Origin of the sequence: Caballeronia sp. LZ024, assembly GCF_031451455.1 — a bacterium.
GTDB classification, from domain to species: Bacteria; Pseudomonadota; Gammaproteobacteria; order Burkholderiales; family Burkholderiaceae; genus Caballeronia; species Caballeronia telluris.
In genome coordinates, this window is record NZ_JARUXL010000001.1 from 797301 (window position 1) to 852683 (window position 55383).

The following is a 55383-nucleotide window of genomic DNA, read 5'->3' on the forward strand; positions in this document are numbered from 1 at the left end:
GAGAACATCGGGCTGGGGAGTGCTTCGCGCAGGCAAGGGCGTGATGGTGACCACCTACGACCGTCCCGGCGCGAGCGGCAAGCAACTGGACATGCAGGAGACCATTGCGCAGCTTGAGAGCGCGTTGGCGACGGCGAAGGCGCTGGCGGCGTCCGCCACGAGCGCGAAGGCCGAGTCAGCCGATACCGACGCGCAGCAGCAGATGAAGGACGATCTGGATGGCCCGAAAAAGCGGGGGCTGCTGATGAGCACGCCCGCCTCGGCGGCTATCGTCGCGGGCGGTGGCGTGCAGTTCGCGGCGCAGGGCGACATTTCAGCCGTAGCCGGAAAGAACGCCGACTGGAGCGTAATGAAACGCTGGACCGTCGCGGCCGGAGAAAAGATATCGCTGTTCGCGCAGAAGCTCGGCATCAAGATTTTCGCAGCGAAAGGCCCTGTCGAAATTCAGGCGCAAAGTGGCCCAATGTCGTTCATCGCAGACGAGGATATCAACGTCGCCAGCGTCAACGGCAAGGTCAACCTTGCGGCGGCCAAGGAACTCATCCTCGAAAGCGGCGGTGCATTTATACATATCAAGGATGGGAGCATTACGCTCGGAGGCCCGTTCGACCTGTTCTTTAAAACCATTACAGTTCAGAAGAAGGGCAAAGCATCCCAGCACACGCCCATGCCAACCATGCCGCGTGCCGCGCCAGCCCTACCGATCTGGAGTTCCGGCGCATCTATCCAGATGGGTCGCCAATTCCGGGGTGTCGTTATGTGGCCCGACTTGAAGACGGTTCGACGCGCCGGGGCATGCTCGACACCGATGGCTATGCACGCATAAGCGGGCTATCTGCCGGAACTGGCGGACAAATTCGATATCTTGACGATCCCAACCCGCATCGCTTTAGTGTGAACGTCGCGCGCGATTCCGATTTCGACGATTTGACGGCCAGCACTGAGCCGGGAGTGGGGCAATGAGTATTCTTGGAAAGATATGGGATGAGGCCGTTGGCGCATACGAATGGCTGAAATCGCTGACATTGGGTGAGTTCGCGGAAGACCGACCTTTGAGCGTGATCGTGACGGACATGTTATTTGCTATGACCGTGCCCGGCGCTGTTGTTGTTACCAGCATGCGCGATTTGGCCGCCGTGTGCTTGCGACTCGGGCGGCGTTACGAGGGCCAATCGACTTCCGATCAAAATGCCACGCATCCTGAATGGCAGGAGTGGGTCATTCTGATAGCTTCAGCAATGGGGGTATTCGGGCCAATAATTTGTGCGGCGGTTGGCTCACTCGTTGGCGCACTGATTGGCGACGAGGCGGCTGCTTTTCTTCGCGCCCTGTGTTTGCTGCTGGTTCGGGAGGGTGAAGTCGTACTCACAAAGGTGATTGGCTTTCTCGCTCGGTTTTCGAAGGGCGACATTGTCAAGCTGCTGGCGAAGTTGAAGTTCGCGGACTATGGCACAAAGCTTGTCGCGGAGTTGCAGCAGTACATCAGGGGCGTGCTTAGTTCGATCGCGAAGGCTCAAAAGCAGTTAAGCCGCATCGAGTATTTCGAGCGCGCTAGAGAGTTGCTTGCACAGCTTGAACGGATGGAGGCACGCTTCTATGCAGTGCAGGCACGCGTTGCTGAAGAAATCCCAAAAGCGCTATCAAAGCTTGACGAACAGTTGCAACGTCTTTTGAAGGATACGTTACCCCCCGTTCATCATCAGGCGCTTGCCGGAGTGCGAGCGGTAAAGACCGAGGTAGCGGCGGCCGATGAAATCCGGGTTAGCTCAGGGATCGGAGAGCCACCCCGACCACTGTTGCAGGTAAAGAGCGAGGGTGAGGCAGGTCGTGGCGCACATGCTCCGTCAAGCTCCGGAAATGGCGCGACGGGGCATCGAGGTGAGGCAAGTCGTGGCGCGCATGCTCCGTCAAGCTCCGGAAATGGCGCGACGGGGCATCGAGGTGAGGCAGGTCGTGGCGCACATGCTCCGTCAAGCTCCGGAAATGGCCCGACGGGGCATCGAGGAGAATCCGGCTTCCCCAAAGATCCTTCTCAGGCGAATCCAACACATCCGAATGTTCATCGGGACAGTGATGCCGATCTATATAATGCAGCAGCGAAAATAGTTGCTATTGCTGATCGACGAAAATTTGCGGACTACATTTTTAGGCCCGGCGCAGACCACGGAAAAGATGTCGTGTTCACCTCGTTGGGTTACTCGATAGATGACTCAGACCAGCTTGTTCGCATTTGGGAAACGCAAGCGGCTCAGAAATATGCAAATGGTGAATTCACTCTAGGCAAAGCAGACCAGTATGGTCAGCGTGTGAACATTGAGATCGCGCTACCCGGGAAAGGGGCTGCGGATGGGCAGATTAGCTATCTCAAGTCGGGTTGGATGGTTGAGTCTGACGGCTCGTTGAAGCTGAATACGCCCTTTTCTGGCTTTATGAGGAACCGGTAATGAGCATTGAAATTTACAACCGCGTCCGATACATCGGCGCGCCGGGAAAATTCGAGCAGGTTTTCCCCGGGGATATCGGGTATGTTATCGAAGACTACGGTGATAGCAATTTTGAAGTTGAGTTCTCGAACTCTGACGGAACGACCAGGGCACAAGCCGTCATTGGGCGGAAAGACTTGGAACTGGCAGAAGGGTAACGCTAGGCTTGGCAAAGTGCCCGTTCCACTACTGGATGAAATAGCAGCGGAGCCGGAGTTTGAACTGATCGAAATTGATCAAATCGAGTTCGATTCCGTTTGGGCAAACGCTCAGTCTTGAAATTTACAAGTCAGTCTGAACAAACGTGCGCCGCCCACGCTTCCATCATCGGGCGGCGCTGTTCTAACAGGTCGGTGCGGTGATAGGCAGCCTCGACCTTGTTCGCAACCGTATGCGCGAGCGCCCGTTCCGCAAGGTCGCGGGCGTAGCCGTGTTCGCTGGCCCAATCGCGGAAGCTGGAGCGAAAGCCATGCGCCGTTGCAAAATGCCCTGGCGTGTCGCTCTTTGCCTTGACGCGGCGTAGCAGCGCCGTCAGCGTCATATCACTGAGGACCTTTTCACGCGGCGACAGAAGGAACGAGGTCTCGTGCTACTTTTGTTCCTTCAGCGCCTTGACGAGAGCGAGCGCGGGAGCCGATAACGGCACGCGGTGCGGCTCTTTCGCTTTCATCCGTTCGCCGGCGATGGTCCACACCCCGGCCTTCAGGTCGAATTCATCCCATGTTGCGCCGCGAATCTCGCCGCTACGCGTTGCAGTCAGGTTCAGCAGCAAGGCGGCGCGGGTGCTGTCGCCTTGCTGGTAGTTGGCAATACGCGTCTTGACGAACGCCGGTACGTGGCGCCAGGACATCGCCGGTTGATACTCTTCTGCGCGTTCTGCTTCGGCAGGATGTGATCGACCACGGAAACCGGGTTCACCGTGATATGACCGTGCGCCCACGCCCATTGCATCACGGCGTGCATGCGCTGGCGGGTGCGGCTGGCGGTCTCTGTCTTGTCGAGCCATATCGGACGCAGCACGTCGGCACAGTCGGCGGGCGTCACGGCGTCGAGCTTTTTCGCGCCAATCTTTGGAAACACGTAGGTCTCAAACGTGCTGATCCACTGCGCGGCGTGCTTCGCATTTTTCCAGCCGGGTTTGAGTTCTTCATGTAGCTCGCGCGCCGCCATCTCAAAGGTAAGCGTCGCTGCGGCAATGCTGGCGCCCTGCTGTTCCCTGTTGCGTTCCTCAATGGGGTCTTTTCCCGCCTCAATCAGACGGCGCATGGTGAGCGCCTTTTCGCGCGCGTCCGCAATCAGGGACTTCGGGATAGACCCCAAAGGCCCGCGTCGCGACGCTTGCCGGTCACGGGGTTTGTAACGGCAGAGTCCATTTGGAGCCATTTTTTTGGGCGTCAGCAGTAGCCCCGTTACCTTTCAACAAAGACCGGTTTGTCGTCCGGTCCAAGTGCTTTAGCCTGTTTGTCGGTCAATGCCAATTTTCAGCCTATCATTCAGCCCATCGCCAAGTGGCGGAAGATTGTAGCCTGTTGCGGTAGTAAAATGGCGGCAAGTAATTGATATTGCTGGATTAGACGGAGTGATTTGGAAAGTTGCGGAATAAATCTTGGTGGTCACCCTTTCCGCCAAGACACTGAAAGCCCCGCAAATCGAAAGACTTGCGGGGTTTTTTTTGTGGTCCGTCATTTAGCCCGTGCTCGGGCAAAACTTCGGCCCCTTTCCCAATAATCACTCATGCAAGTCTTGGGACAAACGCGGCCCCGCAGATCCTCTTGCCCCGGATTGGCGTCAGGGGTACGACGCGAACATGAAATGCCCGAACACGAGCGCGACGAGTTGTCTGCGCGTCCGCTGCCGCCGAGCATTCCCTCAAGACTTTCCCGCCCGAATTGCTGGGACATGGCAAGGCCCCGCGCGCGCGTCCCGCGCGGCGAAGAAACGTCAAAACCTACGCACGTGCTTATCGAGGTATGCCGCGACCCTGCGACGTCCACCCAATGGCGGCACATCGTCGCCGAAGCGCGGCGGGGGCCCAATGCGCAGGAACGGGTAAGGCTGCTGGCCCACTGCTGGGCCGCTGCTGGCAGATATTGAAACCGAAACAGGCAGGAATAACCGGGCGCGAATAAAGGGACGTGATGAAATGAAAGTGAAACTGGACGATTTGTTAGTAACGTTCTTTTTGTTGAGCGAATTGGGGTTTTTCGCCCTATAGCCCGGCGAGCCCGTATTCGAAATCTGCGGATATAGCGGATGTGTGTCGCGCCAATGCGCGGATGAGCAGAACGGATCTGCAAGGAACGTGCGGATCGCGCATTTGAGTCTCAGCTTTCCGCCAAGACACTGAAAGCCCCGCAAATCGAAAGACTTGCGGGGCTTTTACTTTGTGCGCGGTCTGGTGCGCCTCTGTACGAGGCGCTGGCGCATCGACTCAGGTCGTACACCGCGCAATGTCGAACCGCAATTCCGGCTCCGGCAGCCCGCCGTATTCGCCATCGGACTTCTGCACCTTGACGGTCGATCCATATCCCGATGGCGTCAGCGTCACGAGCCACGCATTGGGCCCGACGAGCAGTTCCGTCGATCCGGCGTTGCGCGTCGTCTGCGCGGACGGCAGCATGTGATCGAGGCAACTCGAAATATCCGACGCCGTTCGCGCCGACGAGACGTAGATGACGGGCTTGGACGCGCGCAACTCCGGCCCGCTCGTCGAGCTACAGGCGGCGAGGGCGATCGCGGCGGTTACGGCAGAAACAGCAAGGCGATGCAAGGACATGGAGCTCCGTCGGCTGAAGATAAAAGCGCCCAATAAACCGTAAACGCCCGATCGAGGCAAGGCCGTCCGCGCCCCGACGCGAGTGCGCCGACCGGCCCGCGCGCGGGCGGGCGCCCGGCGGGCAATGCTATCATCGCCGACAATCCGCGCCCGACGCGCGCGCGCCGCAGCCGCCGCGCGCATCGACCGAACCCATCTCGCAAGACCCAATGGCTATCACTCTCAAGTCTCCCGCCGACATCGAAAAGCTGCGCATCTCGGGCCGCATGGCCGCCGACGTGCTCGCGATGATCGGCGAGCACGTCCGCCCGGGCGTCACCACCGATGAACTCGACGCGATCTGCAACCGCTTCATCGTCGACGAACTGAAGGCCGTTCCGGCCAACGTCGGCTACATGGGTTTTCCGAAGACGATCTGCACCTCGGTGAATCATGTCGTGTGCCACGGCATTCCCGGCCCGCGCGAACTCAAGGACGGCGACATCGTCAACATCGACGTCGCGATCATCAAGGACGGCTACTTCGGCGACACGAGCCGCATGTACTACGCCGGCACGCCGAGCGCCGAAGCGCGACGCCTGTGCGACACGACCTACGAGGCGATGCTCGCCGGCATCCGCGAAGTGCGTCCCGGCGCGACGCTCGGCGATGTCGGCCATGCGATCCAGTCGGTGGCGCACCGCGAAGGTTTTTCGATCGTGCGCGAGTATTGCGGACACGGCATCGGGCGCGTCTATCACGAAGACCCGCAAGTGCTGCACTACGGCCAGCGCGGCGCGGGACTGCGTCTCAAGCCGGGCCTCGTCTTCACGATCGAGCCGATGGTCAACGCAGGGCGCGCCGCCACGCAGCAGTCGCGCGACGGCTGGACGGTGACCACCAAGGACCGCTCGCTCTCGGCGCAATGGGAACACATGGTCGCCGTCACGGAAGACGGCTTCGAGCTGCTGACGCCGTGGCCCGACGGCACCGGCGCCTACGCGGCGCCATAAGCGGATGGCGCGACCCATCCGAGTCCGCACCGCGCGCCGCGAGTCGGCGCGTGCAAATAAAAAATTGACTCGATCGCCCGTTCGGTTGAAGCTACCGGATAGTCAGAAAGAACCAGAGAGTCAACCGCCCGCATGAGTCCTTCACTGACCGTTCGCCGCATCGCCGCGCACCAGGGCGCTGTCCTGCGCGAGCTTCGTACGGCTTCGCTGCGCGAGGCGCCTTACGCCTTCGACGAAACCCTCGAGGACGCGCTTCTTGCCGAGGCATCCAGTTTCGACGAAACAGCCGCGCATCACGCGAGTTCGTCGTCCACTGCCACGTTTCTGCTCTACACCGAAGGTCATCCGGCGGGACTCGTCGGCGCGTTCATCGACGAAGCGGGCACGCGGCGCGCGTTCGTTCATTCGCTGTGGGTCGCGCCTGCGGTCCGGCATCTGCGCGGCGGCGAACTGCTCGTGAACGCGGCGTCGCAATGGCTCGCGGACGAGGGCGCGAAGGAGATCCATGCGTGGATCGCCGATGAAAACCGCACCGCGAAGCGTTTCTACGAGCGGCTCGGTTTCGGTCCGACAGGCGATCGCCGGATGATGCCCGCGCACGCCGAAGAATGGGAAACGCTGCTCGTGCGTCACGTGCACAACGAAGAGCAAGATGCGCCGGGCACGGCGTGAATCGTCGATACGTCTATTCATTTTCGCGGCGCCGTCGCATGCGTGGGGCGCCGTTATCCGCGGCACTCCGCCGCCGCCCAATATCGCGCAAACACGTCTCGAAAAATATGGCTGAGCGCGCGCGCGCCTGTAAAATACGCAAAATTTTTGGCCGTTCCTATGTCGCTCAACAAAACGCCCTTTTTTGAATTGCGCAGCGGCTCCGTCGACACGCTTCTCTTTGTCGTCAAGACCACCGACCTCGACGCGCTGCGCACCGAACTCACGCGGCGCTTCGAAGCGACTCCCGAGTTTTTCGCGGGCGACGTCGTCGCGATCGACGTGCGCCGTCTTGCCGAAACGTCGGCGACCGAGCGCATCGCGCTCGGCGAGCTCGCGCAGTTGCTCGCAAGCGTGCGCATGCGGCCGATCGGCGTCGTCGCGTTGCCCGCGCAGGCATGGGCGGCCGAATGGGCGTCGGGCGGCGGCCTGCCGCTTCTCGAAGCACGCGACCGGCGCGGCGCGCCGAAGCCTTCGGAAGGCGCGGCGAGCGCGAACACCGACGCCGCAGCGGTGATCGAAGCGGCCGTCGCGAAGACGCCGCCGCCCGCGGCACCTTCGCCGACGACGATCATCGACCGTCCGCTGCGCTCCGGCCAGCAGGTGTACGCGAAGGGCGATCTGGTCGTGCTGGGGCTCGTGTCCTACGGCGCGGAACTGATCGCGGAAGGCAACATTCACATCTATGCGCCGTTGCGCGGGCGCGCGCTCGCGGGCGTGCACGGCAACAACGACGCGCGGATCTTCTGCACCTGTCTCGAACCGGAACTCATCTCGATCGCGGGAATCTACCGGACGACCGAGAACCCGTTGCCCGCCGACGTGCTCGGCAAGTCGGTGCAAATCTGGCTCGACGAAGAAAAACTGATGATCGAACCGCTGCGGCTCACCTGATTCATTCGAGACGAACGCGCGCCCCGGACGAACGGGGCACGCTCGACGAACCGCCAGCCGGACTTATTTGACGAACACAAGGTACATGTATGGCAAAAATCATTGTGGTGACATCGGGGAAGGGCGGCGTCGGCAAGACGACCACCAGCGCGAGCTTCGCATCGGGGCTCGCATTGCGCGGCCACAAGACGGCCGTGATCGACTTCGACGTCGGTCTGCGCAATCTCGATCTCATCATGGGCTGCGAGCGGCGCGTGGTGTACGACCTGATCAACGTGATCCAGGGTGAGGCGAACCTGAACCAGGCGCTCATCAAGGACAAGAAATGCGAGAACCTTTTCGTCCTGCCGGCGTCCCAGACCCGTGACAAGGACGCGCTCACGATGGAAGGCGTGGAAAAGGTGATCAACGACCTGATCGCGATGGACTTCGAATACATCGTGTGCGATTCGCCGGCCGGCATCGAATCGGGCGCGCTGCTCGCGATGCATTTCGCCGACGAAGCGTTGATCGTGACGAATCCGGAAGTGTCGTCGGTGCGTGACTCGGACCGCATTCTCGGCATTCTGTCGTCGAAGACGAAGCGTGCGATCGAGGGCAAGGAGCCCATCAAGGAACATCTGCTGATCACGCGCTACAACCCGAAGCGCGTGAGCGAAGGCGAAATGCTGTCGCTCAACGATATTCAGGAGATCCTGCGCATCGAGCTGATCGGCGTGATTCCGGAATCGGAAGCCGTGCTGCATGCGTCGAACCAGGGTCTGCCCGCCGTGCATCTCGATGGTACCGACGTCGCCGAGTCGTACAAGGACATCGTGTCGCGTTTCCTCGGCGAGGAAAAGGCGCTGCGTTTCATCGACTATCAGAAGCCAGGTCTGCTGCAACGCATCTTCGGCACCAAGTAAGGGGACGCAATGTCGATTCTTTCGTTTTTGCTGGGCGAGAAAAAGAAGTCCGCTTCGGTGGCGAAGGAACGCCTGCAGTTGATCATTGCGCACGAACGCGCGGGTGGCAAAGCCGCCGCCGATTATCTGCCGGCGTTGCAACGGGAACTCGTTGCCGTGATTTCCAAGTACGTGAAGATTTCCAACGACGACATTCGCGTGAGCCTCGAACGTCAGGACGATCTCGAAGTGCTGGAAGTGAAGATCGAAATTCCGCAGGCGTGAAACGTTAAGGCGCTTTCGCCCGGCGCGTGGCGCGCGCGGGAAGGGCGTCGGGAAAAGATGAGCCAGGATCGGGCGATCCTGGCTTTTTGTTTTTCTGCGTCAACGTTTGCGCGAGCCGGTCTGCAATCGTCTGGTCATTTCCGCGGCGCCTCGTTCTCGTCTTCTTCCTCCACGAGCGGCTCGGGCACTTCGGGCGAAGGCGCGGGCGCGGGCTGCGGCATGTGTCCCATGTAGCGCTCGGAAAGCGCCTCGTAGAGCGGCGGCGCGAAGAACGCCGAGACGCGGCTCGAAATCAGCGCGGTCGCCATCAGCGAGATCACGAGCGCGTGACCATTCACCATCTCCATCACGATCACGAAGGCGGTGATCGGCGACTGCGTGACCGCCGCCAGATAGCCGACCATCGCGAGCGCGATCAGCATCTGCAACTGCATGTCGTCGAAGATCATGTGCAGCACGTTGCCGAATCCCGCGCCGATCGACAGCGACGGCGCGAAGATGCCGCCCGGAATGCCCGGCAAATACGAGCCGATCATCGAGACGAACTTGAGCAGCGGATAGAACATCGACAGCTGCGTGTGTCCTTCGAGCAGGCCGCGCGCTTCCTCGTAGCCGCTGCCGAACGTCGTGCCGCCCGACACGATGCCGACCCCCGCGATCACCAGTCCGCACAGCGCCGCGAACGCGACCGGCTGCGCCGTATGCAGCCGGCGCAGCGGCGCCGGAATCCACTTCGCGGTGTTGAGCAGCAGCCAGCAGAACACGCCGCCCGCGATGCCCGTGACGACCGCCGTCAGCACGATGGCGACCGCGAGCAGATCGGGGAAGCGCTGCCCGATGTCGATCGTGCCGAAGTACGTATAGTTGCCGTTCAGCCCGAGCGCGACGATACCGGCGAGGATGATGCCCGTGATCAGTACGCCGCTCGTGCGCACGGAGAAGCTGCGCGTGAGCTCCTCGATGGCGAAGACGATGCCCGCGAGCGGCGTGTTGAACGCCGCCGACAAACCCGCCGCCGCGCCCGCGAGCACGAGTTGCCGCTCGATGACCGCACTGGAGCGCGGATAGAGCCGGCGCAGGTTGAACATCAGCACGGCGCCGACCTGCACAGTCGGTCCTTCGCGGCCGATCGTGAAGCCGCCGAGAATCGCGAGGAACGAGACGGCGATCTTGCCGACGAGTATGCGCAAGGTGAGCAGGCGGGCGCCCAGCGCCGAGGTCGGCCCGTTCAGCACGGCGATGACCTGTGGAATGCCGCTGCCTTCGGCGCCGCGGAAGAACTTGCGCGTGATCCAGACGCACAGCGCGGAGACGGCGGGGGTCACGATGAGCGGCAGCCAGACATGTTCGCGCTGAACGTGGAGAAACTGGCTGTAACCCCAGTCGATCAGCCGCGCGTAGAGCACCGCGACGAGGCCGACCGCGATCGCGCCGAGCCAGAAAATGCCATATCGGCGCCAGATGCTGCGTGCGCGTCGGATGGTGGCGATCGGAAGGGAGCGAAGCGCGCGAATCATGCTGATGGCCGCCGGCAAAAGCGTCGATTATAACGAGCCATCTCGAAAACGAAGCGCGTTCGGCGTGCGTGCGACGGCGGAGCGCCGCCGGAAATCGCGCGGAAGACCTTTGTTACAGCGGTTGAAAGCGACTTGAATGAAAATGCGAACCTCGATTAATTCACGCCGTTAGAATTTCGAAAGCAACCACGGCGGCAATTGCACCAAGATTTGCGATCAGCGCTTCGCAAATCACGCCGCGCCAGCTTTTCGGCCGAAAGCGAATGGCGAGCATCAAGGCCGTGAACAACGCGATGGCGATAATCGCGACGAGATGCGAATTTTCCAGATGAATGCGCATTTCCCGGCTCCTTGACGAGCGTTCGCGGCAGTCCCGTATTATCCCGCCGATTAATTTCAGTATATGCGCGCGGTCGCCGGACGCAAATCCGACAAAAAAGCCATTTCCCCGCCATACTCGCGACCTTTGTTCAGGACGCGATCAAATAAATCTTGATTCGGGGAATCTTTTCCCCTAGCTTCGTACAAACCCGTACAAGTCAGGCGGTCCTTTCCGGAGCGCGGGCTGGGCTGGCGGACGCGGAGCTTTCACCGATGACATCACTGACAGGGCGATCACTGGAAGTCGATTTCTTTCGAGGAATTGTCCTGCTCGTCATCGCTGTCGATCACATATCGGGAAGCGTCGTTTCCAATTTCACGCTGCATAAATACGCGTTCTGCGATTCCGCCGAGGTTTTCGTATTCCTCGGCGGTTATGCATCGGCGGCGGCCTATACCGCGCTTGAATCAAGACGCAGCGGTTCAGGCGCGCGGCGGCGCTTTTTCAAGCGAAGCCTGGAGATATACCGCGCCTATCTCGTTACCGCCGCGTTGATGCTCGTGGCCGGAGCGCTCCTGATGTGGCTTCGCATCGATTCACCGATGGTCGAATATACCGAATGGCCCGTGTTTCTCGAACGGCCGCTCGAACTTATTGCCAGTATTGCGGTGCTGCGCAATCAGCCATATTTGTCGGCGGTATTGCCGATGTATGCCTTTTTTGCGCTCGCTGTGCCGCTCGTCGTGCCGCTCGCGGCGAGAAAGCCTGTGCTCGTACTGTTCGGCAGCCTCGGCGTGTGGCTCTTCGCGACGCAACTCGCGCCCATCCTGCCTTCCGCCTACGCCGACGGCTGGTCGTTCAACCCGTTCGCCTGGCAACTGATGTTCGTCGCGGGCATCCTCGGCCGAACCCAGCCGATCAGCGATGAATTCCACGCGAGCGCGACGGCGCGCTGGATCACGCGCATTGCGATCGGTGTCGTGCTCGGGTTCGCGTTCGCCAAGCTTTTCATCGAAAGCGCGCCGCCGCCGGGATACATGAAGCAGAACCTGGCGTCGCTGCGCATCGTGAGCTTCGCCGCGTTCGCATGGGTCGTCGCGCGCGCCGTGCATGCCGGCTGGATCGGCTCGCTCGCGCGCAGCCTGCCGGGCGTCGTCACGATCGGCACGCAGGGGCTCGTGTGCTTCATCGCGGGAACGGGCGTGTCGCTCGCGCTCGACACGGCCCTGCGCGTGATGCCTTCCGGCCACTTCGCGTGGCTCGCGGGGCTCGGCGCCGATGCAATCGCCATCGGCAGTCTGATGTTGCTCGCGCGGTTCTGGCGCGATCGCAAGGATCTGCGCCGCGTGGCCGTTCCCAACGCCGGCCCGCAGCGGCCCATGCCCGCGCACGTGACCAACCGCCGCGACGGCTGACGCCGCGGCGCCGCGAGCGTCGTCGCGCGCTTAAGTGAGACGGATGTCGCGCGTCTCGCGCATGCACAGCACGCCGACGAGACTCACCGCCGCCGCGACCGACACGTAGCCGCCGACCCACGCGAGCCCGCCGCGGTTCGCGAGCAGTTGCGCGATGTACGGCGCCACCGACGCGCCCAGAATCCCCCCGAGGTTGTACGCCACGCCCGCGCCGGTGTAGCGCACGTTCGTCGGGAAGAGTTCGGGCAAGAGCGCGCCCATCGGTGCGAACGTCACGCCCATCAGGAACAGTTCGAGCGTGAGGAAAAGCGCCACGGCGAACGTGTTGCCGCTGCCGAGAAGCGGCGCCATCGTGAAGCCCGACAGGATTGCCGCGATGCAGCCGACGATCAGCACCGGGCGTCGTCCGAAACGGTCGCTGGCGCGCGCGGAGATCGGCGTCGCGATCGCCATGAAGATCACCGCGAAGCAGAGCAGACCGAGGAATTTCTCGCGCGAGAAGTGCAGCGTCGATACGCTGTAGGACAGCGAAAAGACCGTCGAGATATAGAAGAGCGTATAGCAGACGACCATCGCGAGCGCGCCGAGGAGCGTCGGCGCGAGGTATTGGCCGAAGAGCGTCGCGATCGGCACGCGCACGCGCTCGTGGCGCTCGACGGCCGCGCGAAACGCGGGCGTCTCCGCGATTTTCAGGCGCACATACAGCCCGAGCGCGACGAGCACCGCGCTCACGATGAACGGCACGCGCCAGCCCCAGCTGCGGAACTGCTCGTCGGAGAGCGAGAGCGCGAGACCGAAGAACAGACCGTTCGACGCCAGAAAGCCGATCGACGGCCCCAGTTGCGGGAACATGCCGAACCAGCCGCGCTTGCCGGGCGGCGCGTATTCGGTCGCGAGGAGCGCCGCGCCGCCCCATTCGCCGCCGAGGCCGATGCCCTGCCCGAAGCGCAGGATGCAGAGCAGCACGGGCGCGGCTGCGCCGATGGAATCGTAGCCGGGGACGAAGCCGATCAGCGTCGTCGAAAGGCCCATCACCAGGAGCGAGGCGACGAGCGTCGACTTGCGGCCGATGCGGTCGCCGAAGTGGCCGAAGATGAACGAGCCGATCGGCCGCGCGACGAACGCGATGCCGAACGTCACGAACGCCGAGAGCGCCTGCGCGGCCGGGTCGCCGTGCGGAAAGAACACCGGGCCGATGACGAGCGCGGCGGCGGTCGCGTAGACGTAGAAATCGTAGAACTCGATGGCGGTGCCGATAAAGCTCGCGAAAATCACGCGCGATGCGCTGTTTTTTCCGTCGTTGGGCTCGGCGGCGGAAAGCGATGCTGAGGACATGGAGTCTCCGTAGTCGTTGTGCTGAGGGATTGCCGCTGGGCTGCGGTCTTGTTTGCGGTGCATCGGGGCGATAAGCGTGTGACGAGAAGGCGCGCCGAAGCACGACGCGCCTGCGTTCCGGGCGCCGCGACATGCGTAATGCGCGGGCCGTTGGTCGGGCTTCGCGCCGCATGCGGATCGGCAAGCGGCGAAGGCCGTGCCGGAGGGGTATCCGGCGGAGGGTATCGAAAATTATAACGACCGTGCGCGCGCCGGGGCAACCGAGCGTCGCGCGGGACACGCATCAGTCGATGGTCGTCGCCTGCGGCGAGTGCGAGGTCTGCAACTGGAATTGGCCGTTGTCGTTGAACATCCAGCCTTCGAACAGCTCCAGCGTGCCGTTGCCGTTCAGCAGTCGCGGCGGCGGCGCGGGCAGCGGCGACGAGCGGCGCAGCGAGGCGAGCGCGGTGGCTTCGGCTTCGTCGTCGCCATTCGTGCGATAGACCGACGACGCCACGACACGCCCGCCGCGATCGACCGTAAAGGTGACGACGACGAACGAGCGCAGCATCGCCTGCGGCGTGCCCTTGAGGACGAGCGACGGATTACGTTCGAAGATGCGCTGGGCGACGCGCGCCTTGTATTGGTCGAGCGTGCCGCTGGCAACGGCCGCCGGCGGACGGCTTTCGACCGATTTCGGCGGCGGAGTGATCGTGCAGCCCGCGAAGGCAATGATCACGATCGCGCTGACCGCCGCGAGCACGGTGCGCGCATGGGTCGCGCAGGTTTTGATCGATGCCATCATGGCGGCCGCCCGGCTGTTCGCGATACGTTCATGGTAGCCAAAAGCGAAGAGGGGCGCCAAGCGTCGGGCGGGTCCGCCGCTTGCTGGCGGTTTCGTCATCCATCGGACGAGGAGGAGAACCATGACGAACGATACGAAGCCGGCCGGCGAGGCGCAGCCCGCCGAACACAGCGACAACGAGAAGAGCAAGCTGCCCGAGCGCGACGACGACGCGAGAAAGCAAGGGCCGAACGACACGCCCGGCAAGAAGTCCGGCGAGGGCGAACCGGACGTCGGCTGATATTCGCGCGTGTTCGCCGGTGCGTTCGGTGCTAACTTGGTAGCGGGGGACGTCCCCAACCAGAGGGAGAACGCGATGCCCACAGCCTCCACTACGCAACCGGCGGGGCAACCTGCGCGGCCGGATCAGCCGTCGCCTGCCGCGGCGCCACAGGCGTCACCCGGCACCGAGGTCGACAAACCGGACGCCGAAAAAGCGGAGCCCGATCCGCATGAACGGCCGCCGGTGCGCTCCGACGATAACTGAGCTTCTTTGGCGCAGCGCGGATGCAAGTTCGCGCTGCCGCGTCTGTTACTTGGCCGGTGCCGTCGCGCCGGGCTTGGTCAGTTCATAGCACTCGACGGCGCCTGTGGCGCGCTTTGCGCCTGCGTTGGCGTCGCGGGACTCGAAGCACTTGAATACGCTGTTGGTCTTCTGAAGGAAGAACGTGTCTTCCGCGGATGCCCCATTGCGCGCGGTGCCGCTCGTGACCACCACGATGGTGTAGTTGTTCTGGATCAGATCGAACAGCGTGGCTTCGGTGAAGCGCCATTGGCTGGCGGGTTCGTCCGCGTGGGCGAGGGCGCACAAGGCGAGCAGGCCGAGCGTGATGGCGGGGAGTCTCATGGCGGTCTCCGGGTGTTGTGATCGAAGGCGTTTGAGTGGTGTCGCGCCGTGGCGTTCACGACGCGTGAATGTCGCCGGGCTGAAAGCAGCGTCCGACGCTGTCATGGCGCTTTGACGCCCGTCGAAAGGGCGTACATGGAACACGGAGCGGGGGAAGAACGACGAGACGGGTCGAGCGGCTGATGCGCTCGAATGGATTCTGGCGGAGGCGGTGAGATTCGAACTCACGGAAGGATCGCTCCTTCGCCGGTTTTCAAGACCGGTGCCTTAAACCGCTCGGCCACACCTCCAGAAGGCCGGTATTGTAACGCAACTCGCCCGCTCGACGAACGCTTATCCCTCCAGCGACCGCGTCGCCCTCAACGCAGGAAAAAGCCGCATCCACAAGAGCGCGACGGCGATCGTCCCTATTCCGCCGATCAGCACCGCCGGCACCGCGCCGAACAGTCCCGCCGTCATCCCCGATTCGAACTCGCCGAGCTGATTCGACGTGCCGATGAAGAGCGAATTGATCGCGCCGACGCGTCCGCGCATTTCGTCGGGCGTCTGCAACTGCACGAGCGACGTGCGCACAACCACGCTGATCACATCCGACGCGCCGAGCGCCGCCAGCGCGACCAGTGACACAACCAGATTGCGCGACAGTCCGAACAGAACCGTCGCGATGCCGAACGCGATCACGCCGCCGAAAAGCGCCGTCCCCGCACGCTGCTTCAGCGGAAAATGCGCGAGCCAGATCGACCCGGCGAGCGCGCCGGCCGCCGGCGCCGCGCGCATCACGCCGAGAGCCCACGGTCCGGTGTGCAGAATGTCGTGCGCAAAAACCGGCAAAAGCGCGGTCGCGCCGCCGAGCAGCACCGCGAACAGATCGAGCGACAACGCGCCAAGTATCACCGGCTTCTTGCGAATGAACGCGATGCCCGAGAAGAGCGACTCGAAGGACAGCGGCGCGCGCATGCGCACGGCCTCGTCGATGCGAATCGACGCCACGAACGCCGCCGCCGCCACGAACGCGCACGCGACCAGTCCGTACACGTTCGACGGGCCGAGCCCGTATAGCAGGCCGCCCATCGCCGGCCCGAGGATCTGCGCGGTCTGGTTGGCCGAAGTGGACCACGCGGTCGCGTGCTGCAACTGCGTGCGCGGCACGAGGTTGGGCAGGAGCGCGGCCATCGAAGGCGATTCGAACGCGCGCGAAGCGCCCGTGATCGTCGCGATCGCGTAGATCAGCGCGGGGCTTCGCAGGCCATGCCACGCGCCGACGCACAGCGCGAGCGCCGCGAGCCCTTGCAAGAGCTGGCAGACGAACGCGATCGTGCGCCGGTCATACCGATCCGCGACATGGCCCACGACGAGCGTCAGCACGCACATCGGCACGAACTGCGCGAGCCCGACAAGCCCGAGCGCGTAAGCGCTATGCGTGATCGAATAGACCTGCCAGCCGATCGCGACGGACATCATCTGGAATGCCACCGACGACATCACGCGCGCGCTCCAGAACAGCGCGAACGGACGATGACGCATGATCGGGCCGGGCAGCGTGCTCGGCGCGCTCACGTTCGGGCGTCCTTCAGGAAGAGTTCCTGGAGGTCGTTGAGGAAGCGCTGCCCGAGTTCGGTCGGCGCGATGCGCTCGAAGTCGCGATGAATCAGGCCGCGCCGCTCGGCTTCGACGAGCGCGGGTTCGATCGTCGACATCGCGAGGCCGGTCCGCTCGACGAACGCATGCACCGGAAATCCCTCGACGAGCCGCAGCGTGTTCAGCATGAATTCGAACGGCAGATCATGCGGGCCGACTTCGCGTTCTTCCTGAACCGGCGTGCCGGCGAGCGCTTCGTCCATGTACGTCGCGGGGTGCTTGTAGCGCGCCTGGCGCACGATCTTCTGCGGGAACGACAACTTCGTGTGCGCGCCCGCGCCGATGCCGAGATAGTCGCCGAAGCGCCAGTAGTTCAGGTTGTGGCGGCTTTGTCGATGCGGCTTCGCATACGCCGACACTTCATAACGCTCGTAGCCCGCCTCGCGCGTGCGCTCGTGAATCCACTCTTGCATGTCGGCGGAGGCGTCGTCGTCGGGGACTTGCGGCGGGAACTTCGCGAACAGCGTGTTCGGTTCGAGCGTCAGGTGATACAGCGACAGATGCGGCGGCGCGAAGCCGATCGCGGTTTCGATGTCGCTTCGGCATTCGGCGAGCGACTGCTGCGGCAGCGCGAACATCAGGTCGAGATTGAAGTTGTCGAAGTGACGCGCCGCGATTTCGACGGCCTTGTGCGCCTGCGTCGAATCGTGGATACGCCCGAGCGCCTTCAAATGCTGCGCGTTGAAGCTCTGGATGCCCACTGACAGCCGGTTCACGCCGCTCGCGCGAAACTGCGCGAACTTCGCCGTTTCGAAGGTGCCGGGATTCGCTTCGAGCGTGATTTCGGCGTCGGCGTCGAGCGGGAGGAGGGCGCGCGCATCCGACAGCAGTCGGTCGAGCCCTTTCGCGGACAAAAGACTCGGCGTGCCGCCGCCGATGAAGATCGTATGCACCTGCCGGCCCCACACCAGCGGCAGCGCGCGTTCGAGATCGGCGCGCAGCGCGTCGAGATAGCGGTCCTCGGGAAACGAATCGCCTTTCCACTCGTGCGAGTTGAAGTCGCAATACGGACACTTGCGCACGCACCACGGAAAGTGGACATAGAGCGACAGCGGCGGCAGCGACGTCAGCCGGATGCTCCCCGGGGACGTGAACGCCTTCACGACGTTGATGGCTTGCGGACCCGTGCTCACGCGAGTTCCTTCAGGCGGCCGAGTAGCGCGCCGAGCGCGATCGCGCGATGGCTCACCGCGTTCTTGCGCGCGGGTTCGAGTTCCGCGGCGGTCGCAGAAAGCGTCGGCAGGAAGAAGTGCGGATCGTAGCCGAAGCCGTGCGCGCCGCGCGGCGCGTCGATGACTGCGCCATGCCAGCGGCCTTCGGCGATGAGCGGCTCGGGGTCGTCGGCGTGACGCACCAGCACGAGCACGCAGAAATAGTACGCACGTCGATCCGCGTTGCCCGCCAGTTCCGCGACGAGGCGCGCGTTGTTCGCCGCGTCGCTTTTTTCGCCGCCCGCAAGCTGCGCGAAGCGCGCCGAATACACGCCCGGCGCGCCGCGCAGCGCATGCACGCAGAGGCCGGAATCGTCGGCGAGCGCGGGCAGGCCCGTCAGCTTCGATGCATGGCGCGCTTTAGCAAGCGCGTTCTCGACGAACGTGACGTGCGGCTCGTCCGCTTCCGGCACGCCGAGTTCGCCCTGCGCGATCAGTTCGATCCCGGCCGCGTTCAACAGCGACGCGAACTCGCGCAGCTTGCCCGCATTGTTCGATGCGAGGACGACCCGCTTCAGTTCATTGACTTCAGGCACCGATCAGCTCCAGCGCGACCTTCTGCTTCGCGATCAGCGTGGCGATGCCGCTTTGCGCGAGATCGAGCAGCTTGTTCATTTCGGCGCGCGTGAAGGGCACGCCTTCGGCCGTTCCCTGTACTTCGACGAAACCGCCCGCGCCCGTCATCACGACGTTCATGTCGGTGTCGCACTGCGAGTCTTCGTCGTAGTCGAGATCGAGCACCGGCGCGCCTGCGTACACGCCGACCGAGATCGCCGCGACGAAATCGTTGATCGGCGATTCGGCGATGCGGCCCGACGCCAGCAGTTTCGACACCGCGTCGTGTGCCGCGACGAACGCGCCCGTGATGCTCGCGGTGCGCGTGCCGCCGTCGGCCTGGAGCACGTCGCAGTCGATATGCAGCGTGCGCGCGCCGAGCTTGTTGAGATCGAACACGGAGCGCAGCGCGCGCCCGATTAGCCGCTGGATTTCCTGCGTGCGGCCGGTCTGCTTGCCGCGCGCGGCTTCGCGGTCGCTTCTCGTGTGCGTGGCGCGCGGCAGCATGCCGTATTCCGCCGTGAGCCAGCCCTGATCGCGGCCGCGCAGAAATTCAGGCACGCGCTCGGCGATGCTCGCGGTGCAGATCACCTTGGTGTCGCCGAATTCGACGAGCACCGAGCCTTCCGCGTGCTTCGTGTAGTGGCGCGTGATGCGCACGTCGCGCAACTGGTTCGCGCGGCGGCCGCTCGGGCGGTCGAGGGCGGAGGGGTCGAGCAGGACGGAGTCGGTCATGGAATGGGCGAGAAAAGGTGGAGAAACGCGAGCGACGCTCGACGTGCGATTTTATCGCCAATCGATCGCGATCGTCGGCGAGGCCCGCGCGGCATCGGCTTGAACGCCGCGATTGCCGGGCCTGCGCGGCAAAAATGGGATAATGGCTGCTTCCCCGCCCGGCCGTCCTCGCGTGCTCCTCATGCACAAGTCACCAGCCGGGCACTCGTAGCAAATCGGCCTCCGTTCGGAGGCACACATCGCGAGACGCACCATGATCTACAGCATGACAGGCTATGCCAGCGCGACGCGCGAAGTCGCCGCGGCCGGGACGGGTCCGAGCGGCTTGGGCATCGGCGTATCGGTGGAATTGCGCACGGTGAATTCGCGCTTTCTCGATCTGAACTTCCGCATGCCCGAAGACGTCCGCGCCTGCGAGCCGCAACTGCGCGAAATGCTGATGACGAAGCTTTCGCGCGGCAAGGTCGATATCCGCATCAACCTGAATCGCGCGGAACAGAGCGCGAACGCCGGCGCGCTCAATCGCGACGCGCTCGCGCAACTCGCGGCGCTCGAGCGCTCGGTGCTCGAAACCTTCCCGCAGGCCGAACGCATGCGCACCGGCGAAATCCTGCGCTGGCCGGGCGTGCTCGCGGAAAGCGGCGTATCGCCGGAAGTGCTGCGCGAAGCGGTCATTGCGTGCGGCAAGCAGGCCATCGCCGACCTGATCGACGTCCGCGCGCGCGAAGGCGCGGCGCTCGCGTCGGTGCTGATCAACAACGCAACCGAAATGGAAGCGATCGTCGCGCGCGTGACGCCGCTCGTCCCGGAACTGATCGCGAAGCATCAGCAAAAGATCGTCGAGCGGCTGCAGGACGCGCTCGGCATCGCGGCGCCCGAAGGCACCACGACGAGCCTGCCGCGCGAGGAAATCGCGGAGCGGATTCGCCAGGAGGTGACTATCTACGGCATCCGCATCGACATCGCGGAAGAGTTGCAGCGGCTCACCGCGCATCTCTCCGAGACGCGCCACGTGCTGCAAAAGGGCGGCAAGGTCGGCAAGCGCCTCGATTTCATGATGCAGGAACTGAACCGCGAAGCGAATACGCTCGGCTCGAAGGCGGCCGCGAAGGAACTCGCCGATGCGTCGATGACGTTGAAGCTCCTCATCGAACAGATGCGCGAGCAAGTACAAAACCTGGAGTAACGTTTCAATGACCACCCCGACGCGCAACGCGCATCTCAGCACCTACACCGGCATCTATCCGGGCAACCTCTTCATGGTCGTCGCGCCCTCGGGCGCGGGCAAGTCGACGCTCGTCAACGCGCTCCTGGCGCAGGACCCGGCGATCCGCCTGTCGGTGTCGTACACGACGCGCGAGCCGCGTCCGAAGGACAAGAACGGCGTGCAGTACCACTTCGTCTCCGTCGACGAATTCATGGAGCGCCATGCGACGGGCGAGTTCCTGGAAAGCGCGGAAGTGCACGGCAATTACTATGCGACGTCGCGCGTGTGGATCGAGGAACAGATGAAGAGCGGCCACGACGTGCTGCTCGAAATCGACTGGCAGGGCGCGCAGCAGGTCAAGAAGCAGTTCAGGAACGCGGTCGAGATCTTCATCCTGCCGCCGTCGCTCGATGCGCTGGAAGACCGCCTGAAAAAGCGCGGACAGGACCCGCAGAACGTGATCGTGAGGCGCCTGCTCGCGGCCGGCAGCGAGATGTCACATGCGCCCGAAGCCGAGTACGTCGTGATCAACGAGAACTTCGAACGCGCGCTCGCGGAACTGCAATGTCTCGTGGCGGCGACGCGTCTGCGCTTCGGCTCGCAATACGCCCGCCACACGCAGCTTTTCGTGGAGCTGGGCATTCATACGCCGCACGCTTCGTGATCAGGGCGTTCCGGTCACATAAGGTAGAATAAAGAACATATTCCGAAGGAAACAAACATGGCCCGCATCACCGTAGAAGACTGTCTGAAACAGATCCCGAACCGCTTCGAGCTGGCGCTTGCCGCGACCTATCGTGCACGCCAGCTTGCACAAGGCCACACGCCGAAGATCGAAAGCCGCGACAAACCCACGGTCGTTGCGCTGCGCGAAATCGCGGCAGGCCAGGTCGGGGTGGAGATGCTGAAGAAGGTGCCGGTCTAAAGGCGCCGTTTTTTCGTCGCGCTTTTTCTAGCAACCGGCGTCCACCACGTCACAACCACGGAGGCGAACATGAGTCACACACCCTTGCCCGTCTCCGTCGACGCGGACAGCGACGCCGATCACGAGTCGGCCCAGGACTCGGCTCCAGATCCGAACCACCCTGCGCCGGCACGCAGATATATCGACGCGGTCCTCGAACAGTCGTTTCGCCATCTGTTCGGGCCGACCGCGACACCCGAGCAGCCACGCCGCCATGACGTCGTTTCGATCGCGAAACTGACGAACGGGCTTTCGTCCTATCTCACGCCCGAAGAGATCAAGGACGTGAAGGCGGCCTTCCATTTCAGCGACGAAGCTCATCTCGGCCAGTACCGGCAGAGCGGCGAGCCGTACATCACGCATCCGGTCGCGGTCGCGGAAATCTGCGCGGGCTGGAAGCTCGACGCGCAGTCGATCATGGCGGCGCTCCTGCACGACGTGATCGAGGACCAGGGCGTCACCAAGACCGAGATTGCCGAGCGCTTCGGCGCGAAGGTCGCGGAACTGGTCGACGGGTTGTCGAAGCTCGACAAGATGGAGTTTCGCAACCGCGAGGAAGCGCAGGCGGAAAACTTCCGCAAGATGCTGCTCGCGATGGCGCGCGACGTGCGCGTGATTCTCGTCAAACTCGCGGACCGGCTGCACAACATGCGCACGCTCGGTGCGGTGCCGCCGGAGAAGCGCCGGCGCGTGGCGCGCGAGACCATCGACATTTACGCGCCGATCGCGCACCGGCTCGGGCTGAACAATACGTATCGCGAGCTGCAGGACCTGAGTTTCGCGAACTTCAACCCGAACCGCTATGCCACGCTCGAAAAAGCGGTGAAGGCGGCGCGCGGCAACCGGCGCGAAGTGGTCGGCAAGATTCTCGAAGCGGTGCAGCGCACGATCGGCGAGGCGAAGATTTCCGCCGAAGTCACCGGCCGCGAGAAGACCATCTACAGCATCTACAAGAAGATGCGCGACAAGCAATTGTCGTTCTCGCAGGTGCTGGACGTGTACGGTTTTCGCGTGGTCGTCGAGAGCGCGCTCGAATGCTATACGTGCATCGGTGCGCTGCATGCGCTTTACAAGCCCGTGCCGGGCAAGTTCAAGGACTACATCGCGATCCCGAAGGTGAACGGCTATCAGTCGCTTCACACGACGCTCGTCGGTCCGTTCGGCGCGCCGATCGAGTTCCAGATCCGCACGCGCAAGATGCACGAGATCGCCGAGGCGGGCGTGGCCGCGCACTGGCTCTACAAGAACGGCGGCGCGGATCTCAACGACGTGCAAAAGCGCGCGCACCAGTGGTTGAAGTCGCTGCTCGACATCCAGAGCGAAGCGGGCGACTCCAGCGAATTTCTCGAACACGTCAAGATCGACCTGTTCCCGGACGCCGTCTACGTCTTCACGCCGAAGTCGAAGATCATGCCGTTGCCGCGCGGTGCAACCGCGCTCGACTTCGCGTATTCGATCCACAGCGACCTGGGCAACCAGTGCGTCGCGGTGAAGATCAACAACGAACTGCTGCCGCTGCGCACCGAACTGAAGAGCGGCGATATCGTCGAAGTCATTACTGCGCCGTATTCGAAGCCGAATCCCGCGTGGCTCGGCTTCGTGCGCACCGGCAAGGCGCGCTCGGCCATCCGCCATTATCTGAAGACGATGCGCCTGAACGAATCGGTGCAACTCGGCGAGCGGCTCGTCGACCAGAGTCTCAAGGGCTACGGTCTCACGCTCGCGGAAGTCACGCCGGAAGCGTGGGAAAAGCTCGTGCAGTGGACCGGCAACAAGACGCGCCAGGAAATCTTCGCGGATATCGGTCTCGGCCGGCGCGTGGCAGCCGTGATGGCGAAGCGCATCGAAGTGCTGATGAACGGCCGCGACGACGACGATTCCCCGCGCGAAAGCTTCACCACGAACACGGCGCCGCCGGTGGTCATCACGGGCACGGAAGGGATGTCGGTGCAGTTGTCGGCGTGCTGCCGCCCGATTCCCGGCGACGACATCATGGGATACATCGGCATCGGCCTCGGCATGGCGATCCATACGACCGACTGCCGCGTCGCGCAGCGCATCCATCGCCGCGATCCGGGCCGCTGGATCGACGTGGCGTGGGCGCCGCAGCCGGGGCGTCTCTTCGACGTCGCGGTCAAGGTGCTCGTGAAGAACACGAAGGGCGTGTTCGCGCGGGTCGCGGCGGACATCACGTCGGCGGACGCGAATATCGTCCACATCGCGATGGACGAAGATCCCACGCAGGAAGCCACGCTGCTGCGCTTCGTGATCCAGGTGAGCGACCGCGTGCATCTCGCGAATGTCATGCGACGCGTGCGCACGAATCCGGACGTGATGCGCATCGCGCGCGAGCGTCCGAGCGACGAACCGCACCATCGCAACCAGGATGGCGGCATGCGCATCGACCGCGAGCGCGGCGACTACTGAGCTCGACCGTTTTTGGCGCGCCGGCGCTGGAACGTAACCTGCGTGCCTGTACCCGTTGAACGAACACGACGTACACAAGGGCACGACCATGAAAACATCCGATCTCGAAGGTCCCGCGCTCGACTACTGGGTCGCGCGCGGCCTGCACGACTTCATCCGCGAAATCCACTTCACCGACAGCGGCGAGACGCTCTCGATCCGCGGCAACGATCGCGGCAAGCCGTGGGACGGCCGCTTCCTGCCTTCGGCGTCGTGGGAAGCCGCGTCGGTCGTGCTGGAGCGGGCATGCCGGCTCGAAATGAGCGACCACGGACGCGGCGAGGTGATCTGCACGGCGACGTTCGGCAAGGACGGCGGCGAAGTGGAAGGGCGGGGCGTGTCGCTCAGAATTGCGTTGCTGCGCGCGTTCGTGCGCCACACGTTCGGCGACACCGTCGACGACGAATACCTGCGTCGCCCGCAGACGCTGCTCGGCGGCCGCGCGGAACCGATCGGCGAGCCGAGCGCGGTGGCATCGGTGGAGGACATGCCGGCGCCGGACGGGCGCATCGGCGATATCGGATCGGCGCCGCGTCAATAAACCCGAACGCGAGGCCAAAACCGCGAGGCCAAAACAAAAAGGGCCTTCCGAATGGAAGGCCCTTCAAAAGGTGGCGCGGCTGGCAGGATTCGAACCCACGACCCCTTGGTTCGTAGCCAAGTACTCTATCCAACTGAGCTACAGCCGCACGCAAAACCGATACTACTCGATACTTCGATGCGCTTGTGGTTAAGCGCGATTTGCTGATTAAACGACTTCCCGAAGGAAAATACGCTTGAAAGAGTGGTGCGGCTGGCAGGATTCGAACCCACGACCCCTTGGTTCGTAGCCAAGTACTCTATCCAACTGAGCTACAGCCGCACGCAGAAGCGAGATTATAGACAAAGCTGTCTGAAAAAGGAAGAGCCGGAAGGCATTTTCGCCGGGTTTTCGTTGGCCTTCGTGTTACCTTGTACATCGGCGTGATCCAATCCTGCGCGCATTTCCCACGGGACTTTTTGAGCGGTTTGCACCATGAACAAAGCATTTGTCAAAGAATCGGACGATACGGACGACGACCTCGATCTCGCCCAGCCGGACGTGCCCGCGGGCACCAAGAACTACATCACGCCGGCCGGGCATCGGCGGCTGCGTGACGAACTGCTGCATCTGCTCGATGTCGAGCGTCCGGACATCGTGAAGCTGCTCTCGTGGGCGGCATCGAACGGGGATCGATCGGAAAACGGCGACTATATCTACGGCAAGCGGCGCCTGCGCGAGATCGACCGGCGGATCCGTTTCCTGACGAAGCGGCTCGATCTCGCGGAAGTCGTCGACAGCAGCAAGCAGGAGAACGTCGATCAGGTGTTTTTTGGCGCAACGGTGGATTACGCGGGCGACGACGGCGAGTCGCATACGGTGACGATCGTCGGTGTCGACGAGGTCGATCTCGATGTCGGGCACGTCAGCTGGATTTCGCCGATCGCGCGTGCGCTCCTGAAGGCGAAGATCGGCGACACGGTGGCGTTGCACACGCCGGCGGGCGTGCAGCAGATCGATATTCTCGATGTCAGGTATCCGCGCGGTTCGTGAACGGCGCACCGCCATCGAAGCACAAAAAAAGGCGCCGCAAGCGGCGCCTTTGCACATCGGTACTGCAGTCGAGGCTTAAGACAAGGCTTAGAAGCGGTGACGAATGCCGACCGTTGCCGAAACCTGGTTCTCCGTCGACGACGTGCCAACACCCGTGATCGTCGCGCCGAGGTTCGTACCGTCGGTGTCGGTCACGTGCTGGTATTCGCCTTGCAGATACACGTCCGTGCGCTTCGACAGCGCGTAGGCCGTTTGCAGGCTGACCTGGTGGAACTTCGGCTTCACGCCGTCGATACGGCTGTCCGTGTACGTGTACGCGCCTGCCAGGCTCAGAGCCGGCGTCAGGTTGTAACGGCCGTTGACTTCATAGTTGGTGAAGCGAACGTGCGGATCGGTCAGGGCGATCGCCGCGCCGCCCGTGCCGGCTGCCGTGATTTGCGTTGCATCGTCCAGCATCGTCTGCGTGAACACGAAGCCGACCGTTGCCGGGCCGAAGGCGTAGCTGATGCCGCCGCCGAAGGTGCGCTGACGGCCTGCGGAGAACGGAGCGTCCGTCGAGATTGCACCGCCTGCGTTCGTCGTCAAGGCAAGCGCCGAGTTCGCGTTGTTCAACTGCATGTATGCCGCAGCGACGTTCAACGGGCCGTAGTTATACGATGCGCCGACGCTGTAAGCGCGGTTGTCCGCGAAACCGCCTGCTTCGTTCGAGAAGCCGTACATGCCGCCGAACTTGAAGCCGCCGTAGTTCGCGCTCGTGTACTTGACCGAGTTGTTCACGCGGAACGAGTTGTCGAGGTTGTCGTTATCGAACGGGTGGGCGAACTGCGTGCCGCCGTATTGCGTGCCCGTCAGAGCCAGCGGCCCGAGGTAGTCGACGACGGAATCATACTGACGACCGAGCGTCACGGCGCCGAATTGCTGGCTCGACAGACCGACAAACGCCTGACGACCGAACTCACGGCCGCCCTGGAGGTTGTTGCCGTTCATGATGCTGAAGCCGTTTTCCAACGTGAAGATTGCCTTCAGACCGCCGCCGAGGTCTTCAGAGCCGCGCAAGCCCCAACGGCTGCCGTTGACCGAACCGCTCGTCGCCTTGAAGTTGCTGTGGCCTTGCTGATTGTTGGTATACGTGATGCCCGCGTCGATCAGGCCGTACAGCGTGACGCTGCTTTGTGCGTGAGCGGCGGTAGCAAATACGCCCGTCAGGGCGGCGACCATGAGAGTCTTTTTCATCTTTGTAACTCCGAGAGCAGAATGGGCGGTGAGCCCAGGCTTGAAGGAAACCTTCCCTCCGACGCGCTGCGAGAGGCGCTGTCAGGCGAGCAATATGTTCAGTTTCAAACACATTTGTTTCCGGACCACACGAAGTGTAAAGACGAGGTTACAGCGCAGACATTCCGAAATCCGCAATAAAGTATTCTTTGATCGGCAATGATCGAGAAATCGCCGCAAAGCCTTGACCGACAAGGCTTTTTGAGAAATCGAGACTGGCTGGAAAGAGGTGTCAACCTTTCGCCGTTGCGCATTCACGACAAAAATAATGCGACGCGCAAGGCGAATAATCCGAAAGTAAGATTATTGAGATAAGCGCAATAGTCGTTTGCCGTTTATGGTGGTAATTATTGCGACGACGGTCGCTATACTGCGGTTTCTGCTTTCCGAAGCAGACTTTTTCGTTGACGGAAAAGATCTCCAAACCTTTGTCAGCGCGACTCTCCGGTCGCGCTTTTTTTTCGTCGATCGAATCTGCGCACTAACCGGTCAGGCGGCCTTTTTCTCGGCGCCGACCTCGGCTGGCGCGTCCGCCGCTTCGTATTGGAACGGCACGGTCCAGTCTTCCATCACGTAATGCCGCGCGTCCATCGGCGACGATAAAAGGTTCTGCCAGTGATCGCCACGCCAGGCCGGATCGAATTCGAGCGGGGCGATCGCGTTGGTTTCAGAAGGCGCCGGTGCCACGAGCGACATTATTTTCTGAAGTGCGCGCTTGAGTTCAGTCATCACCACAGGTACTCCTGATTCGTCTGCAAATTACGACTCCAGTTTGCGGATCCGACACGATTCGAACAAGACGCGTAAACACTTACGATTAGAAATGTCTTGTTACAGATATGGCAAGAAATACCCGATATACCGTGCGTTCCGCCCGCTCTGTCTGATGTACGTAACTCATTAGGCAAGAGCCCTTGCGCTTTACGCAAATAATGCTGAATCGACCGCGCGGTCATTAAAAATTGACTTGACGATCGCGGCGCCGCCTTATATAAAAGCGAGGCCGTGAATTAATATGCTGGTGTTCATTCCAGCAGCTAGAACACACGCGGCGTTAAAGGGTTCGCCCGTTTATTAAACTTCCGAGGGAATCGAGTATATGGAAACCGGTATCGTCAAATGGTTCAACGATGCTAAAGGCTTTGGCTTCATCACGTCCGACTCTGGCGGCGAGGACCTGTTCGCGCACTTCTCCGAGATCCGTGCCGATGGCTTCAAGTCGCTGAAGGAAAACCAGCGCGTGTCTTTCGAAACGAAGGCGGGACCGAAGGGCAAGCAGGCTGCCAACATCCGCGCGCTCTAAGTCACGAGCGGGTTCGGTGCCTTTGAGAAACCCCTTGCTTTCGCAAGGGGTTTTTTAGTTAACCGGGAAAGCCGGTATTGCACGCGGGCGTCGTTCATATTTTCGCATCGGTTTTTTCGTCCAGCTTCGTCATGTTTAAACGCCGCGAGATAATCGCGGTGGCAAACGTGCAATCCGTAAATTGGGGTAAATGCCGAGTCGGATTCCGATTTTAATGTGCCTAATCCACGGCTGCAATTGAGGATCAGGAGTCGGATGAAGTCGTCCACATAGCGCGTCTGGGCTAAAATGTCCGCATCTTTTACGCGCGTGCGTTCCGGCGGTTCATATCGGGTCCACGGAACGCCGCGCCCTCAATTATTACGATGCACGCTCTTCCTCCGTTTCCCGTCAATCACTTTCCCGCAGACCCCGTCGTTTTCGTCGATCTCGAAACGACCGGCGGCTCGCTCGGTATCGATCGCATCACGGAAATCGGTATCGTGGAGGCGGGTCCGTCCGGCATGACGCAGTGGAGCACGCTCGTCAATCCGCTGAAGCCGATCCCGTCGTTCATTCAGAATCTGACCGGCATCACCGACTCGATGGTGCGCGACGCGCCCACCTTCGACGAACTCGCCGCGAATCTCTTCGAGCGGATGAACGGCCGGCTGTTCATCGCCCATAACGCGCATTTCGATCACGGCTTTCTGCGCGGCGAATTCAAGCGCGTCGGGTTGAAATTCCAGCCCGACGTGCTGTGCACGGTCCAGCTCTCGCGCGCGGTCTATCCGTCGGAAACGCGGCACGGTCTCGACGCACTCGTCGAGCGGCACGCGCTCGTGCCTTCGGCGCGCCATCGCGCGCTCGCCGACGCGGATCTGCTCTGGCAGTTCTGGCAGCACCTGCACCGGGCGCATGCGTCGGACGTGTTGCGCGGACATATGGAAAAAGTCACGCGACGCTTCCGGCTCGCCGGCGACATCGACGAGGACGCGATCGAGCGCATTCCGGCGGGCTGCGGCATCTATGTGTTTTACGGCGAGAACGACCTGCCGCTTTTCGTCGGCAGAAGCGTGCGCTTGCGCCAGCGCGTGCGTTCGCACCTGACGGGCCCGCGCCGGTCGGCGAAAGACCTGCGGCTCGCGGCGCTCGTGCGGCACGTCGAATGGACGGCCACGGGCGGCGAGATCGGTGCGTTGCTTGCCGAGGCGAACTCGGTGGCGCGCTTGCGGCCGCCGCACAATCGCGCGGTGCGCGAGCGGCGCGACGACGCACGCGGCGCAGTCTGGCCCTATCCGGGACCGATCGCCATCGAGGAGCGCGACCCGGCCACGGGTCTGCGCGCGTGGCATGTCGTCGATCAGTGGCAGTACTTCGGCTCCGCCGTGACGCTCGCCGATGCGGCGACGTTGCGTGCGCAATCGCCGGCAACGGGCTTTGAACTCTCCACTTATCGAATTCTCGGCGAACGGCTCGCGCGCGGTCTCGCGTTCGTGCCGCTCGCCGCGATGGTCGCCGTCGAGTGATTTTTCAGGCTTTTTCTACCCGACCGCGCCGACGCCGCCGGCCGCGCAGACGTGCGACAGCGCGCGCGACAACGGCGCGTTGAGCGCGGCGTCGTAGCGCGTCAGGTGCTTCCAGCGCGCGACGCTGTCGGCGAGCCGCAGCGGGCAATCGTCGGCATGGCGAATCGGCTCGACCCGCGCGAGCGCCGCCATCAGCGACTGCGTCAGGCGATCGAGCTTCGGGCGGGTGTCCGCGGCGAGATCGGGCGGCGATCCTTCGGGCGGGCGCGCGGCGCGCCAGTTGGCAAAGAGCGCGTTCTGCACGTCCTTGCTCGCCTCGATCTGATCGCGGAAAAAGCGCTGTGCGAACGCCGGATCGACGCCCGCTGCCTGCGCCTTTTGTTCGACGCTCGCGAGCAGGGCGGCTTCGCGCGGTTCATCGGTGATGGGTTCGTGACGCGCCCACTTCCAGCGGGCGACCGGCTCGGCGAGCGCGAGTCGTTGCGATGTCAGCGCGACGAGGCTCGTGAGTGGCGCGTCGTCGCCGTCGGCGTGAGCCGCGCCGATGCAACCGAGCAACAAGGAGGCGAGGGCGGCGAGGGCTCGGACTCGGCGATATCGGAGTGCGGCGAAGAAGCGAAACGTTGGATGCATGCGACAGGTCGGACGGCGAAAAGCGCCAGCATAACGCAGCGTTCCGTTTGCCAGCTGTTTACCAGCCGCGCAGGGTTACGCATGGCGCGCGTCCGAGTCGCGCGTCGTCGGCGCGATCAGGCGCAACGACGCCTGGCGCGAGCCACGAGGATTCGCGAAGTCCGCGAGTGCGTTCCTTCACGGTGCGTCGAATGCGCGGTGATGGCGGGCGTTCCCGTCAGCGACGTTTATTTCGACTCGCGCAGATTGCGCTGCTCGTCGAAAAACGCGCGAACGTGCTCCGGCAGTTCGGCAGCCAGGAACTCAACCCCGACCGGTTCCGGATCCGGACAACGCACTTTGTCGGGCGTCGGGATTTTCGTCGGCTTGGCGTCCATGATTTCTCTCCTTGTAGCTCGATTTCAGACTCGGCCTCAGTTTTCCCGAAAGCCGATTGCACTGCAGGAACATTTCCAAGTTCCTTTGTTGCTTTATCGGAACGCTGCAGCATTACTTGAGGTCGAGCGGATAAAACCGACTATCTCAAATATGCGCATGACCGTTCGTGAAATCCGCACCTGCAAAATCAAAATCGACTGGTTTACCGCTTTCTCTGCAGCACGCCGGTACTTTGTGCGCCTTGCGTGCTGCGACGCCGCGTTGCGGCGCTTGGCGTTGAACGGCCCGGGCGCCACCGGTGACGCGCTGCAATAGTACTTTAACGTTCACTCCATACTTATAACGATAGCGGGAAACCATCGTTGACGTAATATCGCCCAAAGGGGAATAATTATTCACTTGTGTGGAAACGCACATAGAGCAGGGAATCGCGATTCGCATCTGTTCCCAACGAACCGTGCGTATTAAAAGCACCATGCGTTTATCCTTCGACGACATCCGGTGCACAGATTCGGCGACGCGCAGGCCAGGCGGCAAAAGGCGTTGAGGGCGAAAATGAAAAAACCCGCGTGGTGTGCGACCACGCGGGTTTTTTGTATGAAGCTTGGTGCCGGAAAGAGGAATCGAACCCCCGACCTTCGCATTACGAATGCGCTGCTCTACCGTCTGAGCTATTCCGGCATCAGAGAAACGAGATTATAGAGACTCTTTTCCGGTTTTGGCAATACCCCGATCAAATTTTCTTTTCGAGATGATACCGGGTCACTCGATCCACTTCGCTCTTCGATCCGAGGAACACCGGCACGCGTTCATGCAGGTTCTGCGGCTGGATGTCGAGAATGCGCTGTTCGCCGTTCGTCGCCGCTCCGCCCGCCTGCTCGACGATGAAAGCCATCGGGTTCGCCTCGTACATCAGGCGCAACTTGCCCGGCCGATCCGGCGTGCGCTTGTCGGCGGGATACATGAAGATGCCGCCGCGGTTCAAAATCCGATGCACGTCGGCGACCATCGACGCGATCCAGCGCATATTGAAATCGTCCTTGCGCGGACCATCCTTGCCTTGATTCAGTTCGTCGACGTACTGCTGCACCGGCGGATACCAGTGACGGCTGTTCGACGCATTGATCGCGTATTCGCGCGTTTCGACCGGAATCCGCATGTCGCTTTGCGTGAGCACCCACGAGCCCAGTTCGCGATCGAGCGTGAAGCAGTTCACGCCGTTGCCCGTCGTCAGCACCAGCACCGTTTGCGGTCCATACACCGCGTAGCCCGCCGCGACCTGCGCCGCGCCTGGCTGCAGAAACGCCTGTTCCGTCGGTTCGGTGTCGTCGGGGCAGCGCAGCACCGAGAAGATCGTGCCGATCGACACGTTGACGTCGATGTTCGACGAACCGTCGAGCGGGTCGAACGTCAGCAGATAATTGCCCTTCGGATAACGGTTCGGGATCGGGAAAATCTTTTCCATCTCCTCCGATGCCATCGCGGCCAGATTGCCGCCCCACTCGTTGGCGTCGAGCAGGATTTCGTTCGAAAGAATGTCGAGCTTCTTCTGGACTTCGCCCTGCACGTTTTCGCTGCCGGCGCTGCCGAGCGCATCGCCGAGCGCACCCTTGCTCACCTGATAGCTGATCTGCTTGCAGGCCCGCGCGACGACTTCGATCAGAAGACGCAGGTCGGCGGGAAGGTTCTGGTGTTCGCGCTGCTGCTCGATCAGATACTTGGTCAGCGTAGTGCGACGAGATATGGACATGCTTGGCTCCACGAGCGTTTGACGAATTCCCCGATTCTACCCGCTCGGGACTTCGGCCCCGTGCCACGGAGGAAACGTCCGCGTCGGCGCCATGCGCGCCGGATCATTCGCCTGCGCAAACCGGCCGGTTCGCGCAGGACGTAAAGTGCCGGATCAGGCGAGTGCCTTTTCCACGATCTCCCGCACATCGCGCGACTTCACTTTCGACGCGACTTCGGTCAATGCGCCGTGCATCTTCTCGCGCAACGCCGGCGTGAAGCGGCGCCACAGTTCCAGTCCGCGAGCGAGGCGAGCCGCGACCTGCGGATTGAGCGAATCGAGCGCGATGACCTGTTCCGCCCAGAACGCGTAGCCGGAGCCGTCGGCGGCGTGGAACTGGGCCGGATTGCCGCTGCAGAAACTGAAAATCAGCGATCGTGCGCGGTTCGGATTCTTCAGCGTGAACGCCGGATGCTGCATCAGCTTGCGCACAATCTCGATCACCTTGCGGTGCGGGCCGCCGCGCTGGGTCGCTTGCAGGGCAAACCATTTGTCGATCACGAGGGCCTCGTCGTCGAAGCGCTGGTAGAAATCGGCGAGCGCGGCGTCGGCGGCCGACGCCTCGCCGTTCGGCGATGCGCTCGCCGTCAGAAGTGCCGAAAGCGCCGCGGAGCGGTCCGTCATGTTGTCCGCGCCGTCGTATTGCGCGCGTGCGAGACGCACCGCGTCGGCGGGATCGTCGAGCTGGCTGAGGTAGGCGAGGGCGAGATTCTTGAGGCCGCGCTTGCCGGCGTCTTCCGGTGTCGGACGGTATTCGCCCGGCGTGCGGTTCGCTTCGTAGATCGCGAGCCACTTGTGGCGCAGGGCGCTCGCGAGCCGGCGGCTGACGAACACGCGCGCCGCGTGGACCGCCGCCGGATCGGAGACGGCCATCTGCTCGGCGAGATAGCTCTCCGACGGCAGCATCAGCGCCAGTTCGCGGAACGCGGGCGACAGCGACGGGTCGTCGAGCACCTGTTCGAAGGCCGCGACGACCTGATCGTCCAGCGCGAGCGTCTCGCCCTTGGCTGCACGCGCGGCGAGCGCAAGCAATTCGCGTGTCGCGAGCCGCTGGCCGGCTTCCCAGCGATTGAATGGATCGCTGTCGTTCGCGAGCAGGAAGGCCAGTTGCTCGTTCGTGTAGTCGTATTCGACGATCACCGGCGCCGAAAAATTGCGCAGCAGCGACGGCAACGGCTTTTCGGCGACGTCGACGAAGGTAAAGGATTGTTCGCGCTCGGTCAGTTCCAGCACGCGCGTCGTGCCTTGCGGCTCTTTTTCGCCGTCGAGCTGAAGCGGCAAGTCCGAACCTTTTCCGCCGATCAGTCCGATCGCGAACGGAATCAGGAGCGGTCCCTGTTGTGTAGCGCGCGCCGCTTCCGATGCGTCGCCGTAGCCTTGCGCGAGCGTCACGGTGTAGCGCTTCGCGGCGGCGTCGTAGGCGGTGCGCACGGTCACGCGCGGCGTGCCCGCCTGGCTGTACCAGCGTTCGTACTGCGCGAGATCGCGGTTGTTCGCGTCGGCCATCGCGTGGCGGAAGTCGTCGCAGGTCACGGCCTGGCCGTCGTGCCGCTCGAAATACAGGTCCATCCCGCGCCGGAATCCATCGCGTCCGAAAAGCGTCTGATACATCCGCACGACTTCCGATCCTTTCTCATAGACGGTCATCGTGTAGAAATTGTTGATCTCGACGTAACTCTCCGGCCGGACCGGATGCGCCATCGGGCCGGCGTCCTCGGCGAACTGCATCTGGCGCAGCACGCGCACGTCCTCGATGCGCCGCGTCGCGCGCGCCGCTTCGCTCGCGGCGCCGGGCGAGTCGCCGGCGGCCATGTCGGCGGAGAATTCCTGGTCGCGGAAAACCGTGAGGCCTTCTTTCAGGCTCAACTGGAACCAGTCGCGGCAGGTGACGCGGTTGCCCGTCCAGTTGTGGAAATATTCGTGGCCGACCACCGATTCGATGTTGAAAAAGTCGGTATCGGTCGCGGTTTCGGGGTTCGCCAGCACGTATTTCGTGTTGAAGATGTTGAGCCCCTTGTTCTCCATCGCGCCCATGTTGAAGTCGCTCACCGCGACGATCATGAAACGGTCGAGATCCAGTTCCAGGCCGAAGCGCTTTTCGTCCCAGCGGATCGAATGGATCAGCGAATCCATCGCGTGGCGCGTCTTGTCGAGATCGTGCGGCTCGACCCACACCTGCAGCAGCTTGTCCTTGCCCGAACCGCTCTTGATCCGCTCCTCGAGCGCCACCAGCTTGCCCGCGACGAGCGCGAACAGATAGCTCGGCTTCTTGAACGGATCTTCCCATTTCGCGAAGTGGCGGCCGTCGGGCAGGTCGCCTTCCTCGATCAGGTTGCCGTTCGAGAGCAGCACCGGATACGCCGCCTTGTCCGCGCGCAGCGTCACCGTGTAGGTGGACATCACGTCCGGCCGGTCGAGAAAATACGTGATGCGGCGAAAGCCTTCCGCCTCGCACTGCGTAAAGAAGTTGCCACTCGACACATAAAGTCCCGAAAGCGTGGTGTTCGCGGCCGGATTGCAGATATTTTCGATTTCGAGCGTGAATTCGTCGGGAATAGAGCCGATCGACAGTTCGTTATCACTAGGGCGGACGTCTTCGTGCGGGCGGCCGTCCACCGACGCGCGCACGAATTCGAGCTGCTCGCCCGTCAGGACGAGGCGGGGCGCGGGATGGCCGCCGGCGAGCGCGTCCGGGTTGCGGCGCACGCGCAGCGTGCTCTTGACGAGCGTGCGCTCGGGTACGAGATCGAACTCGAGCGCGACGGAATCGATGAGGAACGAGGGCGGCGCGTAGTCTGCGCGGCGTATCACGGCAGGGGCGGTCGCGGATGCAGTCGCGGATTCGGTCGAATTGGACATGGCGGCTCTGTAAAGGTGAATGGCGGCGCCTGTTGGCGACTTTGGTGCGGACCATTGTACAAAGCCTCGGCCGATCATGGGTCCGGCCGGGGATCGGCCGAACGGCCAACGAAGAACTTTCGGGGACGGACCGTGGTCTGTATCTTCAGCAGACGCTCGGCGGCGTGCGGGACGTCGCAACACTTCCTATAACTAAAGAACGCAGACATCGACATGAGGACGACCATGAGGTTCGATCGCTGGACGAGTGTGGTTCGCGCCGCGCTGGCGCTTTGCGCGCTCTGGCTCGCCGGCTGCACGACCTACGTCCAGACGCAGGTCACGGCCTTCTCGGACTGGACGGGCAGCGATGCAACCCGTACCTATGCGTTCGCGCGCTCGCCCGAGCAGCAGAACAGCATCGAGCAGTCGACGTATGAGGCGCAGGCGGCCAACGAGCTGTCGAAGTATTCGTTCCGTGCCGTGCCCGAGGCGAGCGCGCGCTACAAGGTGGAACTCGCCTATTCGATCCGCGGCGACCTCATGACGGTGCGCCAGCCCGTCTATTACGATCCGTGGCCGATGTACGGCCCTTACGGGCGGCCGTTCTGGGGACCGTGGGGCGGCTGGGGACCTTACGGGCCGTGGGGGCCGGGTCCGGCGAGCTACGTCGATCAAACCTATCCGATCTACGTGCACGCGTTGCAGATCCGCATGACCGATCGCATGAGCGGACGCGAGGTCTATAAGGTGACGGCGATGAACTCGGGCGGCGAAGCGTCGCTGATTCGCGCGATGCCTTATCTGATCCAGAGCGCGCTCGCCGATTTCCCGCTCGGCAACGGTACCGTGCGCACAGTGAGGATTCCGATCGACGGCAGTGGCGGCGCGACGAACGAAGCCGTGGCCGGCGCCAACGAACGCACGGTCGTGCCCGGCAGCGGTGCGCCCGCGCCGAAAGCGGTCGAGTAAGGGCGCGAGCGAGCGTGCAAGCGTGCTGTCCGTAATTTTTGCCGCCGGGCAAGGACGCGGCGCCGTCCGGCTGCCATAATCCCTGGCTCATTTGAAGCCCGGCGCGAGCGCTTCCGGCACGTGGCGAAGCGCGTCCACCGTGCCCTTTGCGAATATGCACGCCCGCCGGAATCGGGATATATTCGCGTTCATGACAAAATCAAGTCCGACCCAGCCTAAAGCCATCCCGGCGCCCGCTACATGGGACGCGCGGCTTGCCCGCCGCTTGGTCACTCCGCTCGTCGGCACCCCGGTTACACCGAACCATCTCACCACGCTGCGTCTTCTGATCGGCCTGGCCGGCGCCTATTATCTGTCGCTCGGGCAGTTCTGGTTCTGCACGCTCGGCGCACTGCTGATCGCGTTGTCCAATTTCGTCGACCACACCGACGGCGAACTCGCGCGCATCAGCGGACAATCGAGCAAGGTCGGTCATTTTTACGATCTCGCCTCCGACGCGCTCGTGACCGTGCTGCTCTTCCTCGGACTCGGTTTCTACGTCGGCGTGCATCATCCGTCGATGATCGTGCCGGCGCAATGGCTCGGCGGCATCGCGGGCGTTGCCGTCGCGCTGATCTTCTATTTGCGCATGCGCATCGAGTCGATGGTCGGCAAGGACGGCACCAAACAGGCGTCGATGGCCGGTTTCGAAACCGAAGACGTGCTTTATCTTCTTCCCCTCATCACCGTCGTGAACGGCATGACGCCGTTCCTGATCGCCGCCTCGATCGGCGCGCCGCTCTTCGCCGCGTGGGTCGCAGTCGATCATCAGCGCGTGATGCGTCGGGCGGCCCTTCGCATGCAGGGCGCGGCGCATGCGAAGAACACCGACGGCAAGGACTTTCAGACAGCACGATGAATCAAGCAGCCAATCCGCCGACGCAAACCCTGGGTCGAAGCGCCGCGCGCCCGCCCGCGGCACGGATCGCGACACCCACCGCGCGTGAAATCGATGCGACGCTCGATGCGCGCCTGCGTGCGCTTCAAACCGCGCAACTGCACGAATCCTTCGACAAGCAAGGCAGCTTTCTCTATCTGGAAGACTTCCTGCCGCGCGATTACACCGAGCGGCTGATCGACGCCGTCCACGCCTTGACGCCGGCCGTGAACCGCAATTACCTTCCGGGGCATAAGCAAGGCGGCAGCGTCAGCCGCCATGCGATCGACCGGCTCGCGCCGTTCATCGCCGATCTGTACCGCTCCGACGCGCTCATCAAGTGGCTCGAAACGATCAGCGGCGACAAGCTGCAACTCTCGCCCGCCGACGATCCGCACGCCTACGCGCTCTATTTCTACACGCGCCCGGGCGACCATATCGGCTGGCATTACGACACGTCTTATTACGAAGGGCGCCGCTACACGATGCTGCTCGGCGTGATCGACGATTCGTCCTGCCGGCTCGATTACGAACTGCACACGCGCAATCCCGAGGTGCCCGACGAACCGGGCTCCGTGCAATATCCGCCGGGCGCGCTCGTCCTCTTCGACGGCGACAAGCTGCGTCATCGCATCACGCCGCTCGGCGCGAACGAAATGCGCGTCTCGCTCACGTTCGAATACGTGACGAATCCGAACATGCGGCCGTGGCAGCGCTTCATCTCGAACATGAAGGATTCGATCGCCTATTTCGGCTTCGGGCAGGTCTTTCGCCGCAAAGCCGGCAAGAACGGAAGCGCATGAGCCGCGCCGGCACCGTCCTGCTGTCGATCGGCGTGGTGTTGTTCATCGCGCTGATCGGCTGGCAAGGTTTCGGCTCGGTGGCGTCGACGCTCGCGGCGGCCGGCTGGGGCCTCGTCGCGGTGGCGGCGTTTCACCTTCTGCCGGTCGTGCTCGACGCGGGCGCGATCAGCGTGCTGTTCGGCCAGCGCGATCGCGACGTGACCTTGCGCGACGCCGTGCTCGCGCGCTGGAGCGGCGAGTCGGTCAATAGCCTGATGCCCGCCGGACAGATCGGCGGTCCGATGCTGATGGTCCGCTATCTCGCGCAGCGCGGCATGCGCGCGCGCGATGCCGCCGCCGTCATCACCGTCAGCACGACGATGCAGACCATCGCGCAACTGCTGTTCGCGCTGATCGGCGTCGCGCTGCTCGGCAGCGGGTCGGGCACGGGCGTGCGCAACGCCGTGCTGATCGTGATCGTCGTGATCGGCGCGATGATCTTCGGCTTTTATCTCGCGCAGCGGCGCGGGCTCTTCGGCCGCGCGATGCGTTTTGCGTCCTTGGTTGCCGCGCGCTTCTCCGCGAAGCGTGACTGGTCGTCGCTCGTCACGCGCGCCGAAGCGGTCGATGCCGCCGTCCACGAGATGTATCGCGAGCGCGGCAAGGTCGCGGCGAGCTTTGCGCTCAGCTTCGTCGGCTGGATTGTCGGCACGGGGGAAGTGTGGCTCGCGTTGCGTCTCATCGGCCATCCGGTCGACTGGACGGACGCGCTGATCCTCGAAAGCCTCGGCCAGGCGATCCGCGGCGCGGCTTTCGCGATTCCCGGTTCGCTCGGCGTGCAGGAGGGCGGCTACCTTTTGCTCGCGCGGCTCGTCGGCCTCCCGCCGGAAGCGGCGCTCGCGCTCTCGCTCGCGAAACGCGCGCGAGAGTTGCTGCTCGGCGTGCCGGGCATCGTCTATCTGCATTTCGTTGAAAAGGGCTGGCAGCGTCGGCGTCTCGCGCGCGTGCCGGAGATCGACTGAATCATCCTCGAAGGGATAAGAACAATGCGCGCAATTATTCTTGCGGCCGGGATGGGCTTGCGCCTCGTCCAGCCGGAGGGGCAGCAAAAGCCGAAATGCCTGTTGCGTTTCGGCGATGTGTCGCTGCTCGAACGCCATCTGCAATTGCTGAAGGCGGCGGGCGTCGGCGAGATCGTGTTCGTGCTCGGTTTCAAGCATGAGATGGTCGAGGCCGAACTGGATTCGATCGACTGGAAACCCTCCACCGAAGTCGTCGTGAACCAGGCGTTCTCGCTCGGCAGCGTGCTGTCCGTGCACACCGCGGCCGAAGCGCTCACACGCGGCGGCGACGTGCTCCTGATGGACGCCGACGTGCTCTACGACGAACGCGTGCTCGATCCGCTCGTGGCGAACCCGCAGGCGCACGTCAACCGCTTGCTGATCGACCGCGACTTCGAAGCGGGCGACGAGCCCGTGAAGCTGTGCGTCGATGACGGCGTGCCGGTCGAATTGCGCAAGCAGGTGGTGGCGGGCCTGAAATTCGACACGATCGGCGAATCGGTCGGCTTCTTCCGTTTCGACGAGCGCGCGGCGCGCCGCCTTGCGGAAATCGTCGCGGATTACGTGGCGACCGGCCGCGCGAACCTGCCGCACGAAGAAGCGGTGCGCGATCTGCTGCAGGAACGCAGCCAGACCTTCGACATCGCCGATGTGACCGGCGCGCCGTGGATCGAAATCGACTTTCAGAACGACGTGAAGCGCGCAGCCGACGAAGTGTTGCCGCAATTGAACCAGCTAGCCGGAGTATTGCGATGAACGCACCAGGACACCTTCCCGCCGGATTCTCGCGCACGATGCGCCTGCGCGAGATGCTGCAAAGCAATCGCCTTGAATTCATGATGGAGGCGCACAACGGCTTGTCGGCGCGCATCGTGAAGGAAGCGGGCTTCAAGGCGATCTGGGGCTCGGGCCTCGCGATCTCCGCGCAGTTCGGCGTGCGCGACAACAACGAAGCGAGCTGGACGCAGGTCGTCGACATGCTCGAATTCATGGCCGACGCAAGCGACCTGCCAATCCTGCTCGACGGCGACACCGGCTACGGCAACTTCAACAACGTGCGTCGGCTCGTGAAGAAGCTGGAGCAGCGCGGGATCGCGGGCGTTTGCATCGAGGACAAGCAGTTCCCGAAGACCAACAGCTTCATCAACGGCGAAGCGCAGCCGCTCGCCGATATCGACGAATTCTGCGGCAAGATCAAGGCCGGCAAGGATTCGCAGAGCGATCCGAATTTTTCGATCGTCGCGCGCGTCGAGGCGCTGATCGCGGGCTGGGGCATGGACGAGGCGCTGCGTCGCGCGGAAGCCTACCGTCAGGCGGGCGCCGACGCGATCCTGATCCACAGCAAGCTCTCGAAGCCCGACGAGATCCTTACGTTCGCGCGCGAATGGGCGGGGCGCGGGCCGCTCGTCATCGTGCCGACGAAGTACTACAGCACGCCGACCGACGCCTTCCGGCAAGCAGGCATCAGCACCGTGATCTGGGCGAATCACCTGATTCGCGGCGCGACTTCCGCGATGCAGGCGATCGCGAAGGAGATCCACGAAAGCGAGACGCTCGTGAACGTGGAAGACCGCATCGCGGCGGTCAACGAAATCTTCCGTCTGCAAGACGCCGACGAATATTCGGCGGCCGAGAGCGTGTATCTGTCGGCGTCGAGTGCGGCGCGAAGCGCGGTCGTGCTCGCGGCGAGCCGCGGCGCGGGGCTCGAAGCCGTCACCGCCGACCGTCCGAAGGTCATGCTGCCGGTCGCGGGCAAGCCGCTTCTGCGCCATCTCGTCGAGGCGTTCAAGAAGGAAGGCATCAACGACATCACCGTGGTCGGCGGCTACCGCGCGGACGCGATCGATACGTCGGGCATCCGGCTCGTCGTCAACGAAGCGCACGACAAGACGGGCGAACTCGCGTCGCTTGCCTGCGCCGCAAAGGCCTTCACCGGCGACACGGTCATCTCCTACGGGGATTTGCTGTTTCGCAGCTACATCCTGCGCGATCTCGTGGAATCGGACAGCGACTTCTGCGTCGTGGTCGATTCGTCGCAGTCGCCGCAGGCAGGCGCATCCGCTACGGACTTCGCGTATTGCTCCACCGCCGACGACCGCGCGCTCTTCGGCCAGAAAGTGTGGCTCGAAAGCGTGACGAGCGCGGCAGGCGAAGCAAGCAACGCCCGCGCCCCGCAGGGCCGCTGGATGGGCCTTTTGAACGTGCGCGGCGATGCACGCGAGCGTCTGCTTGCGACGCTCGCGCGGCTCCAGCAACGCGAGGACTTCGGCAAGCTCGACATGGCCGCCTTGCTCAACGCGCTCGTCGAGGCGGGCGAAAAGATCGAAGTGCAGTACGTGCACGGGCACTGGCGCGGCGTCAACGATCTCGACGACTTCCGCCGCGCGGGCGACTTCGCGCACGCGCAGTCGCCGTATGGAACGGGCGGCGCGGCACCGGCGGAGGGTGCGCGTGATTGAGGCTGCCCAGTTCGTCGAAGCGGCGCGCGAGCGCGGCTTCGACTGGTATGCCGGCGTGCCGTGTTCGTTTCTCACGCCGTTCATCAACTACGTGCTGCAGGACGAGTCGTTGCATTACGTCTCGGCGGCGAACGAGGGCGATGCCGTCGCGCTGATCGCGGGCGTCGCGCTCGGCGCGTCGGGCGAACACAAGGGCCGGCGCGGCATCGCGATGATGCAGAACTCCGGTCTCGGCAACGCGGTGAGTCCGCTGACGTCGCTCACCTGGACGTTTCGTCTGCCGGAATTGCTGATCGTGACGTGGCGCGGCCAGCCGGGCGTCGCCGACGAGCCGCAGCACGCGCTGATGGGCCCTGTCACGCCGGCCATGCTCGACACGATGGAAATCCCGTGGGAGCTGTTCCCGACGGAAGCCGACGCGATCGGTCCGGCGCTCGACCGCGCGACGGCGCACTTGGACCGCACGGGTCGTCCTTACGCGCTCGTGATGCAGAAGGGCAGCGTCGCGCCGTATGCGTTGAAAAAGACCGGCCTCGCGGGCGTGCATGAACGTGCGGAGCGTGCGCAAGTCGAGCGCTTCGAAGGCGAGCGCGTCTCGCGTCACGACGCCTTGCAGCGCGTGATCGCCAAGACGCCGCTCGACTCCACCGTCGTGCTCGCGTCGACGGGCTTCTGCGGGCGCGAACTCTACGCCATCGACGATCGCGAGAATCAGTTGTATCTGGTCGGCTCGATGGGCTGCGTCACGCCGATGGCGCTCGGCCTCGCACTGTCGCGCCCCGACCTGCGCGTGGTCGCGCTCGACGGCGACGGCGCCGCGCTCATGCGCATGGGCGTCTTCGCGACGCTCGGCGCATACGGTCCCGCGAACCTCGTTCATCTGCTGCTCGACAACGGCGCGCACGAATCGACGGGCGGGCAGGCGACGGTATCGCGCGGCGTCGATTTCGCGTCGATCGCCTCGGCGTGCGGCTACGCGCTCGCGCTCGACGGCGACGACATCGGCGTGATCGACCGTCTATTCGAAGCGAAGGACGTCGGCGGTGTGCGGTTCGCGCGGCTGTCGATCAGGACCGGGACGCCCGGCGACCTGCCGCGCCCGTCGATCACGCCGGAAGACGTGCGCGCGCGGCTGCAGGCGCATCTTTCGCGCTAGTCCTGCTTGCAGAAGATCGCGGTGATGAAGGGCGCGACGTGATGCACCACGGCGTCGCTGCCCGCCGCGCGCACTTTCTCTTCCACGGCGCTGTCGAGTCCGACCACGACCGCGCCATACGCCGAGTCCGCAATGGGCTCGCCGGTGCCTTGCCTGAAAATCGGATCGTCCTTCTGATAGCCGACCACCGCATAGACGCGAAAGTCGTATGCGCTCAGTTCGGTGCCCTTCGCCGGTCGAAACGCATTGACCGAGTTCTTTTCGACGCGCATGGGTTTTTCTTCGATCAGCTGCTGTTGCAGCAGGGGCGCGATGAATGCATGCGCGTTCGATTTGCAGTCGAGTTGGGCGTCGAGGGCAAGGGCGTACGACAGCGCGGGCAAGATGGCGATGAGCGTCGACGCTAGCAGGCGAACGGATCGTGCGGGTGGCTTCATGACGCGCGGAGGCTGGCGGAAAACTCGACTTTAGCGGCAAGCTGAAAAGCGTGCTGAAGTGATGGCCCCGACGAAAAACGCCCTGTTGCCAGGGCGTTTTTCCATTTCCCGCGATGCGAGGTTCAAGCCGCTTGAGCCGCAAGCTCCAGCGCAGAAGCCCGTCGCGCATCCCTGCGATGCACGCAATTCCCGGCCGCATACGTCTCGAACACCGCGCGATCGTCGCCGAGCAAGGCGAACGCGAACAACAACTCTTCGAGCGACTCCGCGCGCGACGTGCGGCGCGCGAGCAGCGGCGTGCCGGCCGGATCGAGCACCGCGAAGTCCGCTTCGCTGCCCGGCGCGAGCGTACCGATACGGTCGTCGAGATCGAGCACCTTCGCCGCGCCCGTCGTCGAGAGCCAGAACATGCGCGTCGCGGTGAGGTGATGGCCCGTGAGGCGCGCGACCTTGTGCGCTTCGTTCATCGTCTGCAGCATCGAGAACGACGTCCCGCCGCCGACGTCCGTCGCGAGCGCGACCGGCATGTTTGCCGCGCCGGCCTTGTCGAAGTCGAAGAGACCGCTGCCGAGAAAGAGATTCGACGTCGGACAGTGCGATGCCACCGCGCCCGTTTCGGCCATGCGCTGGCGGTCGGCGTCGTCGAGATAGATGCAGTGGCCGTACACCGCGCGACGCCGCAAGAGGCTGTAGTGATCGTAGATGTCGAGATAGCTGCGGTGGCCCGGAAAGAGGCTTTCGACCCACTTGATCTCGTCGGTGTTCTCCGCGACGTGACTCTGGATGAACACGTCCTCGTGCGCGCGCGCGAGCACGCCGCACGCTTCGAGTTGCGCTTCCGTCGAGGTCGGCGCGAAGCGCGGCGTCAGCGCGTACTGCTGGCGTCCGCGGTTGTGCCAGCGCGCGATCAGCTCGGCGCTGTCGTCGTAACCGGATTGCGCCGTGTCGCGCAGGAACTCGGGGCAGTTGCGGTCCATCAGCACCTTGCCCGCGACCATGCGCAGGTTGCGCGACTCGCTCTCGGCGAAGAACGCGTCGGCGGATTCCTTGTGCACCGTGCAGTACACGAGCGCGGTCGTCGTGCCGCATGAAAGCAGTTCGTCGAGGAAGAAGCGCGCCGTCTGCCGCGCGTGCGCCGGATCGGCGAACGCGCGCTCGGTCGGGAACGTGTACGTGTTGAGCCACGGCAGAAGCCCCGGCGCCGGCGACGCGATCATGTCCGTCTGCGGATAGTGGATGTGCGAATCGATGAAGCCCGGCACGATCAGCTTGTCGCGCATCGTCTTCACGGTCGCATCGGGCGCAAGGCGCGTCTTCAATGCCGAATAGGCGCCTGCCGCGACCACGCGGCCGTCCTCGACGATCAGGAGGCCGTCTTCATCGAAGACCGCGCCGTCGGCGGCGTGCGCGGGGTCGTCGCGGAAGGTCAGAAGCTGGGCGCGGTAGGCGGTTTGAGTCATGGTGCAACGTCTCCGGATACTGTATGTAGTCGTGGTTTAAAGCTGGGTCAGAAGCAAGAGCGAGAGCGCGGCGACGACCCACATCGCCGGCTTGATGGCCTTCATCTGACCGGTGAACGCCTTGATCACGACGAACGCGAGAAAGCCATACGCGATGCCGTCGGTGATCGAATAGGTCAGCGGGATCAGGATCATCGCGAGGAACGCGGGGATCGCTTCGTCGAAGCGGTGCCATTCGATCTGCGTGATCGACTCCATCATGAACACGCCGACCAAGACGAGCGCGGGCGCCGTCGCGATGGCGGGCACGAGCGAGAGCAGCGGCGAGAGAAACAGGAACGGCAGGAAGCACAGGCCCGCGACGACCGCAACGAGCCCCGTGCGCCCGCCCGCCGAAATGCCCGCCGCCGATTCGATATACGCGTTCGCCGGACTCGTGCCGAGCGGCGCGGACACGAGCGCGGAGAACGCATCGACCATCATCGACTGGCGGATGTTGCGCGGGTTGCCGTCCTTGTCGTAGAGCTTGCCGGCTTCGGAGATCGCCATGAAAGTGGAGAGCGCATCGAAGAACGACGTGAACAGCATCACGAAGATGAACGGCCAGTAGATCACCTTCAGCGAGCCGACCAGATCGAGCTGGCCGATGCCCGAGAAGTCCGGCGCGGAGAAGAGGCCGTTCCAGTTGACGAGCGTCTTCGTCGCGATGGCGGCGGGCCAGTACGCGGTGCCGTCGCCCCAGAAGCGGCCGATCGGAATCGCGATGAGGGTCGTGAACACGATGCCGAGCATCAGCGCGCCGGTCACGCGCCGCGCGACGAGAATCGTCGTCACGGCAAGACCAATCAGGAACGTGACGACCACCGGATTGAGTGTCGCCGAATGCACGATGGTGACCGGATCGCCGACGACGAACTTCGCGTTCACGAGCCCGATCAGGCTGATGAAGAGGCCGATACCGCACGACACCGCGTGGCGCAGGTTCGCGGGAATCGCATCGACGACGAGCTTGCGCGCGTTGAACGCCGCGAGCACGGCGAAGATCACGCCGGACCAGAACACGCAGCCGAGCGCGGTCTGCCAGGGCATCTTGCCGCCGTGGACCATCACGAACGCGAAAAGCGCGTTCATCCCCATGCCGGGCGCGACGAGCACCGGATTGCGCGCATAGAGACCCATCGCGCAGCTGCCGAGAAAGCTGATGATGACGGTCGCCGTGAGCGCGGCGGGAAAGGGCACGCCCGCCTGCGAAAGAATGCCCGGATTGACGACGATGATGTACATCGCCGTGAGAAAGGTCGTGATGCCCGCGACGACTTCGGTCTTCACACGCGAGCCCGCCGTGCGAATGCCGAAGAAGCGTTCGAGCGTGGTGGTGTCGCGTTCGATTGGTGCTGTGGTTTCCATCTTCATTTTCTTATGCGGCGGCTTGCCAGTGTGCGTCGAGTTTGGCGACCATCGCGTCGCGTTCTTGCGGCGTCACGAAGGACGCTTCGAGGCTGTTCTTGAGGAGCGTGTAGACCTCGTCGTCCGAGAGCTTCAGCGCATCGACGATCGCGAAGTAGTTGGCGTTCACATAGCCGCCGAAATACGCGGGATCGTCGGAATTCACCATCACCGCGACGCCGCGATCGAGCAGGTCCTTCAGCGTGTGCTTCGTCATGTCGTCGAAGACGCAGAGCTTCAGGTTCGAAAGCGGGCACACCGTCAGCGCGATGCGCGCATCGGCGAGACGCGCGACCAGCGCCGGGTCTTCGATGCTGCGCACGCCGTGATCGACGCGATCCACCTTCAGCAGGTCGAGCGCTTCGTAGACATAAGCGGGCGGCCCTTCCTCGCCCGCGTGCGCGACGAGTTTCAGACCCTTCTCGCGCGCCTTCGCGAACACGCGCTCGAACTTCGAAGGCGGATGGCCTTGCTCCGACGAATCGAGCCCGACGCCGATCAGGCGATGCTTGTATTGATCGAAAAGCGGCAACGCGGAGTCGAACGTGGCGAGCGCGTCTTCTTCGGAAAGATGGCGCAGGAAGCAGAGAATCAGCTTGCTCGTCATGCCGCGCTTCTCGCCATCGGCAAGCGCGCGTTCGATGCCCGCGACCACCGTTTCGATCGGCACGCCACGTTCGGTGTGCGTCTGCGGATCGAAGAAGATTTCGGCGTGCGTGACGTGATCGGCGAGCGCGCGCTCGACGTAGGCCATCGTCATGTCGTAGAAGTCCTGCTCGTGCAGCAACACGCTCGCGCCCGCGTAGTAGATGTCGAGGAACGATTGCAGGTCGGTGAACGCGTAGGCCGCGCGCAGCGCATCGATCGAGTCGTAGGCGAGCTTCACGCCGTTTCTCTGCGCGAGCTGGAAGATCAGCTCGGGCTCGAGCGAGCCTTCGATGTGGATGTGCAGTTCGGCCTTGGGCGCGCGTGCGATCTTGTCGGCGAGTGTGGGGTTCATGCTTGTTTTCTTGGGCTTTGGAGTGAGGCTAAAAGGGGGTTACGCCATCTGCTGCGATGACGCGTGGGTATGCGCTTCGACCGCCTGCAGCAGTTGGGCTGCCGCTGCAACGGCGATCACTTCCGGCGCCTTGTCGACGATGCCGGACACGCCGATCGGGCACACCATGCGCGCGATGCGCACCGGATCGATCCCGCGCGACGCGAGCCGGTGCTCGAACTGCTTGCGCTTCGTATGCGAGCCGATCATGCCGAAGAACGCGAAGTCGCCGCGTTGCAGGATGCGTTCGGCAAGCAGCAGATCGAGCGGATGGTTGTGCGTCATCACGATGAAGTACGTGTTCGGCGGCGCGGCGTCGACCGCGGAATCGGGCGCGTCGTTCGGCTCGATCGTTACGTTGTCCGGCACGAACTGCGGCGCGGGAAACGCGGCGTCGCGCTCGTCGACCCAGGTCACGTGGCACGGCAGCGTCGCGAGCACGCGCGTGAGCGCCACGCCGACATGACCCGCGCCGAACAGCACGACTTGGAATTCGCGCGGCGCGATGGTCTCGGTGAGGAGCGCGCCGCTGTCGTCGAAGCCGGCGCCGTCCCACAAGAGACAATCCGCGCCCGCGACGCCCGGCTCGGGGTCTGAGATCATCACGGCGTCGGGCGCGGCGCTGAACGACACGCTGCGCACGGTCGACAGACCCTGCGCCGTGCGCTTCGCGAGCGACGTGACCCAGCCGAGATCGGAGACGTCGAGCCGCTCGAACGCGAGCACGACGGCGCCGCCGCAGCACTGGCCGAGGCTCGGTCCGAGCGCGAAGCGTTCGAGCCGGCGCATGCGCGGGCTGCGCATGCCGTCCTTCAGCACTTGCCGCGCGGTCTCGATCGCTTTCCATTCGAGATGGCCGCCGCCGATCGTGTAGCGCGCGTCCTCGCGCGTGACGATCATCTTCGTGCCGGGTTCGCGCGGCGCGGAGCCTTCGACACGCGCGACCGTCACGAGCACGAGCGCGTCGCCGTGCGCGAGCAGTTGTTGCAGGTCGTGCAGCCATGCTTGCATCGATCGGGCTCCTGGAAATGGCCGAAAGGCGTTAGTTTACCGGCGCCGCCTGCGCGGCGTGCGCAGCGGGTGCTTCGGTCGAACGCGCGCGGCAATCGTCGATCGCATCGAGGATCGCTTCGGGCGTCGCGGGCGCGCGCAGCTTCGGGGCATCGGCTGAGCCGGGCGCCACCGACGCGATCGCCGCGCGGATCGCGAGCAGCACCGAAAACGACAGCAACAGCGGCGGCTCGCCGACCGCCTTCGAGCGGAACACGGTCGGCTCGGCGTTGTTGTTGCGATAGAGCGCGACGTTGAACGCCGCGGGCGTGTCGCTGACAGCGGGGATCTTGTAAGTGGAAGGCGCGTGCGTCATCAGACGGCCGTCGCGGTTCCACCAGAGTTCTTCGGTCGTGAGCCAGCCCATGCCCTGAATGAAGCCGCCTTCGATCTGACCGATATCGATCGCCGGATTGATCGACTGCCCGGCGTCGTGCAGCAGATCGGCGCGCACGAGTTTCCATTCGCCCGTGAGCGTATCGACGACCACTTCCGACACCGCCGCGCCATACGCGAAGTAGTAGAACGGATGGCCTTGCAGCGTCTTCGCGTCCCAGTGAACCTTGGGCGTTGCGTAGAAGCCGTCGGACCAGAGCTGCACGCGCGCGAGATACGCGGCTGCGACCAACTGGCTGAAGGGCATCTCGCCGCCGTTCGAATCGACGACACCGTCGTGAAAGCGCACGTCTTCCGCGCGTCCGCCGAGCTGTTTCGCGGCGAGCTCGGCGAGGCGCGCGCGGATCGTCAGCGCGGCGGCTTCGGCGGCCTTTCCGTTCAGATCGCTGCCCGTGGATGCCGCCGTCGCGGAGGTGTTCGCGATCTTCGACGTATCGGTCGCGCTCACGCGCACGTGCGAGAGCGCGACGCCGAGCGCGTTCGCCACGACCTGCGCGACCTTCGTGTTGAGGCCCTGGCCCATTTCGGTGCCGCCGTGATTCACGAGCACCGAGCCGTCCTTGTAGACGTGCACGAGCGCGCCGGCCTGGTTCAGAAACGGCACGTTGAACGAGATGCCGAACTTGACCGGCGTGAACGCGATGCCGCGCTTAAGCACCGGGCTCGTCGCGTTGAATGCATCGATCGCGGCGCGCCGTTCGGAATAGCTGCTCGATGCGATCAGCTCGTCGGTGAGCGGCGCGATCACGTTGTCCGCGACTGTCTGGCCGTAGGGCGTCGTGTCGCGCTCGCCGATGCCGTAGAAGTTCGCGCGCCGCACCTCGAGCGGATCGCGCTGTAGCCGATGCGCGATTTCGTCGAGCAGCACTTCCATCACGAGCGCGCCCTGCGGTCCGCCGAAGCCGCGAAACGCCGTGTTCGACTGCGTGTTCGTGCGGCACGCCATCGCGACGATGTCGACGTCGCCGAGAAAGTACGCGTTGTCGAAGTGACACACGGCGCGCGTCGCCACCGCGCCCGACAAGTCCGCCGAATAGCCGGCGCGCAGTGCGATCTCGACGCGCGCGCCCGCGAGGCGGCCTTCGTCGTCGAAGCCGGCTTCGTAGGTGTAGACCGCGTCGTGGCGCTTGCCGGTGATCATGAAGTCGTCGTCGCGATCGGCGCGCAGCTTCACCGCCCGATGCAGCTTGTGCGCCGCGAGCGCCGCGACGCACGCGAACACCGCCGACTGCGATTCCTTGCCGCCGAAGCCGCCGCCCATGCGCCGGCATTCGCATTGCACGCTGTGCGCCGGCCAGCCGAGCATATGCGCGACCACTTGCTGCATCTCGCTTGGATGCTGCGTCGAACTGTGGACGAGCATGCCGTCGAGTTCCTTCGGAATCGCATACGCGACCTGGCCTTCGAGATAGAACTGCTCCTGCCCGCCGACTTCGAACTCGCCCGCGATGCGGTGCCTGGCCGCCGCGATCTTCGCGTCGGGATCGCCGCGCCGCAGATGCAGCGGCGGCAGCACGAACTGCTTCTTTTCCTTCGCCTCGCGCGGCGTGAGCACGGCGTCGAGCAGTTCGTAGCGCACGACGTCCTCGCTCTTTGCGAGCGCCGCCGCGCGCCGCGCGAGATCGTGCGTTTCGGCGATCACCGCGAACACCGGCTGGCCGAGATAGAGCACCTCGCCCGCGGCCAGGATCGGGTCGTCGTGCAGCACCGGGCCGCAATTGTTCTCGCCGGGAATGTCGGCCGCCGTCAGCACCGCGACGACGCCCGGCGCCTGTCGCACCGCGTCGAGATCGAGCGCGACGATGCGCGCATGCGCGTGCCGCGACAGCCCGAGCGCCGCGTGCAGCGTGCCGCGCACTTCGGGAATGTCGTCGATGTAGGTTGCTTCGCCGCTCACGTGCAGCGTCGCGGATTCGTGCGGCAGACCGACGCCAATCGCCGGCGCCGCAAGCGTGCCGGCTGCGGGCGGCTCGTTCAGCTTGTTCATGGCAACTCCTTCAATGCGCCGTTCTCCCGTGCTTCGAACGCGAACGCGTTCACGTCGAAGAGGGCGAGCGGGGCGTCGCCGCGCGTTTCCAGATAAAAGCGCCAGAGCACGTTGCGCGCCACCTTGCTGCGATACGCGCTCGACGCGCGCATGTCGGTGAGCGGCTGGAAGTCGGCGTCGAGCGCGGCCATCGCTTCGCGCACGGGTTCTTCGGCCCATTCGCGGCCGATCAGCGCGGCTTCGGCGGCGGGCGCGCGTTTGGGCGTCGCCGCCATGCCGCCGAACGCAATGCGCGCGCCCGTCACGCGCGAGCCCGCGAGCCTGACGGCGAACGCGGCGCAGACGGCCGAAATGTCCTGGTCGTAGCGCTTCGAGACTTTGTAAGTGCGAAAACGCAGATCCGCCGACGGCCGCGGCACGCGGATCGCCGCGACGAATTCGCCGGCGGCGAGCGCGGTCTTCTGGTACCCGAGATAGAACGCATCGAGCGGCAGCGTGCGGGTTTTATCGGCGTGTTGCAGGACGATTTGCGCGTCGAGTGCGATCAGCGCGGGCATCGAATCGCCGATCGGCGAGCCGTTCGCGACATTGCCGCCGAGCGTGCCCGCATTGCGGATCGGCAGCGAGGCGAAGCGCGTCCAGAGTTCGCTGAGTTCCGGGTAGTCGGCGGCGAGCGCGGCGTAAGCGTCTTCGAGCGATGCCGCCGCGCCGATCGTCAGATACTGCGCATCGCGCGCGATCGTCTTCAGCTCGTCGACGTTGCCGATGAAGAGCATGTCGCCAAGATCGCGGAACTGCTTCGTGACCCACAGCCCGAGGTCCGTGCTGCCCGCGAGAATGCGCGCGTTCGGATGCGCCGCGCGCAGGCGGGCGAATTCGGCGAGCGTCGCCGGGGCGTGGAATGTGGCGCCCAACGCGCCGTAGTCAAAACCTTCGGTGCGGCGGATGCCTTGCAGCGACGCTTTCAGCGCTTCGCGGTCGAACGCCGCGCGCGGATAGTCGAACATTTTTTGCGCGGCATCGACGATCGGCCGGTAGCCCGTGCAGCGGCAGAGATTGCCGGACAGCGCCGTGTTGATCTCATCGCGCGTCGGCAGGCCGGCGGCGGCTGGCTGGTTCTCGTAGAGCGCCCACATCGACATCACGAAGCCCGGCGTGCAGAAGCCGCACTGCGAGCCGTGACAATCGACCATCGCCTGTTGCACGGGATGCAGCGCGCCATCGGCGGCGCGCAGGTCTTCGACGGTGAAGAGCGCGCGGCCGTCGAGCGTCGGCAGAAACTGGATGCACGCGTTGACCGCCTTTAGCGCGAGCTGGCCGCGCGAATCGAGTTCGCCGACGACGACCGTGCACGCGCCGCAATCGCCTTCGGCGCAGCCTTCCTTCGTACCGGTGCACTGCTGGGTCTCGCGCAGATGCTGAAGCACCGTGCGCGTGACGGGCGCATCGCCGACCTCGCGGACGACGCCATGCTGCAGAAATCGGATGGTTTGCGTTGTCATCAGGGAATCCAGGACATTGCGGATCAGGCGCGCGTTACGCATTCCGGGTTCGCGCGCGCGATCCGGACTGAGCGCACGTAGATCGCCATCCAACCCCGAAGGTAACACCGCAATATCCCAAAAATATTGCGGCTCGCATATCAAGATTATGCGGATGCGCTGATAGGGGAAAGGGGCGGAACGAAAAGACGCCCGGCAAGGGCGGAGAGCGTCGGCGATCGGCCGTGCACCCCGGATTGACTGCCGGTGCGAGTGCGCCGCTGCGCGCGAAAAGCGCGCATGCGGGCGTGAAGCAGGCCGCCGCGCGGGCGGCCCGGACATCACATCGTCGACGTCCGCAGCCTGCGCTTGCTCCGCAGGCTCGCCACGACGGCGAGAAAAATGACCGCGAACGCCACGAGCGACCATTGCGGCAGCGACAGTCCCAAAATGGGCGGATAAGGCGTTTCGCACAGCCCCGCCACCTTGAACACCTGCGGCAGCCAGCGCGCGGGCGGCAGGCTGTCGACGACCGGCTGCAGCGCGTCGAACCCGCAGCTGAACCCGGGCCGCGCCTGCACGTAGACGTGCCGGGCAGCCGTCACGATGCCGCCGAGCGCGGAAAGCGCGACGAGCGATTCCAGCAGCGCGACGCCGCGCCAGCCGTTCAATCCCGCGCCGAGAAACGCGAACACGGCGATCAGCACGAAGAAATAGCGCTGGATGATGCAGAGCGGGCAGGGGTCTTCGCCGTGATAGAACTGCAGGTACAGCGCCCCGCCGACGAGCGCGAGGCAGACGAAACCGAGCAGCACCAGAAGCCGGCGTTCGCGACGCAGGACGCGGTCTTCTTCATGCATCGTGAAATGGTGTAGAGAGTTGTTCATGTATTGCAACGATTCGAGGATAAAGCACTACAGAGTGCGCGCGGATGATGAGGATTCTAGCGCGATCCTCATCCCGAAAATTCAGCGGGTCGGGGCGAGCACCGCTTCGACGGCGCGCCCGATCGACAGCAGCGCGTCGTCGTTCATCGGCGCGCCCGAGAGCATCAGGCCGACCGGCGCCTCGCCGCGCGGATGGCACGGCAGTGAAAGCCCGCAGGTGTCGAGGAAATTGAACGCGCCCGGATTGCGCAGGATGAGTGCGTTGGTCTTGCCGAACGCGTCGTCGTCGTGTTCCAGATCGGCGATGCGCGGCGGCACCACCGGCACAGTCGGGCAGAGAATCGCATCGAAACGCTGCCAGAGCGTCGTGCGCGCCGCCTCGATCATCGCGGCGCGCGCGTGCAGGAGGTCGATGTAGTCGGCGGCGCTCGCGGGCTGCCCCTTCAGGATGCGCACGAGCACGCGCGGATCGTAAGCGGCGGCGTGATCGGCGAGGAGCGGCCGGTGCCAGGCGTACGCCTCGATCGGCGCAAAGCCGAAGCGGTTGATCTCGGGCAGGCGGTCGAGCGGCGCGAAGCGCACGTCCTCGACGAGCGCGCCCGCCGCCGACAGATGATTGATCGCGGTCGAAACCGCGCTCGCGACCGTTTCGTCGACGCCGTCCGTCACGTAATTCGTCAGCACGCCGAGGCGCACGCCGTCGAGCGGGCGCGTCGCGGGCACTTCGGGTTCGCGGCCGGCGAGAATCCGGTCGACGAGCGCGCAGCACGCCACCGACGTGCCGATCGGCCCGAACGAATCGAGCGTGCTGGAAAGCGGCACGCCGCCTTGCGTCGGGATGCGGCTCGCGGTCGGCTTGAAGCCGGTCAGGCCACAGAGCGCCGACGGAATGCGGATCGAGCCGCCGGTGTCGGTGCCGAGCGCAATCGCCGCCATGCCGTCGGCGACCGATGCCGCCGCGCCCGATGACGATCCGCCCGCGATGCGTTCGTCGCCTTTCACATCGGCGTGCCAGGGCGAGCGCGGCGTGCCGTAGTGCGGGTTGAGGCCGAGCCCGGAGAACGCGAATTCGCTCATGTTCGTGCGCCCGACGATCACCGCGCCGGCGCGGCGCAGGCGGGCGACCGTGAGCGCGTCGGCCTTCGCGGGCGGCGCGTCGGCGAGCACGCGCGAGCCGGCGCGCGTCACCTGGCCTTCGACGTCGAAGAGATCCTTCACCGAAACCGGAATGCCCGCGAGCGGCGAAAGCACGGTGCCGGCGCGGCGCAGCGCGTCGTGGGCGTCGGCGGCGGCGCGGGCGGCGTCGGCATCGACCTGCAGGAAGACGGTAGAACCCTGGCCGGACGTGTCTTCGATACGCTCCAGCGCGCGTTCGACGAGCGCGCGGCTCGTCGTGCGCTGGGTGCGCAAATCGGCGGCCAGCTGGGCGAGCGGGGGAAACTGGACGGAAGTGGTCGGCATGGTGTCGGAGTGGTGAGCGCTCGGCGCGGGCTGCACGCGCCGACCGGCGGCTTGCGATGCGGGCGACACGACCGCTCGCCCGGAGTGGCTGTCATTCTATGCCACCGCAGTAATAAATACTGCATGCGCCCGCGATCGACTCCGCGCCCGCTCAGATAGTCCGCGAGAAGCGTTCGAGTGTCGACTGCCCGAGGTAGCGGTCGAACAGCATCGCGACGTTGCGCACCAGCATGCGTCCGGCGGGCAGCACGCGGATCGCGTCGGCGTCGATGGCGACGAGGCCGTCGCGCGCCATCGGCGCGAGCCGCGCCAGTTCGTCGGCGAAGGCGCTCGCGAAGTCGATGCCGTGCTCGGCTTCGAGCGCATCGAAGCGCAGCTCGGACCGGCACATCACCTGCGCGATGATGTCGCGGCGCAGAAGGTCGTCGGCCGAGAGGCGCACGCCGCGCGCGATCGCGAGCCGCCCGCTGTCGATTGCCTCGGCGTAGGCCGGGAGATCGCGCGCGTTCTGCGCGTACACGTCGCCGACCTTGCCGATCGACGACACCCCGAAGCCGATCAGGTCGCAATCCGCGCGCGTGCTGTAGCCCTGAAAATTGCGATGCAGCGTGCCGGCCTTTTGCGCCAGCGCGAGTTCGTCGCCAGGCAGCGCGAAATGGTCCATGCCGATGTAGACGTAGCCCGCGTCCGTCAGGGTCCGGATCACGCGTTCGAGGATCGCGAGCCGCGCGGCGGGCGAGGGCAGCGCACCTTCGTCCATCTGCCGCTGCATCTTGAAAAGGGACGGCATGTGCGCGTAGCCGAACACCGAAAGCCGGTCGGGCGCGAGTTCGACGATCGCGTCGAGCGTGCGGCTGAAGCTCTCGACGCTTTGATGCGGCAGGCCGTAGATCAGGTCGACACTCACCGACTTGAAGCCCGCGTCGCGCGCCGCGGCGAGCACGGTCTCGGTCATCTCGCGCGGCTGGATGCGGTTGATCGCATGCTGGACGCGCGGATCGAAATCCTGCACGCCGAGCGAGAGCCGGTTGAAGCCGAT

At 64.0% G+C, this 55383-nt stretch carries 56 protein-coding genes, 4 tRNA genes and 1 pseudogene (1 of these 61 cut by a window edge); 26 read left to right on the top strand and 35 right to left on the bottom strand.

Annotation, left to right across the window (positions count from 1 at the left end):
• The 4 genes from QCE48_RS03510 to QCE48_RS31810 form a co-directional block, all read left to right on the top strand.
• The coding region (locus QCE48_RS03510; RefSeq protein ID WP_309794082.1) for a DUF2345 domain-containing protein at positions 1 to 826 on the top strand (826 nt) is incomplete at its 5' end.
• Between the two features lie 133 nt (positions 827 to 959).
• A complete protein-coding gene (locus QCE48_RS03515; protein ID WP_309786084.1) occupies positions 960 to 2444 on the top strand; it encodes a DUF6883 domain-containing protein in 1485 nt (494 codons plus the stop codon).
• Entirely contained in the window at positions 2444 to 2641 is a 198-nt protein-coding gene (locus tag QCE48_RS03520) for a DUF4926 domain-containing protein (RefSeq protein WP_309786083.1), read from the top strand. The genes QCE48_RS03515 and QCE48_RS03520 overlap by 1 nt, the downstream gene beginning before the upstream one ends.
• A 16-nt stretch (positions 2642 to 2657) precedes the next feature.
• Positions 2658 to 2762: a DUF6881 domain-containing protein gene (locus tag QCE48_RS31810; protein WP_404982832.1), complete on the top strand. Its 105-nt coding sequence runs from the start codon at positions 2658 to 2660 to the stop codon at positions 2760 to 2762.
• Positions 2763 to 2772: 10 nt separating this feature from the next.
• Here the strand turns inward: QCE48_RS31810 and QCE48_RS03525 are convergent, their stop codons facing one another.
• From QCE48_RS03525 to QCE48_RS03540, 5 genes and pseudogenes are all read right to left on the bottom strand, one after another.
• Positions 2773 to 3024 (bottom strand): hypothetical protein, encoded by a 252-nt coding sequence (locus tag QCE48_RS03525; RefSeq protein ID WP_309786082.1) that lies wholly within the window; start codon positions 3022 to 3024, stop codon positions 2773 to 2775.
• A gap of 48 nt (positions 3025 to 3072) precedes the next feature.
• On the bottom strand, positions 3073 to 3255 hold the full coding sequence (locus tag QCE48_RS03530; RefSeq protein ID WP_309786081.1) for a tyrosine-type recombinase/integrase: 183 nt from the start codon (positions 3253 to 3255) through the stop codon (positions 3073 to 3075).
• On the bottom strand, positions 3246 to 3749 hold the full coding sequence (locus QCE48_RS03535) for a phage integrase central domain-containing protein (RefSeq protein ID WP_309786080.1): 504 nt from the start codon (positions 3747 to 3749) through the stop codon (positions 3246 to 3248). Before QCE48_RS03535 ends, QCE48_RS03530 begins: the two co-directional genes overlap by 10 nt.
• A gap of 9 nt (positions 3750 to 3758) precedes the next feature.
• Positions 3759 to 3866: pseudogene (locus QCE48_RS31815) on the bottom strand (hypothetical protein); the annotation flags it as partial.
• A gap of 1048 nt (positions 3867 to 4914) precedes the next feature.
• Positions 4915 to 5259: a hypothetical protein gene (locus tag QCE48_RS03540; RefSeq protein WP_309786079.1), complete on the bottom strand. Its 345-nt coding sequence runs from the start codon at positions 5257 to 5259 to the stop codon at positions 4915 to 4917.
• 209 nt (positions 5260 to 5468) lie between these two features.
• On the opposite strand from QCE48_RS03540, the gene map reads away from it, so the two are divergent.
• The 5 genes from map to minE all read left to right on the top strand — a co-directional run bounded on the left by map (position 5469) and on the right by minE (position 9025).
• Positions 5469 to 6251, top strand: coding sequence for a type I methionyl aminopeptidase (map, locus tag QCE48_RS03545; protein WP_309786078.1), 783 nt, complete (start codon positions 5469 to 5471; stop codon positions 6249 to 6251).
• 132 nt (positions 6252 to 6383) lie between these two features.
• Positions 6384 to 6923 (top strand): GNAT family N-acetyltransferase, encoded by a 540-nt coding sequence (locus QCE48_RS03550; RefSeq protein ID WP_309786077.1) that lies wholly within the window; start codon positions 6384 to 6386, stop codon positions 6921 to 6923.
• Between the two features lie 159 nt (positions 6924 to 7082).
• Positions 7083 to 7856 (top strand): septum site-determining protein MinC, encoded by a 774-nt coding sequence (minC, locus tag QCE48_RS03555; protein ID WP_087630753.1) that lies wholly within the window; start codon positions 7083 to 7085, stop codon positions 7854 to 7856.
• Positions 7857 to 7945: 89 nt separating this feature from the next.
• Complete coding sequence (gene minD / locus QCE48_RS03560) at positions 7946 to 8761, top strand: septum site-determining protein MinD (protein ID WP_087630752.1); 816 nt, start codon at positions 7946 to 7948, stop codon at positions 8759 to 8761.
• A 9-nt stretch (positions 8762 to 8770) separates the two neighbouring features.
• On the top strand, positions 8771 to 9025 hold the full coding sequence (gene minE, locus QCE48_RS03565) for a cell division topological specificity factor MinE (protein WP_035926261.1): 255 nt from the start codon (positions 8771 to 8773) through the stop codon (positions 9023 to 9025).
• A 134-nt stretch (positions 9026 to 9159) separates the two neighbouring features.
• Here minE and QCE48_RS03570 read toward each other — a convergent pair whose 3' ends face one another.
• The gene (locus tag QCE48_RS03570; protein WP_309786076.1) at positions 9160 to 10542 is read right to left on the bottom strand and encodes a chloride channel protein; all 1383 of its coding nucleotides are present in this window, start codon (positions 10540 to 10542) and stop codon (positions 9160 to 9162) included.
• A 160-nt stretch (positions 10543 to 10702) separates the two neighbouring features.
• A complete protein-coding gene (locus QCE48_RS03575; protein WP_309786075.1) occupies positions 10703 to 10882 on the bottom strand; it encodes a hypothetical protein in 180 nt (59 codons plus the stop codon).
• A gap of 254 nt (positions 10883 to 11136) precedes the next feature.
• Here QCE48_RS03575 and QCE48_RS03580 point away from each other — a divergent pair, with 254 nt between their 5' ends.
• The gene (locus QCE48_RS03580) at positions 11137 to 12279 is read left to right on the top strand and encodes an OpgC domain-containing protein (RefSeq protein WP_309786074.1); all 1143 of its coding nucleotides are present in this window, start codon (positions 11137 to 11139) and stop codon (positions 12277 to 12279) included.
• A 30-nt stretch (positions 12280 to 12309) separates the two neighbouring features.
• On the opposite strand, the gene QCE48_RS03585 is transcribed toward QCE48_RS03580, so the two are convergent.
• The gene (locus QCE48_RS03585; protein ID WP_309786073.1) at positions 12310 to 13614 is read right to left on the bottom strand and encodes an MFS transporter; all 1305 of its coding nucleotides are present in this window, start codon (positions 13612 to 13614) and stop codon (positions 12310 to 12312) included.
• A 283-nt stretch (positions 13615 to 13897) separates the two neighbouring features.
• Positions 13898 to 14398: a TonB family protein gene (locus tag QCE48_RS03590; RefSeq protein ID WP_404982827.1), complete on the bottom strand. Its 501-nt coding sequence runs from the start codon at positions 14396 to 14398 to the stop codon at positions 13898 to 13900.
• A gap of 121 nt (positions 14399 to 14519) precedes the next feature.
• On the opposite strand from QCE48_RS03590, the gene QCE48_RS03595 reads away from it, so the two are divergent.
• Entirely contained in the window at positions 14520 to 14678 is a 159-nt protein-coding gene (locus QCE48_RS03595; RefSeq protein ID WP_309786072.1) for a hypothetical protein, read from the top strand.
• Positions 14679 to 14969: 291 nt separating this feature from the next.
• Here the strand turns inward: QCE48_RS03595 and QCE48_RS03600 are convergent, their stop codons facing one another.
• From QCE48_RS03600 to rph, 6 genes are all read right to left on the bottom strand, one after another.
• Positions 14970 to 15284, bottom strand: a complete 315-nt coding sequence (locus tag QCE48_RS03600; protein WP_309786071.1) for a hypothetical protein — start codon at positions 15282 to 15284, stop codon at positions 14970 to 14972.
• 200 nt (positions 15285 to 15484) lie between these two features.
• A tRNA-Ser gene (locus tag QCE48_RS03605) sits at positions 15485 to 15574 on the bottom strand.
• Between the two features lie 43 nt (positions 15575 to 15617).
• Positions 15618 to 16808 carry an MFS transporter gene (locus QCE48_RS03610; protein ID WP_309788278.1) on the bottom strand — a complete coding sequence of 397 codons (1191 nt, stop codon included), beginning with the start codon at positions 16806 to 16808 and terminating at the stop codon, positions 15618 to 15620.
• A 29-nt stretch (positions 16809 to 16837) separates the two neighbouring features.
• Positions 16838 to 18055, bottom strand: a complete 1218-nt coding sequence (gene hemW / locus QCE48_RS03615) for a radical SAM family heme chaperone HemW (protein ID WP_309786070.1) — start codon at positions 18053 to 18055, stop codon at positions 16838 to 16840.
• The gene (gene rdgB, locus QCE48_RS03620) at positions 18052 to 18669 is read right to left on the bottom strand and encodes an RdgB/HAM1 family non-canonical purine NTP pyrophosphatase (protein ID WP_309786069.1); all 618 of its coding nucleotides are present in this window, start codon (positions 18667 to 18669) and stop codon (positions 18052 to 18054) included. The genes hemW and rdgB overlap by 4 nt, the downstream gene beginning before the upstream one ends.
• Positions 18662 to 19423 (bottom strand): ribonuclease PH, encoded by a 762-nt coding sequence (gene rph, locus QCE48_RS03625; protein ID WP_309786068.1) that lies wholly within the window; start codon positions 19421 to 19423, stop codon positions 18662 to 18664. The genes rdgB and rph overlap by 8 nt, the downstream gene beginning before the upstream one ends.
• Before the next feature lie 253 nt (positions 19424 to 19676).
• Between rph and QCE48_RS03630 the strand changes: the two genes are divergently transcribed.
• From QCE48_RS03630 to QCE48_RS03650, 5 genes are all read left to right on the top strand, one after another.
• A complete protein-coding gene (locus tag QCE48_RS03630; RefSeq protein ID WP_309786066.1) occupies positions 19677 to 20609 on the top strand; it encodes a YicC/YloC family endoribonuclease in 933 nt (310 codons plus the stop codon).
• Between the two features lie 7 nt (positions 20610 to 20616).
• Positions 20617 to 21294: a guanylate kinase gene (gene gmk, locus QCE48_RS03635; RefSeq protein WP_309786064.1), complete on the top strand. Its 678-nt coding sequence runs from the start codon at positions 20617 to 20619 to the stop codon at positions 21292 to 21294.
• Between the two features lie 57 nt (positions 21295 to 21351).
• Positions 21352 to 21555, top strand: a complete 204-nt coding sequence (gene rpoZ, locus QCE48_RS03640) for a DNA-directed RNA polymerase subunit omega (protein WP_006025620.1) — start codon at positions 21352 to 21354, stop codon at positions 21553 to 21555.
• Positions 21556 to 21624: 69 nt separating this feature from the next.
• Positions 21625 to 24021, top strand: coding sequence for a bifunctional (p)ppGpp synthetase/guanosine-3',5'-bis(diphosphate) 3'-pyrophosphohydrolase (locus QCE48_RS03645; protein WP_309786062.1), 2397 nt, complete (start codon positions 21625 to 21627; stop codon positions 24019 to 24021).
• A gap of 88 nt (positions 24022 to 24109) precedes the next feature.
• A complete protein-coding gene (locus tag QCE48_RS03650) occupies positions 24110 to 24601 on the top strand; it encodes a phage protein NinX family protein (protein WP_309786059.1) in 492 nt (163 codons plus the stop codon).
• A gap of 71 nt (positions 24602 to 24672) precedes the next feature.
• Here QCE48_RS03650 and QCE48_RS03655 read toward each other — a convergent pair.
• Both QCE48_RS03655 and QCE48_RS03660 read right to left on the bottom strand, forming a co-directional pair.
• Positions 24673 to 24749: transfer RNA gene (locus QCE48_RS03655), tRNA-Arg, on the bottom strand.
• Between the two features lie 96 nt (positions 24750 to 24845).
• Positions 24846 to 24922: transfer RNA gene (locus QCE48_RS03660), tRNA-Arg, on the bottom strand.
• Positions 24923 to 25075: 153 nt separating this feature from the next.
• On the opposite strand from QCE48_RS03660, the gene greB reads away from it, so the two are divergent.
• Complete coding sequence (gene greB / locus QCE48_RS03665) at positions 25076 to 25633, top strand: transcription elongation factor GreB (protein ID WP_309786057.1); 558 nt, start codon at positions 25076 to 25078, stop codon at positions 25631 to 25633.
• A gap of 87 nt (positions 25634 to 25720) precedes the next feature.
• On the opposite strand, the gene QCE48_RS03670 is transcribed toward greB, so the two are convergent.
• Together QCE48_RS03670 and QCE48_RS03675 are read right to left on the bottom strand one after the other, a co-directional pair.
• Entirely contained in the window at positions 25721 to 26866 is a 1146-nt protein-coding gene (locus QCE48_RS03670; RefSeq protein ID WP_309786055.1) for a porin, read from the bottom strand.
• 528 nt (positions 26867 to 27394) lie between these two features.
• Positions 27395 to 27634: a hypothetical protein gene (locus tag QCE48_RS03675; RefSeq protein WP_404982825.1), complete on the bottom strand. Its 240-nt coding sequence runs from the start codon at positions 27632 to 27634 to the stop codon at positions 27395 to 27397.
• A gap of 370 nt (positions 27635 to 28004) precedes the next feature.
• On the opposite strand from QCE48_RS03675, the gene QCE48_RS03680 reads away from it, so the two are divergent.
• Together QCE48_RS03680 and QCE48_RS03685 are read left to right on the top strand one after the other, a co-directional pair.
• The gene (locus QCE48_RS03680; protein ID WP_087655165.1) at positions 28005 to 28208 is read left to right on the top strand and encodes a cold-shock protein; all 204 of its coding nucleotides are present in this window, start codon (positions 28005 to 28007) and stop codon (positions 28206 to 28208) included.
• A gap of 365 nt (positions 28209 to 28573) precedes the next feature.
• A complete protein-coding gene (locus tag QCE48_RS03685; RefSeq protein WP_309786052.1) occupies positions 28574 to 29716 on the top strand; it encodes an exonuclease domain-containing protein in 1143 nt (380 codons plus the stop codon).
• Between the two features lie 15 nt (positions 29717 to 29731).
• On the opposite strand, the gene QCE48_RS03690 is transcribed toward QCE48_RS03685, so the two are convergent.
• From QCE48_RS03690 to pepN, 6 genes are all read right to left on the bottom strand, one after another.
• Positions 29732 to 30349: a chorismate mutase gene (locus QCE48_RS03690; protein ID WP_309786050.1), complete on the bottom strand. Its 618-nt coding sequence runs from the start codon at positions 30347 to 30349 to the stop codon at positions 29732 to 29734.
• A gap of 227 nt (positions 30350 to 30576) precedes the next feature.
• The gene (locus tag QCE48_RS03695) at positions 30577 to 30726 is read right to left on the bottom strand and encodes a hypothetical protein (protein WP_165829947.1); all 150 of its coding nucleotides are present in this window, start codon (positions 30724 to 30726) and stop codon (positions 30577 to 30579) included.
• A 145-nt stretch (positions 30727 to 30871) separates the two neighbouring features.
• A complete protein-coding gene (locus QCE48_RS03700) occupies positions 30872 to 31204 on the bottom strand; it encodes a hypothetical protein (RefSeq protein ID WP_309786049.1) in 333 nt (110 codons plus the stop codon).
• Between the two features lie 128 nt (positions 31205 to 31332).
• Positions 31333 to 31408: transfer RNA gene (locus QCE48_RS03705), tRNA-Thr, on the bottom strand.
• 52 nt (positions 31409 to 31460) lie between these two features.
• Positions 31461 to 32477, bottom strand: a complete 1017-nt coding sequence (locus QCE48_RS03710) for a class 1 fructose-bisphosphatase (RefSeq protein ID WP_309786048.1) — start codon at positions 32475 to 32477, stop codon at positions 31461 to 31463.
• Between the two features lie 153 nt (positions 32478 to 32630).
• Positions 32631 to 35375, bottom strand: coding sequence for an aminopeptidase N (pepN, locus tag QCE48_RS03715; RefSeq protein ID WP_309786046.1), 2745 nt, complete (start codon positions 35373 to 35375; stop codon positions 32631 to 32633).
• A 225-nt stretch (positions 35376 to 35600) separates the two neighbouring features.
• Here pepN and QCE48_RS03720 point away from each other — a divergent pair, with 225 nt between their 5' ends.
• The 7 genes from QCE48_RS03720 to aepY all read left to right on the top strand — a co-directional run bounded on the left by QCE48_RS03720 (position 35601) and on the right by aepY (position 42700).
• Positions 35601 to 36326, top strand: a complete 726-nt coding sequence (locus tag QCE48_RS03720; RefSeq protein ID WP_309786045.1) for a DUF4136 domain-containing protein — start codon at positions 35601 to 35603, stop codon at positions 36324 to 36326.
• Between the two features lie 190 nt (positions 36327 to 36516).
• Positions 36517 to 37224, top strand: a complete 708-nt coding sequence (locus tag QCE48_RS03725; protein WP_309786044.1) for a CDP-alcohol phosphatidyltransferase family protein — start codon at positions 36517 to 36519, stop codon at positions 37222 to 37224.
• Positions 37221 to 38045 carry a 2OG-Fe(II) oxygenase gene (locus tag QCE48_RS03730; protein WP_309786042.1) on the top strand — a complete coding sequence of 275 codons (825 nt, stop codon included), beginning with the start codon at positions 37221 to 37223 and terminating at the stop codon, positions 38043 to 38045. Before QCE48_RS03725 ends, QCE48_RS03730 begins: the two co-directional genes overlap by 4 nt.
• Entirely contained in the window at positions 38042 to 39046 is a 1005-nt protein-coding gene (locus tag QCE48_RS03735) for a flippase-like domain-containing protein (protein WP_309786041.1), read from the top strand. The genes QCE48_RS03730 and QCE48_RS03735 overlap by 4 nt, the downstream gene beginning before the upstream one ends.
• A 24-nt stretch (positions 39047 to 39070) precedes the next feature.
• Positions 39071 to 39841, top strand: a complete 771-nt coding sequence (locus QCE48_RS03740) for a phosphocholine cytidylyltransferase family protein (protein WP_309786040.1) — start codon at positions 39071 to 39073, stop codon at positions 39839 to 39841.
• A complete protein-coding gene (gene aepX, locus QCE48_RS03745) occupies positions 39838 to 41544 on the top strand; it encodes a phosphoenolpyruvate mutase (protein ID WP_309786038.1) in 1707 nt (568 codons plus the stop codon). Before QCE48_RS03740 ends, aepX begins: the two co-directional genes overlap by 4 nt.
• Positions 41537 to 42700, top strand: a complete 1164-nt coding sequence (gene aepY / locus QCE48_RS03750; RefSeq protein ID WP_309786035.1) for a phosphonopyruvate decarboxylase — start codon at positions 41537 to 41539, stop codon at positions 42698 to 42700. The genes aepX and aepY overlap by 8 nt, the downstream gene beginning before the upstream one ends.
• On the opposite strand, the gene QCE48_RS03755 is transcribed toward aepY, so the two are convergent.
• The 10 genes from QCE48_RS03755 to hemN form a co-directional block, all read right to left on the bottom strand.
• Entirely contained in the window at positions 42697 to 43137 is a 441-nt protein-coding gene (locus QCE48_RS03755; RefSeq protein ID WP_309786032.1) for a hypothetical protein, read from the bottom strand. The genes aepY and QCE48_RS03755 overlap by 4 nt on opposite strands.
• Before the next feature lie 122 nt (positions 43138 to 43259).
• Positions 43260 to 44597: a guanine deaminase gene (gene guaD, locus QCE48_RS03760; RefSeq protein WP_309786031.1), complete on the bottom strand. Its 1338-nt coding sequence runs from the start codon at positions 44595 to 44597 to the stop codon at positions 43260 to 43262.
• A 36-nt stretch (positions 44598 to 44633) separates the two neighbouring features.
• Positions 44634 to 46004, bottom strand: coding sequence for an NCS2 family permease (locus tag QCE48_RS03765; protein WP_309786029.1), 1371 nt, complete (start codon positions 46002 to 46004; stop codon positions 44634 to 44636).
• Between the two features lie 10 nt (positions 46005 to 46014).
• A complete protein-coding gene (locus tag QCE48_RS03770) occupies positions 46015 to 47043 on the bottom strand; it encodes an adenosine deaminase (protein WP_309786027.1) in 1029 nt (342 codons plus the stop codon).
• 39 nt (positions 47044 to 47082) lie between these two features.
• Positions 47083 to 48093: a xanthine dehydrogenase accessory protein XdhC gene (xdhC, locus tag QCE48_RS03775; RefSeq protein WP_309786025.1), complete on the bottom strand. Its 1011-nt coding sequence runs from the start codon at positions 48091 to 48093 to the stop codon at positions 47083 to 47085.
• 31 nt (positions 48094 to 48124) lie between these two features.
• Positions 48125 to 50515 (bottom strand): xanthine dehydrogenase molybdopterin binding subunit, encoded by a 2391-nt coding sequence (xdhB, locus tag QCE48_RS03780; RefSeq protein ID WP_309786023.1) that lies wholly within the window; start codon positions 50513 to 50515, stop codon positions 48125 to 48127.
• Positions 50512 to 52017: a xanthine dehydrogenase small subunit gene (xdhA, locus tag QCE48_RS03785; RefSeq protein WP_309786022.1), complete on the bottom strand. Its 1506-nt coding sequence runs from the start codon at positions 52015 to 52017 to the stop codon at positions 50512 to 50514. The genes xdhB and xdhA overlap by 4 nt, the downstream gene beginning before the upstream one ends.
• 320 nt (positions 52018 to 52337) lie before the next feature.
• Positions 52338 to 52856, bottom strand: a complete 519-nt coding sequence (locus QCE48_RS03790) for a disulfide bond formation protein B (protein ID WP_309788276.1) — start codon at positions 52854 to 52856, stop codon at positions 52338 to 52340.
• A gap of 108 nt (positions 52857 to 52964) precedes the next feature.
• On the bottom strand, positions 52965 to 54344 hold the full coding sequence (locus QCE48_RS03795) for an amidase (protein ID WP_309786020.1): 1380 nt from the start codon (positions 54342 to 54344) through the stop codon (positions 52965 to 52967).
• Between the two features lie 151 nt (positions 54345 to 54495).
• Positions 54496 to 55383: the 3' portion of an oxygen-independent coproporphyrinogen III oxidase gene (gene hemN / locus QCE48_RS03800; RefSeq protein ID WP_309786019.1), read on the bottom strand. Its footprint extends 504 nt past the window's final position; the window shows 888 of its 1392 coding nt (coding positions 505–1392); its start codon lies off the right edge, out of view; the stop codon is at positions 54496 to 54498.

Bases quoted from the DNA above. Each gene is read 5' to 3' on its own strand.
- QCE48_RS03795 (WP_309786020.1), bottom strand. From the start codon at position 54,344: ATGCCGACCACTTCCGTCCAGTTTCCCCCGCTCGCCCAGCTGGCCGCC.
- QCE48_RS03590 (WP_404982827.1), bottom strand. From the start codon at position 14,398: ATGATGGCATCGATCAAAACCTGCGCGACCCATGCGCGCACCGTGCTC.
- QCE48_RS03690 (WP_309786050.1), bottom strand. From the start codon at position 30,349: ATGCATCCAACGTTTCGCTTCTTCGCCGCACTCCGATATCGCCGAGTC.
- greB (WP_309786057.1), top strand. From the start codon at position 25,076: ATGAACAAAGCATTTGTCAAAGAATCGGACGATACGGACGACGACCTC.
- minC (WP_087630753.1), top strand. From the start codon at position 7,083: ATGTCGCTCAACAAAACGCCCTTTTTTGAATTGCGCAGCGGCTCCGTC.
- QCE48_RS03740 (WP_309786040.1), top strand. From the start codon at position 39,071: ATGCGCGCAATTATTCTTGCGGCCGGGATGGGCTTGCGCCTCGTCCAG.
- QCE48_RS03610 (WP_309788278.1), bottom strand. From the start codon at position 16,808: ATGCGTCATCGTCCGTTCGCGCTGTTCTGGAGCGCGCGCGTGATGTCG.
- QCE48_RS03595 (WP_309786072.1), top strand. From the start codon at position 14,520: ATGACGAACGATACGAAGCCGGCCGGCGAGGCGCAGCCCGCCGAACAC.
- QCE48_RS03735 (WP_309786041.1), top strand. From the start codon at position 38,042: ATGAGCCGCGCCGGCACCGTCCTGCTGTCGATCGGCGTGGTGTTGTTC.
- map (WP_309786078.1), top strand. From the start codon at position 5,469: ATGGCTATCACTCTCAAGTCTCCCGCCGACATCGAAAAGCTGCGCATC.
- QCE48_RS03630 (WP_309786066.1), top strand. From the start codon at position 19,677: ATGATCTACAGCATGACAGGCTATGCCAGCGCGACGCGCGAAGTCGCC.
- QCE48_RS03710 (WP_309786048.1), bottom strand. From the start codon at position 32,477: ATGTCCATATCTCGTCGCACTACGCTGACCAAGTATCTGATCGAGCAG.
- QCE48_RS03645 (WP_309786062.1), top strand. From the start codon at position 21,625: ATGAGTCACACACCCTTGCCCGTCTCCGTCGACGCGGACAGCGACGCC.
- QCE48_RS03685 (WP_309786052.1), top strand. From the start codon at position 28,574: ATGCACGCTCTTCCTCCGTTTCCCGTCAATCACTTTCCCGCAGACCCC.
- QCE48_RS03680 (WP_087655165.1), top strand. From the start codon at position 28,005: ATGGAAACCGGTATCGTCAAATGGTTCAACGATGCTAAAGGCTTTGGC.
- QCE48_RS03525 (WP_309786082.1), bottom strand. From the start codon at position 3,024: ATGACGCTGACGGCGCTGCTACGCCGCGTCAAGGCAAAGAGCGACACG.
- xdhB (WP_309786023.1), bottom strand. From the start codon at position 50,515: ATGAACAAGCTGAACGAGCCGCCCGCAGCCGGCACGCTTGCGGCGCCG.
- xdhA (WP_309786022.1), bottom strand. From the start codon at position 52,017: ATGACAACGCAAACCATCCGATTTCTGCAGCATGGCGTCGTCCGCGAG.
- QCE48_RS03515 (WP_309786084.1), top strand. From the start codon at position 960: ATGAGTATTCTTGGAAAGATATGGGATGAGGCCGTTGGCGCATACGAA.
- aepX (WP_309786038.1), top strand. From the start codon at position 39,838: ATGAACGCACCAGGACACCTTCCCGCCGGATTCTCGCGCACGATGCGC.
- QCE48_RS03535 (WP_309786080.1), bottom strand. From the start codon at position 3,749: ATGCGCCGTCTGATTGAGGCGGGAAAAGACCCCATTGAGGAACGCAAC.
- QCE48_RS03695 (WP_165829947.1), bottom strand. From the start codon at position 30,726: ATGGACGCCAAGCCGACGAAAATCCCGACGCCCGACAAAGTGCGTTGT.
- QCE48_RS03670 (WP_309786055.1), bottom strand. From the start codon at position 26,866: ATGAAAAAGACTCTCATGGTCGCCGCCCTGACGGGCGTATTTGCTACC.
- QCE48_RS03765 (WP_309786029.1), bottom strand. From the start codon at position 46,004: ATGGAAACCACAGCACCAATCGAACGCGACACCACCACGCTCGAACGC.
- QCE48_RS03650 (WP_309786059.1), top strand. From the start codon at position 24,110: ATGAAAACATCCGATCTCGAAGGTCCCGCGCTCGACTACTGGGTCGCG.
- QCE48_RS03520 (WP_309786083.1), top strand. From the start codon at position 2,444: ATGAGCATTGAAATTTACAACCGCGTCCGATACATCGGCGCGCCGGGA.
- rpoZ (WP_006025620.1), top strand. From the start codon at position 21,352: ATGGCCCGCATCACCGTAGAAGACTGTCTGAAACAGATCCCGAACCGC.
- minD (WP_087630752.1), top strand. From the start codon at position 7,946: ATGGCAAAAATCATTGTGGTGACATCGGGGAAGGGCGGCGTCGGCAAG.
- QCE48_RS03600 (WP_309786071.1), bottom strand. From the start codon at position 15,284: ATGAGACTCCCCGCCATCACGCTCGGCCTGCTCGCCTTGTGCGCCCTC.
- QCE48_RS03770 (WP_309786027.1), bottom strand. From the start codon at position 47,043: ATGAACCCCACACTCGCCGACAAGATCGCACGCGCGCCCAAGGCCGAA.
- QCE48_RS03570 (WP_309786076.1), bottom strand. From the start codon at position 10,542: ATGATTCGCGCGCTTCGCTCCCTTCCGATCGCCACCATCCGACGCGCA.
- QCE48_RS03585 (WP_309786073.1), bottom strand. From the start codon at position 13,614: ATGTCCTCAGCATCGCTTTCCGCCGCCGAGCCCAACGACGGAAAAAAC.
- minE (WP_035926261.1), top strand. From the start codon at position 8,771: ATGTCGATTCTTTCGTTTTTGCTGGGCGAGAAAAAGAAGTCCGCTTCG.
- QCE48_RS03550 (WP_309786077.1), top strand. From the start codon at position 6,384: ATGAGTCCTTCACTGACCGTTCGCCGCATCGCCGCGCACCAGGGCGCT.
- QCE48_RS03540 (WP_309786079.1), bottom strand. From the start codon at position 5,259: ATGTCCTTGCATCGCCTTGCTGTTTCTGCCGTAACCGCCGCGATCGCC.
- QCE48_RS03575 (WP_309786075.1), bottom strand. From the start codon at position 10,882: ATGCGCATTCATCTGGAAAATTCGCATCTCGTCGCGATTATCGCCATC.
- QCE48_RS03755 (WP_309786032.1), bottom strand. From the start codon at position 43,137: ATGAAGCCACCCGCACGATCCGTTCGCCTGCTAGCGTCGACGCTCATC.
- QCE48_RS03725 (WP_309786044.1), top strand. From the start codon at position 36,517: ATGACAAAATCAAGTCCGACCCAGCCTAAAGCCATCCCGGCGCCCGCT.
- xdhC (WP_309786025.1), bottom strand. From the start codon at position 48,093: ATGCAAGCATGGCTGCACGACCTGCAACAACTGCTCGCGCACGGCGAC.
- QCE48_RS03675 (WP_404982825.1), bottom strand. From the start codon at position 27,634: ATGACTGAACTCAAGCGCGCACTTCAGAAAATAATGTCGCTCGTGGCA.
- QCE48_RS03730 (WP_309786042.1), top strand. From the start codon at position 37,221: ATGAATCAAGCAGCCAATCCGCCGACGCAAACCCTGGGTCGAAGCGCC.
- guaD (WP_309786031.1), bottom strand. From the start codon at position 44,597: ATGACTCAAACCGCCTACCGCGCCCAGCTTCTGACCTTCCGCGACGAC.
- gmk (WP_309786064.1), top strand. From the start codon at position 20,617: ATGACCACCCCGACGCGCAACGCGCATCTCAGCACCTACACCGGCATC.
- QCE48_RS03700 (WP_309786049.1), bottom strand. From the start codon at position 31,204: ATGGTGCTTTTAATACGCACGGTTCGTTGGGAACAGATGCGAATCGCG.
- QCE48_RS03720 (WP_309786045.1), top strand. From the start codon at position 35,601: ATGAGGTTCGATCGCTGGACGAGTGTGGTTCGCGCCGCGCTGGCGCTT.
- QCE48_RS03580 (WP_309786074.1), top strand. From the start codon at position 11,137: ATGACATCACTGACAGGGCGATCACTGGAAGTCGATTTCTTTCGAGGA.
- pepN (WP_309786046.1), bottom strand. From the start codon at position 35,375: ATGTCCAATTCGACCGAATCCGCGACTGCATCCGCGACCGCCCCTGCC.
- rph (WP_309786068.1), bottom strand. From the start codon at position 19,423: ATGACCGACTCCGTCCTGCTCGACCCCTCCGCCCTCGACCGCCCGAGC.
- QCE48_RS03790 (WP_309788276.1), bottom strand. From the start codon at position 52,856: ATGCATGAAGAAGACCGCGTCCTGCGTCGCGAACGCCGGCTTCTGGTG.